40 protein-coding genes, 1 tRNA gene, 1 other RNA gene and 1 pseudogene (2 of these 43 cut by a window edge) are annotated in these 57671 nt (G+C 40.1%); 22 read left to right on the top strand and 21 right to left on the bottom strand.

What is annotated here, in order from left to right:
* Positions 1-310 carry the 5' end (the start) of a response regulator gene (locus BLT94_RS01945; RefSeq protein ID WP_092229884.1) on the bottom strand. It extends 3821 nt beyond the left edge of the window, so 310 of the gene's 4131 nt are visible here — the first part of the coding sequence; its start codon is at positions 308-310; its stop codon lies off the left edge, out of view.
* 118 nt (positions 311-428) lie between these two features.
* A complete protein-coding gene (locus BLT94_RS01940) occupies positions 429-1697 on the bottom strand; it encodes a substrate-binding protein (protein ID WP_092229883.1) in 1269 nt (422 codons plus the stop codon).
* Here BLT94_RS01940 and BLT94_RS21905 point away from each other — a divergent pair.
* The 3 genes from BLT94_RS21905 (at position 1697) to BLT94_RS01930 (ending at position 3451) form a co-directional block, all read left to right on the top strand.
* Entirely contained in the window at positions 1697-1843 is a 147-nt protein-coding gene (locus tag BLT94_RS21905) for a hypothetical protein (protein WP_175530240.1), read from the top strand. The genes BLT94_RS01940 and BLT94_RS21905 overlap by 1 nt on opposite strands.
* Before the next feature lie 342 nt (positions 1844-2185).
* On the top strand, positions 2186-2758 hold the full coding sequence (locus BLT94_RS01935) for an HDIG domain-containing metalloprotein (RefSeq protein ID WP_092229881.1): 573 nt from the start codon (positions 2186-2188) through the stop codon (positions 2756-2758).
* Between the two features lie 84 nt (positions 2759-2842).
* Positions 2843-3451 carry an L-threonylcarbamoyladenylate synthase gene (locus BLT94_RS01930; RefSeq protein WP_092229879.1) on the top strand — a complete coding sequence of 203 codons (609 nt, stop codon included), beginning with the start codon at positions 2843-2845 and terminating at the stop codon, positions 3449-3451.
* A 348-nt stretch (positions 3452-3799) separates the two neighbouring features.
* On the opposite strand, the gene BLT94_RS01925 is transcribed toward BLT94_RS01930, so the two are convergent.
* Positions 3800-3875: transfer RNA gene (locus BLT94_RS01925), tRNA-Lys, on the bottom strand.
* A 433-nt stretch (positions 3876-4308) separates the two neighbouring features.
* On the opposite strand from BLT94_RS01925, the gene ssrA reads away from it, so the two are divergent.
* Positions 4309-4666: a transfer-messenger RNA gene (ssrA, locus tag BLT94_RS01920) on the top strand.
* 567 nt (positions 4667-5233) lie between these two features.
* Here ssrA and smpB read toward each other — a convergent pair.
* From smpB to BLT94_RS01905, 3 genes are read right to left on the bottom strand one after another with little or no spacing between them, the layout of a single operon-like run.
* Positions 5234-5698 carry an SsrA-binding protein SmpB gene (smpB, locus tag BLT94_RS01915; protein WP_092229877.1) on the bottom strand — a complete coding sequence of 155 codons (465 nt, stop codon included), beginning with the start codon at positions 5696-5698 and terminating at the stop codon, positions 5234-5236.
* Positions 5695-7470: a phosphoenolpyruvate--protein phosphotransferase gene (gene ptsP / locus BLT94_RS01910; RefSeq protein WP_092229875.1), complete on the bottom strand. Its 1776-nt coding sequence runs from the start codon at positions 7468-7470 to the stop codon at positions 5695-5697. The genes smpB and ptsP overlap by 4 nt, the downstream gene beginning before the upstream one ends.
* A gap of 3 nt (positions 7471-7473) precedes the next feature.
* Positions 7474-7755, bottom strand: coding sequence for an HPr family phosphocarrier protein (locus BLT94_RS01905; protein ID WP_092229873.1), 282 nt, complete (start codon positions 7753-7755; stop codon positions 7474-7476).
* A gap of 206 nt (positions 7756-7961) precedes the next feature.
* Between BLT94_RS01905 and BLT94_RS01900 the strand changes: the two genes are divergently transcribed.
* On the top strand, positions 7962-8636 hold the full coding sequence (locus BLT94_RS01900) for an LOG family protein (protein ID WP_175530239.1): 675 nt from the start codon (positions 7962-7964) through the stop codon (positions 8634-8636).
* 62 nt (positions 8637-8698) lie between these two features.
* Here the strand turns inward: BLT94_RS01900 and BLT94_RS01895 are convergent, their stop codons facing one another.
* Positions 8699-12568 (bottom strand): class I adenylate cyclase, encoded by a 3870-nt coding sequence (locus tag BLT94_RS01895; protein WP_092229870.1) that lies wholly within the window; start codon positions 12566-12568, stop codon positions 8699-8701.
* A 104-nt stretch (positions 12569-12672) separates the two neighbouring features.
* On the opposite strand from BLT94_RS01895, the gene parE reads away from it, so the two are divergent.
* From parE to topA, 11 genes are all read left to right on the top strand, one after another.
* Positions 12673-14613, top strand: coding sequence for a DNA topoisomerase IV subunit B (gene parE / locus BLT94_RS01890; RefSeq protein WP_092229868.1), 1941 nt, complete (start codon positions 12673-12675; stop codon positions 14611-14613).
* On the top strand, positions 14613-16886 hold the full coding sequence (gene parC, locus BLT94_RS01885; RefSeq protein WP_092229866.1) for a DNA topoisomerase IV subunit A: 2274 nt from the start codon (positions 14613-14615) through the stop codon (positions 16884-16886). The genes parE and parC overlap by 1 nt, the downstream gene beginning before the upstream one ends.
* 3 nt (positions 16887-16889) lie before the next feature.
* The gene (gene mltF, locus BLT94_RS01880; protein WP_092229864.1) at positions 16890-18272 is read left to right on the top strand and encodes a membrane-bound lytic murein transglycosylase MltF; all 1383 of its coding nucleotides are present in this window, start codon (positions 16890-16892) and stop codon (positions 18270-18272) included.
* Positions 18273-18529: 257 nt separating this feature from the next.
* On the top strand, positions 18530-20002 hold the full coding sequence (locus BLT94_RS01875; RefSeq protein ID WP_014956954.1) for an Rne/Rng family ribonuclease: 1473 nt from the start codon (positions 18530-18532) through the stop codon (positions 20000-20002).
* Positions 20003-20074: 72 nt separating this feature from the next.
* Positions 20075-20896, top strand: a complete 822-nt coding sequence (locus BLT94_RS01870; protein WP_092229862.1) for a hypothetical protein — start codon at positions 20075-20077, stop codon at positions 20894-20896.
* Between the two features lie 36 nt (positions 20897-20932).
* On the top strand, positions 20933-21283 hold the full coding sequence (gene yajC, locus BLT94_RS01865; protein WP_014956952.1) for a preprotein translocase subunit YajC: 351 nt from the start codon (positions 20933-20935) through the stop codon (positions 21281-21283).
* Positions 21284-21303: 20 nt separating this feature from the next.
* Positions 21304-22875, top strand: coding sequence for a protein translocase subunit SecD (secD, locus tag BLT94_RS01860; protein WP_092229860.1), 1572 nt, complete (start codon positions 21304-21306; stop codon positions 22873-22875).
* A gap of 12 nt (positions 22876-22887) precedes the next feature.
* Complete coding sequence (gene secF / locus BLT94_RS01855; RefSeq protein ID WP_092229858.1) at positions 22888-23919, top strand: protein translocase subunit SecF; 1032 nt, start codon at positions 22888-22890, stop codon at positions 23917-23919.
* 4 nt (positions 23920-23923) lie between these two features.
* Positions 23924-24622 carry a tol-pal system protein YbgF gene (gene ybgF, locus BLT94_RS01850; RefSeq protein WP_092229856.1) on the top strand — a complete coding sequence of 233 codons (699 nt, stop codon included), beginning with the start codon at positions 23924-23926 and terminating at the stop codon, positions 24620-24622.
* 83 nt (positions 24623-24705) lie between these two features.
* On the top strand, positions 24706-25773 hold the full coding sequence (gene dprA / locus BLT94_RS01845; RefSeq protein WP_245742903.1) for a DNA-processing protein DprA: 1068 nt from the start codon (positions 24706-24708) through the stop codon (positions 25771-25773).
* Positions 25770-28037, top strand: coding sequence for a type I DNA topoisomerase (topA, locus tag BLT94_RS01840; RefSeq protein ID WP_092229852.1), 2268 nt, complete (start codon positions 25770-25772; stop codon positions 28035-28037). Before dprA ends, topA begins: the two co-directional genes overlap by 4 nt.
* Positions 28038-28199: 162 nt before the next feature.
* On the opposite strand, the gene efp is transcribed toward topA, so the two are convergent.
* The gene (gene efp / locus BLT94_RS01835; protein ID WP_014956946.1) at positions 28200-28763 is read right to left on the bottom strand and encodes an elongation factor P; all 564 of its coding nucleotides are present in this window, start codon (positions 28761-28763) and stop codon (positions 28200-28202) included.
* Between the two features lie 258 nt (positions 28764-29021).
* Between efp and guaA the strand changes: the two genes are divergently transcribed.
* The 3 genes from guaA (at position 29022) to BLT94_RS21900 (ending at position 31987) form a co-directional block, all read left to right on the top strand.
* Positions 29022-30551 carry a glutamine-hydrolyzing GMP synthase gene (gene guaA / locus BLT94_RS01830; RefSeq protein WP_092229850.1) on the top strand — a complete coding sequence of 510 codons (1530 nt, stop codon included), beginning with the start codon at positions 29022-29024 and terminating at the stop codon, positions 30549-30551.
* A 147-nt stretch (positions 30552-30698) separates the two neighbouring features.
* Positions 30699-31688 carry a coiled-coil domain-containing protein gene (locus BLT94_RS01825; protein WP_092229848.1) on the top strand — a complete coding sequence of 330 codons (990 nt, stop codon included), beginning with the start codon at positions 30699-30701 and terminating at the stop codon, positions 31686-31688.
* Positions 31689-31828: 140 nt separating this feature from the next.
* Positions 31829-31987 carry a hypothetical protein gene (locus BLT94_RS21900; protein ID WP_175530238.1) on the top strand — a complete coding sequence of 53 codons (159 nt, stop codon included), beginning with the start codon at positions 31829-31831 and terminating at the stop codon, positions 31985-31987.
* 2 nt (positions 31988-31989) lie between these two features.
* Here BLT94_RS21900 and BLT94_RS01820 read toward each other — a convergent pair whose 3' ends face one another.
* Positions 31990-33099, bottom strand: coding sequence for a lytic transglycosylase domain-containing protein (locus BLT94_RS01820; RefSeq protein WP_092229846.1), 1110 nt, complete (start codon positions 33097-33099; stop codon positions 31990-31992).
* Between the two features lie 250 nt (positions 33100-33349).
* Entirely contained in the window at positions 33350-34351 is a 1002-nt protein-coding gene (locus tag BLT94_RS01815) for an NAD-dependent epimerase/dehydratase family protein (protein WP_175530237.1), read from the bottom strand.
* Positions 34352-34465: 114 nt separating this feature from the next.
* Here BLT94_RS01815 and BLT94_RS01810 point away from each other — a divergent pair, with 114 nt between their 5' ends.
* The gene (locus tag BLT94_RS01810; RefSeq protein ID WP_092229842.1) at positions 34466-35515 is read left to right on the top strand and encodes a glycosyltransferase family 4 protein; all 1050 of its coding nucleotides are present in this window, start codon (positions 34466-34468) and stop codon (positions 35513-35515) included.
* A 21-nt stretch (positions 35516-35536) separates the two neighbouring features.
* Here BLT94_RS01810 and rfbB read toward each other — a convergent pair whose 3' ends face one another.
* The 5 genes from rfbB to BLT94_RS01785 are packed head-to-tail and all read right to left on the bottom strand — an operon-like array spanning position 35537 to position 40800.
* Positions 35537-36568 (bottom strand): dTDP-glucose 4,6-dehydratase, encoded by a 1032-nt coding sequence (gene rfbB, locus BLT94_RS01805; RefSeq protein WP_092229840.1) that lies wholly within the window; start codon positions 36566-36568, stop codon positions 35537-35539.
* Positions 36568-37458, bottom strand: coding sequence for a dTDP-4-dehydrorhamnose reductase (gene rfbD, locus BLT94_RS01800; RefSeq protein ID WP_092229839.1), 891 nt, complete (start codon positions 37456-37458; stop codon positions 36568-36570). Before rfbD ends, rfbB begins: the two co-directional genes overlap by 1 nt.
* Positions 37455-38003, bottom strand: coding sequence for a dTDP-4-dehydrorhamnose 3,5-epimerase (gene rfbC / locus BLT94_RS01795; protein ID WP_092229837.1), 549 nt, complete (start codon positions 38001-38003; stop codon positions 37455-37457). The genes rfbD and rfbC overlap by 4 nt, the downstream gene beginning before the upstream one ends.
* Positions 38003-38878, bottom strand: coding sequence for a glucose-1-phosphate thymidylyltransferase RfbA (rfbA, locus tag BLT94_RS01790; RefSeq protein ID WP_092229835.1), 876 nt, complete (start codon positions 38876-38878; stop codon positions 38003-38005). Before rfbA ends, rfbC begins: the two co-directional genes overlap by 1 nt.
* Before the next feature lie 41 nt (positions 38879-38919).
* The gene (locus tag BLT94_RS01785; RefSeq protein WP_092229833.1) at positions 38920-40800 is read right to left on the bottom strand and encodes a nucleoside-diphosphate sugar epimerase/dehydratase; all 1881 of its coding nucleotides are present in this window, start codon (positions 40798-40800) and stop codon (positions 38920-38922) included.
* 254 nt (positions 40801-41054) lie between these two features.
* On the opposite strand from BLT94_RS01785, the gene BLT94_RS01780 reads away from it, so the two are divergent.
* Positions 41055-41765, top strand: coding sequence for a SapC family protein (locus tag BLT94_RS01780; protein ID WP_092229830.1), 711 nt, complete (start codon positions 41055-41057; stop codon positions 41763-41765).
* A gap of 182 nt (positions 41766-41947) precedes the next feature.
* On the opposite strand, the pseudogene BLT94_RS22730 reads toward BLT94_RS01780, so the two are convergent.
* Positions 41948-42318: pseudogene (locus BLT94_RS22730) on the bottom strand (IS66 family transposase); the annotation flags it as partial.
* A gap of 292 nt (positions 42319-42610) precedes the next feature.
* Between BLT94_RS22730 and BLT94_RS21745 the strand changes: the two are divergent.
* Entirely contained in the window at positions 42611-42805 is a 195-nt protein-coding gene (locus BLT94_RS21745) for a hypothetical protein (protein ID WP_139168964.1), read from the top strand.
* A gap of 86 nt (positions 42806-42891) precedes the next feature.
* On the opposite strand, the gene BLT94_RS01770 is transcribed toward BLT94_RS21745, so the two are convergent.
* The 5 genes from BLT94_RS01770 to BLT94_RS01750 all read right to left on the bottom strand — a co-directional run.
* Entirely contained in the window at positions 42892-43584 is a 693-nt protein-coding gene (locus BLT94_RS01770; RefSeq protein ID WP_092229828.1) for a transposase, read from the bottom strand.
* A 300-nt stretch (positions 43585-43884) separates the two neighbouring features.
* Positions 43885-48609 carry a beta strand repeat-containing protein gene (locus tag BLT94_RS01765; RefSeq protein WP_092229826.1) on the bottom strand — a complete coding sequence of 1575 codons (4725 nt, stop codon included), beginning with the start codon at positions 48607-48609 and terminating at the stop codon, positions 43885-43887.
* An 85-nt stretch (positions 48610-48694) separates the two neighbouring features.
* Positions 48695-53077 carry an Ig-like domain-containing protein gene (locus BLT94_RS01760; RefSeq protein WP_092229824.1) on the bottom strand — a complete coding sequence of 1461 codons (4383 nt, stop codon included), beginning with the start codon at positions 53075-53077 and terminating at the stop codon, positions 48695-48697.
* 175 nt (positions 53078-53252) lie between these two features.
* A complete protein-coding gene (locus BLT94_RS01755) occupies positions 53253-54239 on the bottom strand; it encodes an acyltransferase family protein (protein ID WP_092229822.1) in 987 nt (328 codons plus the stop codon).
* Positions 54240-54311: 72 nt separating this feature from the next.
* A protein-coding gene (locus tag BLT94_RS01750; protein WP_139168963.1) for a glycosyltransferase crosses the window boundary here: on the bottom strand, positions 54312-57671 show its 3' portion. The gene runs 18 nt beyond the window's last position; 3360 of the gene's 3378 nt are visible here — the last part of the coding sequence; the start codon falls outside the window, past its right edge — the gene reads right to left on this strand; the stop codon is at positions 54312-54314.

Raw genomic sequence — 57671 nt, 5'->3', positions numbered from 1 at the left:
GATGATTTTTCATCAAAGAGGAAAAATACTCTTTCAACTCTATGATGGTGTTAAATTCAATTGCCATGCCGAACACATCATCTTCAGTCCAGTTGATAAAAACTCTTCCCCTGGCATTAAAATATGCGTTCAGTCTTTCGGAACAGTTTTGAGCGGAAAGCGCCATCAGTCGGCATGCAGTCTGAATCGTATTCTCACGGGTAGGATAATAATTAATAAAAACTATGATTATCATGGGAATTACTGCAATAAAAAACCCGATAAAGATCTTGGATCTTATGGTTCCTTTAAAAAAAGTTCCAATATTCATTGCCTTCACCTTATCCTTGTGTTCCGCATGTTATCATACAGCACAACAAACCATATGAACCGCCATACCTTTTTAGTTAATTCGGTTTGTTCAGTTCGGTTTAATCAATTCGGTTTGCTCAATCAGGCAGTTTTTCCAAATCAATTGGCATGCCTGAATTCAGGCGCAAAGCATTCCATTCTTCTCGTGTGCGGACAGCTTCTTCTCCTGTCATTTTTTCAATAATTTCAAAATAATCCAGATGAAACCTGTCTTTTATGACATCAATTTCAGGTTTGCATTTTACAGTGAACACACTCTGCACCGACTGGTGGTCAAACTTACGCCACATTTGTTCATCTTTTAACGAAACATAATTGTGGCCTTCAAGGCTTCTGATCACTGAGGAAGAATCAAAGGAACCAGCTCTTTCAACTGCTTGCTTGTATTGATATAAAATTGTATAAGCACAAGCCCCGGATGTGGACGGATATCTATTATACCTTTTGACAAATGATTCAACAAAAATTTTTCCTTTTGGATAGTCATACTGATACGGCACTTGCCAGCACCAGGCAAGCGTTCCGATAACGCCTTGCATAACCCTTGGTCCACCATCTTGTGCCATCCCAAGGGTAAGATTTGGAACGATAATTTGAATTTTATTTTCAAGTCCGAGAATTTTTACCTGCCTGATTGCCGTACTCATATTCCTTCCAAAAAGAACCAGTACCAGGACGTCCGGCTTCAACATCCCGGCAAACAGGATTGCTTTTCTAAATTCTTTTTCTGTTGCATCTGGAAAGGATGTTTTTATGCCTTTGTGTCTCTCTTTGTCTTTGGTTCCTGTAAAATGTCTTACAGAAGCTTCTGTTGTGTCTCCCCATGTGTAATCTGCTGTGATGTAAAAATATTTTTTTTGTTTTGCAGGAAAATGCTTTTTAAGATAACCGCCAATGGCCTTGGCTCCCATCCATGCATTGTAGCATTCGCGGAATGTGTGGCGATGGGCATGTGTTCCTGTTGTTGCTGTTGAATAGGTCAAAGTGCCAAAAAAGATGATCCTTTTTTCCTGGCACAATCGGCCGGCTGCCAGGGCAACATTGCTGGCAGAGCCTCCAAAAACCATCTTTACCTGCTCATTATCAATCAAGTCCGTGACATTTGAAATTGTTGTATCAACCCTTGATTGGGAATCGCGCCAGACCACTTTCACCTTTTTTTCCAGGATACCGCCGTTTGAGTTTATTTCATTCACGGCAAGTTCTGTTGCCCTGATCTGATCAAGGCCCTGAACTGAGTATGGGCCGGTTCGTGGATAATTCAAACCTATTTTAACTATTTTGTCGTAGGCATACCCGTTTACAGACCACAAAAAAACAACTGAAAGTGCTAATGAGAATATCAATGACAACCTCCGCAATGACCTTTGACATCTCGTCATCATCTCCTCCCTATTTTCCCAGGCTGGTGATTTTCGCCACAAACAAACTGATCTTTTCTTTCAACAAAGATCAACCCAAAAAACACCTGAATTATTATTTTGACATCTGAACAAGAAAAACAAAAACACGGCTGAACAATACAGAATTTTATTTTTTAAAAAGGCAATAAGCTTAGGTATTCAGGACAATTTCTATAAATTCAACATACACCATCTTGTGTTGCAAAACAAATTGATTTTCAAGCGACATGACGCCAAAAAAACAACACACTAAAAAAAACCTTTCCTATATTATCGGTAAATAGTATAATTTTAACCCTTTGAATAACTGCCACGGGCATACTTGACCATTTTTTACAACGATCTGGTCTTTTTGGTTTGCCCACAATAAAGCCTGAAAGTCGCTGTTTGAATTTTTGAAGACTTTCATTTAAAAATTAAGAGATTAGCCTATGAATATACCGTCCCAAAAAGAATGTTTTAAGCTGATAGAGAAAATGGATATGATGGACCATATCATTGACCATTCTATAATGGTTTCCAATGTGGCCCGATTTCTATGTCTAAAGCTTAAAAAAACCTCTCCTGATCTTGATACCAGGTTGGCTATTTCCGCAGCACTGCTCCACGACATAACGAAAACCAGAAGTTTTGATACAAAAGAGCGCCATTCTGAAACCGGCGGCCGGATGTTAACCGAATTAGGATATCCGGAAATAGGTGATATCATACGTCAACACGTTATTTTGGACTCTTATGAAAACGATTCGCCTGTGACGGTGCAGGAAATAGTCAATTATTCTGACAAACGGGTATTGCATGACAAAGTAGTATCCCTGGACAAAAGACTTGAATATATCAAGGTTAAATATGGAACAAAAAAAAGTTTTAAAGATCGTATTCAAATAATGTGGACCAATACAATAAACCTGGAAAAAAAAATATTCTTTCATCTCAATATAACACCCAACCAATTATCAGATTGTATAACGGAAAAAATCAAAAAAGATGAATATTTTAAATAAATGTGATATCTTGTCTTCCTAATAATTTTCATACATTTATTTGATTGGAAACCAATTCAAAGTAAAACAGGACAAAAAAAACGCATGCTGTTAAAAATCAATCCGGACAATCCCCAGGAGCGACAGATCTCAAGGGTGGCAGATATTATTAGAAAAGGCGGGATTATCGCATATCCCACAGATACATTTTATGGTATCGGATGTGATATTATGAACAAAAAAGCCATTGAAAAAATTTACACCATAAAGCAACGCAATAAAAACAAACCCTTTAGTTTTATCTGTCCTGATTTAAAAGATATCTCCAAATATGCCAAAGTATCCAATTTTGCATATAGAAATATGAAAAGGCTATTGCCGGGACCGTACACATTTGTTCTGTCCGGTTCCAAACTGGTTCCCAAGATAATGCTGACCAAACGGAGAACAGCAGGAATAAGGGTTCCTGATAATAAAATCGCACTGGCACTGGCCAATGAACTTGGCCACCCTATCATTTCAACCAGTGCCACCCGACCGGATGGAAAGGTTTTTGATGACCCGTCACTGCTTCATGATTATTTTGCAACCACCATTGATATAGTTATTGATGGGGGTTCTGTGCCGGGGTCTCCTTCAAGCGTAATTTCTTTAATTGATGACGTACCGGAAATTATCCGTTACGGTGCTGGAAATGTTGAGATTTTTCAATAAAATACCTACAAACTTATTTAAAAATACTCGTCTGGTACTCAAAAAAAATACTGGCAAACAAAATTTTCCAGAGTTTTACCAGATTCAAACACCTTACAATCCAATCCTCACCATTAAGCAAACACTCGATATTTATGCTTCCAATATTTTCACATGCCATGACAGACCCCTCTGCAGCTGCCTCAAGGCATAATGTTCTGCATGATACCATATTTGGATATTATTTAATCATGGATACTGAGCTGATGTTTTAGATGATAAGAAATAGAATAGTGCAACCTATGCACAACCAAAACAAAAAGGTTTTCAACCCCAAAAAAAAAGCTGAAAACCTTTGTTTGTTTTTTATGGTGGGCCGTCAGGGAGTCGAACCCGGGACCTACTGATTAAGAGTCAGTTGCTCTACCAGTTGAGCTAACGGCCCATAAAGTTAACCCGACAAATCTATCAACCAATCTTAAAAATGTCAATAGATTTTTTTGATTTTGATGCATATTTGTTACAATTTTGTACTGATTTTTATGTGCCAATATGACTTCTTTGATTGATAAAGCATCTTCCGGTTTATTGGTGACTAAAATATAAGCCACGCAGAGCAGATTCTTTGCCAAGTGCTGTTCAATGGCAAACCCTGGCTTTAGTTTATATTTGTTCAGCTTTTCTCGAAGTTCTTCAAAAAGTAATTGGGTTTTGGCTGTTCAAAAATGGAGGGAATTACGTTTTTTAGCAGCAACCTTATGATCATATAAAGGGAATTTAGAATATTCACATGCGTTATCCTTGTCAAACATCGAGTTAAACATTGACTTTTTAGGCATTTAAGCTTATTCTTAAAAACAATTGATCTTTTACAATTTGGGGGCGAAATGGCTTCGACGGAGATTTTGAGGCCCATGGTAGCATACCGAGTTTTTTGTCAGCTCGTAAAATTGGCAAAGCATTAAACATAATCGCAGATGATTATAATTACGCTGTAGCTGCTTAAGGCAGCTTCCGTCCTCCTGAAATCCTTCTTGCAGATCTCAGGTCAGGGCGTCGACTTTGCAAGACCGCTTTTTAAGGGCGTCTGAACCTTAAAAGTTAAACTTTTCAGACTATATTGTTTTGTATCCATCTCAAAGGAGACATTACAACAAATATAAATTTTGAGATAAGTATGTAGAAGCCTAGGTTGATTGTTTTCGGACGCGGGTTCAACTCCCGCCGCCTCCACCATTTTTACAAATAAAATCAATGGTTTATATAGTTTTGGCTCGGTATGTACTCCGGTCGGTAACTATTATATTCACATATTTTTTCATAGGGGATAGCTCTTTTACAAGAGTTATCCCCTTTTTTGTTCTTTTTCCATGGGATATCTGCAATATCACTGTTATTTCATCGGTAAAACTTTATTTCCATTCAAATAGATAAAAGACTCCAGTGAGTGTTCCATCAAGAATAAGCAAATAAAACATGTGTGTGTCATCATTAAATTTTTTAAATATGAGGGGAAAAATGATATCCGTGTATATATGAAATTGTGGAAAAAGCAGCGGGCAACCAGAAGTTCAACTGCTCACAAATGCAGAGACACCTTCACAAGCTTGAAAAAGACCTGTTGTAAACCCAAAATTTCCTTTTGGAATTATCTCAAGGATCGTTTGTGCCGATTGAATATACTTCCTTCCATAGCTGATCCTGTTGCTTTGAAAGCAAAGAAAATATTCAGTGAACCGGTTTATAGCCTCTGTACTACCCGCACTTATTTAGAACTTATGATTTTTACATGCGATTACCCTGCTAAAAGGATTCTTTTTTTCTTTCCCTGTCAAGATCTCGCTTCATATCTTTTTTCTTGATGCTTTCCCGCTTGTCAAATAATTTTTTGCCTCGGCCAAGACCAATGAGAACCTTAATTTTATCGTTTTTAAAATATATTTTTAACGGAACCAGAGTATATCCCTTTTCCTTAATCTTTGACCAAAGTTTTTTAATCTCATACCCATGAAGCAGCAACTTTCGTGTTCTCAAAGATTCATGGTTACTGTAGTATGCATATTTGTATGGTGAGATATGCAATTGTCTTAAAAAAATCTCACCATTTTTAATATCTGCGTACGCATCCTGAAAACTGACTCTTCCTTCCCGGATAGATTTAACTTCAGTCCCGACCAGAACGATTCCCGCTTCATATTCTGATTCAATAGAATAGTTGTGCCGGGCTTTTTTATTGGTTGCAATGAGTTTAATATATTCTGAGTTCATAGGTTTTCATCCGTCTCTCGAAAAGGGAGGATATCTTTATATTCCTTTAAAATAAAATCCGATATTTCTTGCACAGTATTGAATTTCATAATTTCTTTTACGTTCTTTTCAGCCTTTTGTGTATCAAGGTCACGAATCAATTTTTTAACTGCCGGAATGGAAGCAGGGTTCATGGAAAAATTTGACAATCCCATACCCACAAGAACCGGCAGATTAATTGGATCACCCGCCATCTCTCCACACATTACAAGATCTATACCTTTTTTCTTTGCAGAGTCATAGGTCATTTTAATCATTTTTAACACCGCCGGATTCAATGCCTGGTATAAATGCGCTACCCGCCTGTTACGCCGGTCGATCGCCATGGAATATTGAATCAGGTCATTTGTTCCAATGCTAAAAAAGTCCACATGCTCTGCAAGGTACTCAGCCATAATTACGGCAGAAGGCACCTCGATCATTATGCCAAGGGGAATATCCTTATTAAAAATTTTATCTTCATGGTCAAGTTCAAGGATTGCTTTATTAATAACCTGCTTGACCTGAATAATTTCTTCGACACAAGAAATCATCGGAATCAGCAATTTAATATTTCCAAAGGCTGCCGCCCTTAAAATGGCTTTCAACTGTGTAATAAATATATCCTCATTCTCAAGGCAAAACCTTACTGCCCGCAGCCCTAAAGAAGGGTTAGCCTCCTCAACCGTTGACAAATATGGATTAACCTTGTCTCCATTAATATCAAGTGTCCGGATGGTGACGCTCTGCGGACTCATTAATTCGACAAGTTCCTTGTATTTACATAAGAGTTCATCCTCGGTCGGGAACCTTTTCAAATCAAGGTATAAAAATTCGGTCCGGAAAAGGCCTATATCTATTGCCCCGTAGTCTTTGACTGCAACAACTTCTTCTACAAGCTCAATGTTGGCCATAAGATTTAAAGATCTTCCGTCTTTAGTGACAGCCGGAAGATGACTCTCTCTTTCCAAACCGGCCCTGTATTTTTCAAACCTTGCCAGGCGAGCTTCATATTCAAACAATGTGTCTTCATCAGGATTGATGATCAGAGTTCCGGAAGAACCGTCAACAATTAAAATATCATCATTTTTAACATTGATTGTTGCCCGGCCCAGTCCCAGCACAGAAGGAATTTTTAATGATTTGGCAACAATACTTGTATGGGAATCTTTTCCGCCACGGTCGGTAACAAACCCTTTTATCCTCTCAAGCTGTATCTGACTTGCGTCCGCAGGCGATAAATCATGTGCAACAATAATCACACGCTTGTTTATATCGGAAATTTTAATATCCTGGGCACCAATCAAATATGACATAATCTTGTCTGAAACCTGAACAATATCATTTACCCTGGCCTGCAGATATTTGTCATCAATCTGCTGAAACATGGCTTTGACTTTTCTTGATACTTTTCTCAAGGCCCATTCCGCATTGATCTTTTCACTGGTAATAATATCAATGGTTTTGCCATACAGCATTTTATCCTTAAACAGAACCATATGTGTTTCAAGAATATTCAAATTTTCACCAATATCATCATCAAGGGCCTCAATGATCTTGGCATGGTCGTTTTTTGCTTTTAGAACAGCCTGCTTGAACCGGTCTATCTCTTTTGGCACCAGTGCGTCACTTACCGGATACCGCTTAATGAGGTTGACACCTTCTTTGTCAACGATATATGCCTTACCGATGCAGATACCGGGTGACCCGCTGATTCCTTTTATAATTATCTGACGTGACTTTGAAATGACCATCTTTTATATTTCTCCAAAACCGGTTTCAAAAAAATCAACAATCCGATCAAGAATCACCATATCTTCCTGATTTTCGATTTCAATCACAATCCGGGTTCCTTTCACAGCACACAGGGTTAATATATCAATGATACTTGTTGCATCAACCTTTGTTGAGTTTGCACAAAGCCAAACCTCAGATTGAGCCATTTCAGCCATTTGTGCGATTTTGGATGCGGGTCTTGCGTGCATTCCAAGTTCATTTTTAACCAATGTTTTACGAGTAATTATTCCACTATTCTTCAATATTGTTCTTTCTTTAAAAAAATATCTTTTTTCTTATATCTTTCCCCTGAAAATGTCAATGTAAGGGAAAAGGCTTATAATTGACAGTTAAATTTATATATGATAGGCCCTTGATTTAGCGGTTAAAATAGCACATATTGTTTAAATTTACCAGTTCCCACAATACAATTGGGTTTAAAGATAAGGAATTTATTGGAATTATCAACATGGAAAAATACCCTGTTAACGGAAAATACCCCATTAATGATTTTAAAACAGGCGAATCCTGGCGTTTGTTTAAAATTATGGGAGAATTTGTTGAAGGAATTGACTCACTGCATAATATCGGCCCTGCAGTATCTATTTTCGGATCTGCCAGAACCGATTGTGACCACCCGTATTATAAAAAAGCCGAAAACCTGGCAGCAGTATTTGGCAAAAACGGATATTCGGTTATTACCGGCGGTGGGGGTGGGGTTATGGAGGCGGCCAACAAGGGAGCTGCAAAAGAAAATGCAGATTCGATCGGCTTGAATATAACGCTTCCCTTTGAACAAAAACCCAATCCATATGCAACCACACAAATTGAATTTAAATATTTTTTTGTAAGAAAGGTTATGTTTTTAAAATATGCCCAGGCCTACATCATTCTGCCAGGAGGGTTTGGAACCCTTGATGAATTGTTTGAAACCATAACACTGATTCAAACTCAGCGGATCAGGAGATTCCCGATTGTCCTTGTGGGCACCGAGTACTGGGAAGGCCTTATCCAATGGGTAAAAAACAAGCTTTTAAAAGAAAAAATGATCTCAAAAAAGGATCTCAACCTTTTTCATCTCCTTGATGATCCGGATGAAATCGTCAAGGTGGTAGTGGATTTTAATCAAGAACCAATAATATAGCATGCATGGTGCGTGACAGAGGGGGACAAATTTTAAATCTGTTCCCCTTTCCCCATCTTATCCTATCTGACAGCCCCTTTTGAAAAATAAAAGACTGTATTTTTCGGTAGTCTTTCCAAACCGATTCTGTTAATGAGATCTTTTTTTGTTTCTTCCATTGTTGAAAAACCCTGATCCGAATAAAATGATTTACAAAATATTTCCCCCCATGAATTCAAATAAACTGCCGTATATTCAGTTACCTTTCGTTGTTGTCTGGGGGAGTAAAAATTGATGGAGATAAAGAGGTATACCACTTCCTTTTCCTCCGACAACTGATCAAAAGTGATGACTTTTTTGTATACAGGACTGAAAAAATCATACATGGCTTTATAAAGTTTGCGGATATCATTAAAGCTTACATAGGTCGGATTAGGGATTAAATTAATGACAGCAGTTTCTTTATAGAGGTTATTGTTAATCAACCATGCACCAATTTCTTCAATGGTTTTTGCTTTAATCAAAAATTCTTCATTATGATAAACCGATTTTTTATTTTTATTAAATAGCTCCCAAGTCCCTATCGTATCATCTTTTTTAATATATTTGAGATGCAAACCCTTAAAATACCTGTCATTTTGTGATACGAGAAGAATCTTATCAACCTTGCCCGGTTGTTTTGAAAATTCAATACTCACCCTTCGCTCAAGCACTATCCGGTCTTCAGGACTGATTCTTGACCGATCATGAGACATGCCGTCAAATAATGTTTTTACTGTTGCATGTTTTTTTTCCATATATTTTTTAATGCTGTTCGAAAGCTTCACAATATCGCTGTAAGGCCATGTTTTGAACCCTCCGATATAAAATACCTTATTTTTTTTCCAGCCCCATTTTATCAAACATTTTTCCAGCAGTATTTTTCTAAGGCCAAAAACCGTGTTATCAATTTGGGCATCTTTTGAAATGCCGAGCTTAAGGAAAAAACAGGTCAGCATAAGGTTAACAGAATACTCATCTTTTGCTGTCTGATAATAATTTATCAAATTCTTTAACAAAATATAATAAGCATCATTCTGGGCAAGTTGCAAATGGATGCCGGAATTCATCCATTCATCCTTATACTTATTGCAAAGCAATGATTCTTTACCATACTCATAAATATATTTTTCAAGAAGAGCTATTTTGATCACGGATTTAAACGGACTTTTCAACCATTTAAACATCTGCCAGATGGACGCGCCAAAATATTCGTTTGTTGATATGGCATGAATATCACCTAAGTCCATATATCTGACAAAATTTGAAAAATTTGAGATTTCATTTAAAATAGTATTATAATAATTAATACTGATTGCAGTAGGCAATACAGACCAAAGGGGTATTTTTCCCGCAACATAAATCATTGTCCTGTAAAATTCTTCTTTTAAAAGTCTTGTCTGAGCAGAACCGGAGCTTTCAAATGTTGATTCCCCAAAATCATTATGTTTTGTTTTTAGAATATCCACCAAAAAAAACATGACCGTAGTGTCAAACTGTTCCAGGGCCAGATGCTCGATTGTTTTCAGTTTCTTTTTTAAAAGATCAAATTCTTTTGCTGTGAAGTTATCCTCATTAATACAGATCCAGTAATCAATATCCGATTCTGATGTCTGGGCAATAGACCCTATGCTCCCAATGGTAAAAAGCCCTTCAATCGCATGTTTTTTACACCGTCTGATAGGTATGTTATCTATGCTTATATATTTTTTTAAAACTTCTTGGGTTTCAAAACTCGGCACATAATCGCAGATACCAAGGGGTGTCTTATCCCGAATGGCTGCAGCGCCTTGAAACTCAATATTTTCATGAAGTAAAAGAGGTATGATTTGAAATAAATCCGCTTGCTTGGTCTTAAAAATATCAAACGCTGTCAGCAGGCTTAGTTGATTTTGTTTCAAAAACTTGTTCTCACCATAATGAATAAATTCACTGAAAATCAAAATATTGATTTGAGCCACCGTGGTTTTATTCATTTTCGGCATATCGTTTAAAGAAACTTGAAATTCTCTGGCATTATAATCCATATCTTGGGTTTTAACGATGAACCCTGAACCGGAAGGAAATCTGCAAAACCTTGCAGATACATTTGAAAAATCAGCCTGTTCAATGTTTGAATCGACAAAGGATACCGCAGAAATTCTTGAATGAGCAAAACAGGCACCGGCAAATTTTGTCCGGTTAAAAGAGGTTTTTGAGATAATAGCGTTCAAAAATGATGCATCCATCATCTCCGCACAATTAAAATTACAATTAAAAACAGAAACATTTTGAAAACTGCAATTCTTAAATATGGCGTTCTGTGCATTAACATTTATAAAAACGGCGTCATCAAAATTAACCCGGTCAAATTCCGTTTCGTGCATATCAACATTGTAAAAAAGGCTTTTTTTAAAAAATGCCTTGAAAAAGGATGCCTTGGAAAAGTCACAATTACGAATATTACATTTACAAAAGAAAAGAGAGACGGAAAAAAAGGAATAAGAGGACAGGTCGATATTTTGTATTACTTCATCTTTAAAATCAATCGACTTCAGCACGGTATTCTTTTTAAGAGCTTCTATCTTTTTTTCACTTGGGCTTAAAAAAAATCTTTGTATAAAACCCCTGTTTTTTTTTGAATTCTGTTTAGCCAACCGGATGATGGGATCAAATTCGGTTTCAATACTTTTTTTTTCCAGATGAAGAAACTGTTTTATTTTTTCTATGAATTGGACAACATCAGCTCTTAAAGAATCTTTGGAATCAATATTATATCGGTTTAATATATTAACTACCCTTTCCGGCCGTTTTTTGATCATCCCCAGAACACAGGCAAGATTCACATCAAAATTCTCGCTAACATATCTTTCTTTATTCAAAGCAATATCCTGAATAATGAAAAAAGAAATTTTTGATAACTCTGATATTTCAATCATGATCACCGGCATAAGTGCGGGATATTTTTTCCTTACAAGTTCAAGCAAGGCATAAGGCGGCAGTTTTCCCGACACAAGCAGCGCTTTGAAAGCGGCAAAGGCTTCCGTCAAATCACTCTCATAAAAAATTTCCAAAATCGGACAAAAAAGCTCCGGATACATCCCCTTTGAAGAATTTTCAATGATTTTATAGATTACAAGCCTTACGTTTTCATTGGTGTCTGCTTTCAAGATGCTGATCAATAAATCCGGGGAAATTTTTTTAACCATCATGGAGAGTGCTTTAAGTCCCATGATTTTTATATCAGGTGATTGAGATTGTATCTCATTAAAAATTATTTTATCCGGATCTCTTAACCCGGCATTAATATTGTGTAAAATAGGATCTGCATCCCTTCTCCGGTCAAAAAGGCCGGCATAAAATTCCACAACCGCCTTTCTATGCTGAATTGATCTTAAAATGCCATTAAATGAAAATCCGAATTTTAACCTGGCACTTGGGCTGGTTTGAATATATTGATCCACAAAAGCAAGCTTCCTGGGTTCAGAAACATTGGAAATGATTTTTTCCATGTCACTTAAAGAGATAAGACCCCTGTAAACAAGCCTGTAAGCAAAAAAAGCCCCTTTGCCTTCAAATTCAAGCAATGTTGTAAAAAGATAACTGAGTTCATTAAAGTGCAGGCCGGGACGAATATACTCACAGATCCTTGCACAAACCGAGGCGGATGCTTTCATGCCTTGCAAGAATCCCTCTTTATCTGATGGGTCTGCTAAAAGGGCATGGATTTTATATTGAATGGTCTCAAGGCTCTTCTTGGCATTGTTTCTCAAATGAAAATGATAGGATGTGATTCCGGCTAAAACCGCTATAATTGCATCTGCCGGATCCAACTGCCCTGCTATTTCGACAACAATAGCTTGTTTTTCTTCAGATAATTTTTTCCATTGGGCTTCAAACATATTGAAATCAAAATCTTTGAGTACAGCATCCATTATGAATATAGTCTTTCCATTTTTTACATTTATAAATAAAAATGCTATAGGGTATGTTTAAAAAATTTATAGCTGCTTAACTTTATACCACAACAGAATCATTTATGAAATTATTTGAACTTAACACAGAAAATAAAAAAAATGCTGCGGCCTATACTGCCGAATCAATTGAAGTCTTAAAAGGGCTTGATCCGGTCAAAAGAAGACCGGGGATGTACACTGACACTTCAAGCCCGGATCACCTGGCATTTGAAGTTATCGATAACGGCGTGGATGAAGCCATTGCAGGATATGCCAACCGGATTGATGTGGTGTTAAAGACAGATCAATCCATTATTGTTTCGGATAACGGGCGCGGGATGCCTGTTGATATTCATCCCGAAGAAAAAATATCAGGTGTGGAATTAATCATGTCAAAACTTCATGCAGGCGCAAAATTTTCCAATAAAGACTATAGTTATTCAGGCGGTCTGCATGGTGTTGGGGTTTCTGTTGTCAATGCATTGTCCAAAAGTTTGACAATCCATATTAAAAGGGATGGAAAAGAATATTGTATTGGTTTTAAGAACGGATTTAAAACCGAAGAGCTGACAATTGTCAAAGAAATCAACAAAAAAGAGTCTGGAACATCTCTTCAATTTTACCCTGACATGTCTTATTTTGATATCCCTTTATTTTCAAAAACAGCTTTAAAAACTGCCTTGAAATCAAAAGCCATTCTCTGTAAAGGACTTGTCACAAGTTTTTATGATGAAACATCAGGTGAAAAAAAAACCTGGAAATATGATCATGGAATTGATGATTATCTCAGTGAAAATTTAAAAGAAAAAAAATGCATATTCTCATCTCCTTTTTCAGGAGATATCAAAGGAGATGATCTTCAACTCATATGGGCGGTTAACTGGACCATGGACACCGGCCCAAACCCTGAAGAAAGCTATGTCAACCTTATTCCTACACGATTAGGCGGAACCCATGTAAACGGTTTCAGATCTGGTCTTTTAGAATCTGTAAAAGAATTTTGCAAGTTTCAAAATCTTTTGCCCAAGGGTTTATACCTGGCACCTGAAGATATCTGGAATAAAATCGGTTATATCCTGTCCGTCAAACTTAGCGACGCTCAATTTTCCGGACAGACAAAAGAGAGACTGTCTTCGCGTCATTGTGCCAATCTGGTGAATATTCAGGTCAGGGATGCCTTCAGTTTATGGCTGAATCAAAATATTGAACAAGGTGAAAAACTGGCAAATTTTGCCATTGAAAATGCAAAAAACCGAATTAAAAAAGCCAACAAAATTACTAAAAAAAGGTCATCAAACGGCACTACCCTTCCGGCCAAATTATCAGACTGTTCGAGTGTTGATCAAGAAAGGCGTGAATTGTTTTTTGTGGAGGGAGATTCTGCTGGCGGCTCGGCAAAACAGGCAAGAGACAGGCGGTTTCAAGCCATTATGCCGTTGCGCGGTAAAATTTTAAACACATGGGACATGGAATCTTCCGCCATTGTTGAATCAATGGAAATCCGGAATATTTCACAGGTTTTAGGCGTCATACCCGGTTCTGATGACATTTCAAAACTCCGGTACAATAAAATATGCATCCTGGCGGATGCCGACTCAGATGGATTGCATATTGCAACGCTGGTATGCGCACTGTTTTTAAAACATTTTCCAAAAGTTGTAAGCCAGGGTCATGTTTATATTGCCATGCCCCCATTATACAGAATTGACGTGGGCAAAGAAGTTTTTTACGCATTGGACGACTCGGAAAAAAACAATATTATCAAACGAATAGACCGGCGCAAAAAACATGGCAAGATAAATATCCAAAGGTTTAAAGGGCTGGGCGAGATGAATCCGGCACAGCTCAAAGAGACAACCATTTCACCGGATTCCAGGAGGCTTGTCCGGTTGTCTGTAAACGGCAGTTGTGAAGAATCATTAAAAGAGGTCTACGAGGTAATGGATATGCTTTTGGGTAAAAAAAGAGCAAAAGACAGAAAAACCTGGATAGAAACCAACGGCAACATAAAAGAGATTGAGTAATGAAAGATACGCTTCCGTCAGCCATTGATGATTATGAAAAAATACCTTTCCAGGATTTTGCTGAAAAAGCATATTTGAACTATTCAATGTATGTTATTCTAGATCGTGCCCTGCCCCATATCGGTGACGGTTTAAAGCCGGTGCAGAGAAGAATCATATATGCCATGAGCCAACTGGGATTATCGTCATCAGCAAAATTTAAAAAATCAGCCAGAACCGTGGGAGATGTGCTGGGAAAATTTCACCCTCACGGAGATACGGCCTGCTATGAAGCCATGGTTCACCTGGCACAACCTTTTTCCTTAAGATATCCTTTGGTGGACGGCCAGGGAAACTGGGGCGATCCCAATGATCCCAAATCTTTTGCAGCCATGAGGTATACGGAATCTCGTCTGTCACAATATGCACAAATTTTTCTTCAAGAACTGGATCAGGGCACCGTGGACTGGTCACCGAATTTTGACGGAACCCTCAATGAACCCACGATTCTTCCTGCACGCCTTCCCAATATTTTACTGAACGGCTCAACCGGTATTGCCGTGGGAATGGCAACCAGTCTTCTTCCCCATAACCTGAGGGAAGTGGCAAAGGCTTTGATACATTTAATCGATAATGAAAACGCGGATCTTGATCAAATCTGCAAATTCATCAAAGGCCCCGACTTTCCAACGGACGCTGAGATCATCACGCCCTCTGAGGAGATAATAGAAAGCTACAGGACAGGAGCCGGCCGGATAAAGATGCGTGCCGTATTTCATGTGGAAGATTCGGAAATTATTTACACAGCCCTGCCCCACCATGCTTCCACAGAAAAAATATATGAACAGATTGCCGCTCAGATGGAAGCAAAAAAACTGCCAATGATCAGCGATATACGAGATGAATCAGACCATGAAGAGCCCACACGGCTGGTTGTTATTCCAAGATCAAAAAACCTGGATCTGAACGCGTTGACAGATCATTTGTTTGCAACAACCGATCTTGAAAAATCTTACTCTTTCAACATGAACCTGATTGGAATCGACGGCAGGCCCAAGGTTAAAAACCTGCTTGAAATATTGACTGAGTGGCTTGAATTCAGAGCAGAAACAGTAAGAAAAAAATTAAACTTCCGGTTGGAAAAAATTTTAGACCGGCTCCATATTTTAGAAGGTTTGCTCACCGCTTTTTTAAATATTGATGAAGTGATTAATATTATCAGAAATTCTGATCATCCCAAAAAAGATTTGATAAAGGCCTTTTCATTAACTCAACTCCAAGCTGCTGCAATTCTGGAAATCAGGCTTCGCCAGCTGGCCAGATTAGAAGAAATTAAAATCAAATCAGAACTCAAAGACCTGGAATCCCAAAGAAAAGAGCTTGAAAAAATCCTTGGGTGTGAAGAAACATTCAAATCCTATATCAAAGAAGAAATAAAATCTGACGCAAAAAAATATGGAGATAAAAGACGATCTCCCTTGCAAAAACGCAAAGAAGCGGAAAAATTTTCTGTTACCGATTTAATGGACATTGAACCGGTAACCATTATTTTGTCAAAAAAAGGCTGGATTAGATCGGCCAAAGGGCATGAGATTAATCCTGAAACGGTTAAGTTCAAATCAGGAGATTCGCTTATGGAGTGTTTAAGGACCAGGAGCGACAAACCCATTATTTTTCTGGACAATACAGGCAGAAGCTATATGCTGTTTTCCCATTCACTTCCTTCTGCACGTGGAAATGGCGAGCCATTAACAGGTCAATTGTCAATTGCACCCAATGCACATATCAAATTCATGCTGTCAGGAGCAAGTAACGATTATTTTCTGGTCGCTTCCGATAATGGTTACGGATTTATCATAAAATTTACCGATTTTTTAACCAATTATAAAAACGGCAAAGCTGTAATCAATTTAAAAGAAAAGCATGAATTATTAAATCCTGAAAATATTGTTGATCGTTCAAAAGACAGCATTGCTGCGTTTTCATCTCAAGGCCGATTATTGATATTTGCATTAAGCCAACTGCCAAACCTGAAAAAAGGACAGGGAAATAAAATCATTTCCATTTCTAAAAAAAACTTAAACTCAACACCCCCTGAAAAGCTCAAGTTCCTTAAAGTTGTGCCTTCAGGATCTAATATTATAATTTATTCCGGCAAGCACTTCCTGAAATTAACCCCCGGGAATCAAAAAGATTATACAGGGAACAGGGGACAGAGGGGAAAAAAACTTCCCCGTGGATACCAAAATGTGGATCGTGTGGAGATAATACCGATTAAATCTGTTGGCGAGTAAAAGATGAAAAATTTTTATTTGCATTATTTTATCTTAATTCACCTACTGGTGCTGACATCTTTTTTTGTTTTTTTTTCTGTATTGATTCATAACAGGGAAGCCGATCCGAATTTAAGCCGTCTGGAAAGAATCGAAAAAACCCGTGTTATGAGGTTGATCACCACCAATTCCATAAACACCTGTTATTGGTATAATGACAGGCCCACCGGCTTTGAATATGATCTTGCCAGGGAATTTGCCGATTTCCTTAATGTTGATCTTGATATTGTTACCCCTGGCAGGAACAATATGTTTTCTTATCTTGAACAGGGAAAAGGAGATTTTATCGCATCCGGACTTGCCATAACAAAAAAAAGGCTTGAGGATGTCAATTTTTCAATTCCTTATATGACCGTTCAACAGCACATTGTTCATCACAAACTGGTTTTCGGGCCAAAGAATATTAAAGGCCTTAACCTTCAAACCATAGATATCCCTCGCGGCACATCTTATCAGGCCAGGCTGGAGGAAATTAAAAATTCAGGCATTGACTTAAACTATATTCTTCATAACAACATACCGAAAGAAGAATTGATCCGCATGGTTTACAACCAGGAAATAAAATTTACCATTGCCGACAATACAATTGCATATCTAAATCAAAGATATTATCCTGATATCCGAATCGGGATTCCGGTTCAGGAAAAAGAATATCTTGCCTGGGCAGTTAACAAGAATGATTCACAACTTCTGGAGCAGATGAATAAATTCTTCTTGTATGCAAATGAAACAGGGATATTAAACAGGATAACAGACAAATATTATTCAAATATTGAAAATTCAGACCTGTTTGACTTGAAAATATTTCATCATCGAATCAAAACCCGGCTGCCAAAATACAAAAAAATAATTGTGGAAGAGTCCATGAAATATGATTTTGACTGGAAACTTTTGGCAGCAGCCATTTACCAGGAATCCCATTTCAATCCCAATGCAATAAGTTTTACAAATGTCATGGGGTTGATGCAGGTTACTACTGTTACAGCAGAAGAAATGGGGATTGAAAATCGTCTGATACCGGCACAAAGCATTAAGGCCGGGATAAAATATCTTGATAAAATGGTTAAACGCTTTGATTATCTTGAGGATGAGTATGAAAGGATGCTGTTTGCTTTGGCCAGCTATAATGTCGGATATGGACATGTGATGGATGCCATAAGGATTGCCGAAGACATGGGGTGGGATGGAACAAAATGGCAGAATTTAAAAGCAGCCCTGCCATTATTGTCAAAATCAAAATACTATACAAAAACCCAATATGGTTATGCAAGAGGTTGGGAGCCGGTTCAATATGTTGAACGTATACTTACCTATTTTGATATCCTCAAGCAAAAAAAAATTTATTAAACATCAATACCATTTTTGCTTTATTTAATTTAACAGTCAGGCATTAAAAAATACTGATAAAATCATTTAAACGGTCAAACCCAAGGTAAATCCTTGATAAGCAAATAAAATAAAGATATCTTGATGAAAATAAATAAAGTCTATCAAAGAAATAAAAAATTTGACTTGATTCGTTCAATTTATTAGTTAAAAACTCAATAATTTTAATGAAATTCACAACTAACAAAGAATAAAAACACTATTCAAGAGAAAAATTAATGACACAAAAAATTCTGATCAATGCTTTAGATTCTGATGAAAACAGAATTGTTGCGCTAAAAGATAACAAACTTGAAGAATTTCACATTGAAACCACTGCAAAACAGGTCACACAGGGCAATATTTACAAAGGGATTGTCACAAGAGTCGAACCCAGCCTTCAGGCGGTGTTTGTGGATTATGGCGAGCCTAAAAATGGTTTTCTTCAAAAAAACGAAATCCATAAAGACTATTTTCAGGATGTTGAAGCTGGTGAAAAGGCCCTGTTTAAACTCATCAAAAAGGGCCAGGAACTGATTGTTCAAGTTACAAAAGATCCCATAAGCCAAAAAGGGGCCATGCTGACAACTTTCATCTCCCTTCCCGGAAGATTATCTGTTCTGATGCCGGGCAATTCAACAAAAGGGGTGTCCCGGAAAATCAGTGATGAGGATGAGCGAAAGAGACTTGTCGGTATCATAAAAAAAATGGATATTCCTTCAGGATTCGGCATGATTGTCAGGACCGCCGGAAAAAACGCCACGAAAACCATGCTGACGGCTGATTTAAAATACCTGATGCGAGTATGGAATAATATTGACAAAACTTCAATCAAAAGCCCTGCCCCTTCGTTGCTTTATAAAGAGCAAACACTTGCCGTTCGATCCTTAAGAGATTATTTAACATCGGATATTAAAGAAATTCTCATCGACAGCCCTGAAATTTTTAAAGAGGTAAAAGATTTCATTGGGGTTATCGCTCCCAAACAAAAAAAAATAGTCAAGCAGTTCAAGGGCGAAAAACCCATATTTACCAAATATCAGCTTGAAGATCAGATTGCCTCTATTTATAAAAGGGAGGTAACCCTCAAATCCGGAGGGTTTCTGGTCATTGAACAAACAGAAGCCCTTGTTTCCATTGATGTTAATTCAGGAAAATCCACCAAAAAGAAAAACATAGAAGAAACCGCTTTTCATACCAATCTTGAAGCATGCGAGGAAGTGGCCCGGCAATTGAGGCTGCGCGATATGGGCGGTCTGATTGTGGTTGATTTCATAGACATGAAAGAGAGCCGCCATAAGGCTGAAATCACCAAAACACTGAAAAAAAATTTAAAATCCGACAAGGCTAAAACAAAAGTCGGAGGTATCACAAAGTTTGGTTTACTGGAAATGTCACGGCAACGGATAAGGCATTCAATCACTTTCGGAAGCTATGAAACCTGCAGGCATTGTAAAGGCAGGGGCCAGACGCCTTCAGTAGAAACCCAGGGTCTGGCATTTTTAAGGCAGTTGAAGCTCAGGACATTAAAACCCGGAATCAAGGAAGCAACAGGAGTTTTACCCAATGATGTGGCAGGTTATCTGTTGAACAAAAAAAGAGCTGAACTCACTGAAATTGAATCGAAAAAATCTGTTTTCATTACGATTGAGGGTGATCCCAATATGGTTTCCGGTGAAAACAAAATCATTATCATTCCCCATAACAATTGAAGACGTTTCTTGACATAAAGGGTTCTATTGTGTATCTGAAACAATTTCAATCTTAAGAAGGAAGCTGGATCCATGAGCCTGCAAAAGAATGGAAAAAGAAGCGGATTAATAACTATTGCCGTAATTTTATGCGGGGTGTTTTTTTTGACCGCCCTGTATTTTACCAAACTTCAGGAAAAGGATTTACCAGCATCAAAAGGTAAAATTGTAATGTCACAAAAACAGGGAATCAACAAAAAGGACATTACGGGCAATAAAAACAAAGCCGTTAAAGGTGACATTATCATTATGCCGACCATTGATTATAATCATCTTCAAAAGGACAAAACCTTAAAGCAACTCATGGTATCACGCAAAGAGGGCCTGGGCATTAAAAAAAGCCTTGATATGATTGTCAATTCTGATGAAAGCTTCAAAATTGGTGATGTTCAAATCTCTATGAGAGATATTTTAGAAAATGCCTTTATAAAAGACGGAGAAGTTTTTGAAGAAAAAATTTATGACTCCGGAGCTATTTTGCCTCAAAAGATAAAACCCTATGGAATTTATGTGGTTCAACCCGGCGATAACATATGGAATATTCATTTTAATATTTTAAAAGAATTTTACGGCCATCACGGGATACATGTTACACCCAGAGCCGATGAACCCATTGATCAAGGGAAAAGCTCAGGGGTTGGAAAAATTTTAAAATTTTCCGAAACACTTGTAATCATATATAATCTTATTGAAAAAAAAGTGGATTCAAATATTGATATTATTGAACCGCTAAGCAAGATTGTCGTTTACAATGTGGATGAAGTTTTCTCACTTCTTCAGGAAATTAACTATCATAATATAGACAGAATCCAGTTTGACGGAAAAACAATCTGGATTCCTGCAAAAAAAATATAAATTTATATATTTTATTTATTCTAAGGAGGATTTATTTTGATTAGTACAGCATATGCAATGGGACAGGCAGGCGGGCAAGCGGGTGGACAGGCAGGTGGAATAGCAGGCTTTTTACCCATTATTATTTTATTTGCAATTTTTTATTTTCTTTTGATTCGGCCACAGCAGAAAAAAGCCAAAGAACATAAGGAAATGATATCCAATTTAAAAAAAGGCATTCGGATTGTAACATCCGGCGGCATCTATGGAACTATCCAAAGCTTGGATGATACAACCATTGGTCTTGAAATCGCTGAAAAGGTAAAAATTAAAATTTCCCGTGGAAATGTTGCAGCGGTAATTTCTGATACAGATGCTGTCCGTAAAGATGATAAAAAGAAAAAATAATTCCATTAGGAGCAATTAGATTGAAACCATTTACCTTTAAAACTGTATTTATTCTATGTGTTGTTTTAGCGGCTGTTGTCTGTTTGCTTCCCACATTCCTTGATTGCTGGCCCCATAAAAAAATCAATTTAGGGCTGGATCTTCAAGGAGGGATGCATCTTGTACTTGAAGTCCAGAATATCAAAGCAGTTGAAGCAGAGGTGGAAAGAACAATACAGGAGATTAAAAAAGAACTTAGAAGCGAGGGGGTGAAACACCTTGGTGTTTCACGTCTGAACGACAATTCCATTCTTGCAAAATTTCAAGGGAGCGAAGACAAATCCAGCATTGAAAACGTTCTTTCAAAAAGTTTTGACAATCTGATCATCCAGAAACCTCAAAAGGAAAATAACAATATTTCCTATAAATTAGCCTTGCCGGAAAAAGATATTGAAAACATCAAAAAAATGGCAACGGAACAGGCTCTTGAAACCATCCGTAACAGGATAGATGAGTTTGGTGTAAGTGAGCCTGATATCCGGATACAGGGCGGGAACAGAATCCTTTTACAGCTGCCGGGCATTAAAGATCCGGAAAGGGCAAAAGGGCTGATCGGAAAAACAGCCCAATTAACATTCCAGCTGGTTGATGATGAAGCTGATGTTGATCTGGCCATCAATGGAACCCCTCCGGTTGGAGATGAAATACTGTATCAGCATAAAATCAATTCAAACTCCGGCACATCAACTAAAATTCCTTTTTTAATCAAAAAAAGAGTTCTTCTGGATGGCAGCCTCCTAACCAATGCCAGAGTTGAGTTTGATCAATTTCAACAACCCTTGGTAGGCATTGAGTTTAATCGAAAAGGAGCAAGGATTTTTGACCGGATAACCGGGGAAAATATCCACAAACGTCTTGCCATAGTTCTTGATAAATCAGTTTATTCAGCTCCGGTCATCCAGGACAGAATTGCCGGGGGCAAAGCCACAATAACAGGTAGTTTCACATTGAATGAGGCAAAAGATCTGGCCATTGCACTGAGAGCCGGTTCTTTGCCGGCACCTGTTAAAATTATTGAAGAACGAACAGTCGGCCCCACACTGGGGGCTGATTCCATCCGAATGGGTCTTATTTCAATGCTTGTGGGCGGACTTCTTGTGGTACTGTTTATGAGCATCTACTATAAGGGTGCAGGCTTGATTGCCGATCTGGCACTGATTATTAATATTGTTCTTATCGGTGGCGGCCTTGCCGCATTCCAGGCCACACTGACTCTGCCAGGAATAGCAGGCATAATTCTTACGATCGGCATGGCTGTTGATGCCAATGTGATTATTTTTGAAAGAATCAGAGAAGAGCTGCGATCCGGAAAAACCGCTCTGGCATCCGTTCATGCAGGGTTTGACAGAGCAACCCTGACGATTCTCGATGCCAACGTGACCACTTTTATTGCCGCCCTGGTTCTTTACCAGTTTGGTACAGGTCCGATCAAAGGTTTTGCCGTTACCCTTTGCCTTGGTATTATTGCAAGCCTTTTTACAGCGCTGGTTCTCTCAAAAAATATTTTTGATTTTATTCTTAAAAACAAACAGTCGTCAAAACTAAGCATATAAAGGGAATACATAATGCAAATTATCAAGTCTGATATTAATATAGACTTTATTGGTAAACATAAAATCGGATTTGTTTTATCAACCATCCTTATCCTCTTGAGCATCGGGTCTCTCATCATTAATAAAGGGCCTAACTATGGTGTCGATTTTGTTGGCGGAACCTTAATTCAACTAAAATTTTCAGAACAGGTTCCTGTTGGAAAAATACGATCAGCCCTATCCGATATAGGCTTTAACGATGCTTCGGTACAAAATTTCGGACAACCCCAGGACCATGAATTTTTGGTTAGAACCAGCAACCTGGAAATGACCAGTAAAGGCTTGTCTCAATCCGTGATTGAAGCTGTCAAATCATCCACAGGAATTGCTCCTGAAATCCGAAGAGTGGAAATGGTCGGCCCCCAGGTCGGACAGGATTTAAGGAAAAAAGCGCTGTTAGCCATTTTTTATTCCCTGCTGTTTATCACCATATATATTTCAGGCAGGTTTGAGTTAAAATGGATGTTATCGGGTGTAACAGCGGGTTCTCTTATGACTGCGGTATATTTTCTGTCCGTATTTAATGTAAGCATGGTTGTTCTGATCACGGCAGCCCTGGTTGTAACACTGGTATTGTTTTGGATGTTACACCTCAAATATGCCATGGGTGCTATTGTTGCGCTTTTGCATGATGTATTGATCACCGTGGGAATCTTTTCGATGTTAAACCTGGATTTTTCATTACCGATTATTGCGGCACTCTTAACCATTATTGGATATTCATTAAATGATACCATTATTGTCTTTGACCGGATCAGGGAAAATGTAAAAGGAGCCAAAACAACGGACTCACTGCCGTTACTGTTTAATAGAAGCATCAATGAAACCCTTTCAAGGACGATTTTAACATCAGTAACAACATTGATCGTTCTTTTGGCCCTTTATTTTCTGGGTGGAGAAATTATTCATAATTTTGCATTTGCCATGATTATCGGTGTTCTTATCGGCACCTATTCTTCCATATTTGTGGCATCCCCCATTGTTCTTGCGACCAACAAAAGGTAGTGAAATGCCCTGTTTAAAAAAACGATTGTATAAACCTGTTTATTTTCTTATCCTGTCGTTTTTCTTTGTTTCCTGCGGTGCGATGCATTCTGTTAAAACGCCCGCAGGAAACGACAAAGAAGAGACTTTATGTCACACAAAGCTTGTGGAATTGGAATCTGAGCTTACCGGTATAAAGCAGGATCAGGCAACTTTAAAATATCAAATAGAAAAAAATAATACCATTATACAAACACTTCAGGATATCATCTCAACCCCGGAGAAAAAAATTTCATTTCTTGAAAAAAAACAACAACTTGCAGCCCCTATCCAGTATAAAATTGAGGCCCTCAAACCGGCTGATTTATACAAAAAAGCAAGAAATCTTTTGCTTGAAAACAATTTTTCAAAGGCTGCAGGCTTGTTCTCCGAATTTATTAAACATTATCCTCAAAACAGTCTGGCAGACAATTGTGTTTATTGGCTTGGTGAATGTCATTATTCTCTGAAAGATTATAAAAAGGCAATTGAGGTATTCAAAGGCCTGGAAATAAAATATCCCAAATCGGAAAAAGTGCCTGATGCCATATTAAAAACAGGCTATTCATATTTGTTGCTGGATGATTTCAACCGGGCAAACCACTATTTAAAACAAGTATTAAAACAATATCCTTTTTCACCTGCTGCGGAAAAAGCTCAGAAAAAACTTGGAGATTTTGAATAATATCCTTTTTACGAAAAAATAATTCTTTTGAAAAATATCTGCCTTGGTTTACGCTGCGGGAAATCCCGTTTTTGGGCAATATAATGTATAAAAGATTAATAGATCAATTTGGATCACCTGAAATCGTTTTAAAAACATCCGAACATCAGCTTGGAAAGGTTAACAGACTTTCTGCAAAAGTAAGAGACAACATCGTCAATCATAAAGCATTTGTGTACCGGGCAAAAAAAGAATTGGAAATTGTTTTAAACAAAAATATTAACATTGTAACTTTAACGGATTGCGAATATCCTGTGTTGCTCAAACAAATCCCTGATCCGCCGCCTTTTTTGACATATGTGGGCAAACTCGATAACAGCTCTCCTTGTATATCCATTATCGGCTCAAGAGCTGCAACCGGCTATGGGTTAAGCGCATCTGAAAATTTCGCATATAATCTTGCCGGAAAAGGATTTCAGATTGTCAGCGGCCTTGCAAGAGGAATTGATTCCATGGCACATAAAGGTGCGTTAAGAGCAAAGGGAAAGACCATTGCCGTATTGGGATCAGGATTGAATAAAATATATCCCAGGGAGAATAAAAGTCTGTTTCAGGCTATTGCGGAAAACGGCACTGTTTTTTCAGAATTCAAACTGAATACAGAGCCATATCCATCAAATTTCCCCACTCGAAACCGTATCATTGCAGGTTTATCCTGTGGAAGTATTGTTGTTGAAGCAGCCAAAAAAAGTGGATCTCTGATCACTGCCCGACTGGCCACGGAATATAATCGAGAGGTATTTGCAGTTCCGGGCAGTATAAAATCAAAAAAAAGCGAGGGCACCCATTCTCTGCTCAAGCAAGGTGCAAGGCTGGTTGAAAATGAAAATGATATTATGGATGAACTTCATCATTTTATTCATGAAAAAAAAGAAAACTTTCAAGCAGCTCCTTTACAAAAACAAAAATCAACTGATTATAAATGTTGCAAACAAAATAAATCTTTAATTATGAATTTTCTTGACCCTTACCCTGTACATATTGATGTGTTAATCGAAAAAAGCGGGATGACAAGCTCTCAGGTTACATCCCAATTAATTGATTTGGAACTGCAAGGCACAGTGATGCGCCATCAGGGTAATTATTATTCGATCTCGGAGGAATACCATTGACAAAACCCCTAATCATCGTCGAGTCCCCAACAAAAATCAAAACATTAAAAAAATATGTTGGAAAGGAATTTAATGTTGCTGCAAGTGCCGGCCACATAAGGGATCTTCCTGTTAAAACCCTTGGTATTGATATTGAAAAAAATTTTCAGGCAGAATATGTTAACATAAAAGACAAATCCAAAGTTATTTCCAATCTGAAGAAATTGGCCAAAGATGCCAAAGAAATTTATCTTGCACCTGATCCGGATCGCGAGGGTGAAGCCATTGCATTCCATATTATGGATATTTTAAAGAAAAAAGACCGGATTTTTCATCGTGTTCTTATTCATGAATTAACCAAAAAGGGAATTCAAGAGGCATTACAAAAGACCCTTATACCGGATGCCAATAAATATGATGCCCAGCAGGCAAGAAGAAAGCTTGACCGGCTGGTTGGATATCAGATTTCCCCTTTATTATGGCAAAAAGTCCAGAGGGGGTTAAGTGCAGGAAGGGTTCAATCTGTTGCCGTTAAAATTATTTGTGACAGGGAAAGGGAAATTCGAAAATTTATTCCGGAAGAGTTCTGGACGATCACAGCCGACCTTCTTTCACAATCCCCTCCTAAGTTTAATGCTGCCCTCATTAAGATTAACAATAAAAAGGCCAAGGTTACCAACGAAAAACAGGCTTCAGGTATTTTAAAAGATCTTAAAGCTGCGCAATTTGTTATTCATGAAATAAAAACCAAAACTATTAAACGGAACCCGTCACCTCCTTTTATCACCAGTAAACTTCAACAGGATGCAATCAATCGGCTAAGGTTTTCCGCAAAAAAAACCATGATTGTTGCACAGCAGCTTTATGAAGGCATTGAAATAGGAACAGGAGGCCCCGAAGGTCTCATTACCTATATGCGTACGGATTCAACCAGAATTGCTCCTGATGCAGCCCGGGAGGCACAATCCTTTATTGCACAAACAATAGGAGATGAATTTGCATTAAGCACCCCCAGATTCTTCAAAAACAAGAACAAGGTTCAAGATGCCCATGAAGCCATTCGCCCGACATCTGTGTTTCACTCACCTGAAAAAATAAAAAATTTTCTGTCTCCAGACCAGTTTAAGCTCTATGATCTGATATGGAAACGATTTGTTGCATCTCAAATGGCACAGGCCATCATTGACCAGAAAACAATTCTGATTAAGGCAACGGATAAATACATGTTTTCTGTCAGCGGTTCAACAGTTAGATTCTTAGGATTCATGAGTCTTTATTCCCCAAATAATGAATCAAAAGAAAAAGATATACAGGCTTTACCTGATGCCAAAGAAGGAACTGTTTTAAAAACACTGGAAATTTTTCCAAAACAGCATTTTACAAAGCCTCCGCCAAGGTTTTCCGAGGCATCACTTGTCAAAGAGCTTGAAAAAAACGGAATCGGACGACCCAGTACCTATGCATCCATCCTGTCAGTGATTAGGGACAAAGGATATGTTGATCTTGTAAATCGATATTTTGCGCCCAGTGAGCTTGGATTTATTGTGAATGACCTATTGGTAGCTTCTTTTCCAAATATTTTAAACATCTCATTTACAGCCCAGATGGAAACAAATCTTGACGATGTTGAAACCGGCAACCTGGAAGAAGTGCAGCTTTTAACTGATTTTTATGCATCTTTTAAAAAATATCTGGATGCTGCAAGTGAAAACATGATCAGCTTAAAAGGCGTCGGAGTTGAGACCGGCCTGGTCTGTCCGTCCTGCGGGAAGCAATTGAATATAAAAATCGGCAGAAACGGCCATTTTCTTGCATGTACGGGATATCCGGACTGTTCTTTTACCAGCAATTATCTTCGGGATGAAAAAGGCAATATTTCAATTGTTGAAAAAATTGTTGACAATACAAAAGTCAAAGATTGCATCAAATGCGGCAAACCCATGGTTCAAAAAGACGGCCGTTTCGGTCTCTTTCTCGCCTGCACCGGATACCCGGACTGTAAGCATACTGAGTCCGTCAACGGTGAATACAGCAGTAAGGATATCGGGGTAAAATGTCCAAAAACAGATTGCTCAGGAACAATTTTAGAAAAAAAGACAAAAAGAGGGAAAATCTTTTTCGGCTGCTCAAAATACCCGGATTGCACATTTGCATCCTGGGACAAACCAATTGATAGAGCTTGTCCGGATTGCAGTTCTCCCTATCTTGTTGAAAAAGAGACCAAAAAGGAAGGAAAATTCTTAAAATGCCCGGATCGAAAGTGTGGGTTCAAAGAGCATCAATAAAAAAAATCCGTCCTGATTATCTGCCCGGTTTTAATTATTTAACAATTGTTGTGTCATATGGTGCTTTATCATATTGTGGTGTATCGCATGATGGTATGTCGCATGAAATACCATCACTATACAGATTCTCCGGATAGAAAACTTTTAAAATTTCAAACCATATTATTCATTAACCCGTTCTACATATTCGCGGGTTCTGGTATCAATTTTTATCATTTGTCCTTGTTCTATAAAAGGCGGCACCTGGACTTCAAACCCTGTTTCAAGTATAGCGGGCTTGGTGCTTCCGGTGGCAGTATCTCCTTTTGCCCAGGGTTCTGACTTGATCACTTCCAGGTTAATAAAATTTGGCAATGTTATGCCAATGGGAAGTCCGTTATACAAAAGGATTGTACACAGCGTATTGTCCTTTAGCAGATCTATTGCATCCCCTAACTGATCTTTTGTCAAAAAATGCTGCTCATAATTGGATGTATTCATAAAGCAGTAGCTGTCCTTATCCGAATACAGATATTCCATTTCCTGTTCTTCAAGATCCGCTTTTTTAAATTTATCACCGGATCGGTAGGTTCTTTCAAACTGGGACCCGGTGATCATGTTTTTTAATTTACATTTATACAGGGATTGCCCTTTTCCGGGTTTTTTAAATTCAAATCCAATAATAACATAAGGTTCTCCGTCTATTTCAAACTTTAAACCCTTTCTCAAATCACTTGCTAAATACATGTAATGCTCCTAAATTTATCTTTCAAACATAACAGACTTTCTCACAGATCTCTCTTTTATATGAAAATTTTGAAAAATCCAAACAAAGACCTTCATATTTTGTTGCGGCAAAGCTTAAGGTGAAATACCAAGTCTGCCCGTGGCAGTTAATCACATTAAGGGCAAATTGGCAACCTCAGGATAAAAACAACTTGCTTTTTTATCGGTATTATAGGAAATATAATGTTTTAGAAAAATATTATTATAGGAATAATTTATATGATCATTGTTATTGATTTTGGTTCTCAATTCAACCAGCTTATTGCAAGAAGAGTTCGAGAAAATAACGTTTATTGCCAGGTAGAGCCGTCAAATATTTCAGTTTCCAGAATAAAGGAACTTAATCCCCAAGGCATTATTCTTTCCGGAGGCCCTTCAAGCATATATGAAGAAGACAGTCCTAAAATTGATAAATCCATTTTTGATCTTGGCGTCCCCATCCTTGGCATCTGCTACGGGATGCATTTTATGGTCCATACGCTCGGCGGCAAAATCAAAAAAGCAACAAAACGGGAATATGGCTTTGCAAGCCTTGATATAAAAGAGCCTGCCCCTTTATTCAAAGACATGGAAACAGGCTTCCAATGCTGGATGAGCCATGGAGATTCCGCAATTAAATTGCCGGAAAATTTTGTTATTACCGCTTCAACTCAAAATACGGCTATCGCAGCCATTGCAAATCATGAAAAAAAATTTTACGGTCTTCAGTTTCATCCTGAGGTGGAACACTCTAAAAACGGAACCCTCATGATCCGTCATTTTTTATTTGATGTCTGCAAGTGCCGGGAAAACTGGAATATGAAATCATTTTGCGATGGTGCCATTTCCCAGATTAAAGAAGCTGTTGGAGACAAAAAAGTGATCATGGGGCTTTCAGGCGGTGTTGATTCATCAGTTGCTGCAACTCTTATTCATAAAGCAATCGGCAAAAATTTATTTTGCATCTTTGTGGACAATGGACTCTTGCGAAAAGGTGAGAAAGAGGGGCTTGAAAAAAACCTGACAGCCGGACTTGATCTGAACATCAAATTTGTAAATGCAAAAGAAAATTTTCTAACTGCATTAGAAGGCGTAACCGACCCTGAAAAAAAACGCAAAATCATAGGAAATCTATTTATAGATGTATTTGACGCCCAAGCCAATAAGATAGACGGAGCAGAGTTTCTCGGTCAGGGAACGTTGTATCCTGATATTATTGAATCCAAATCAGCCTTTGGCGGTCCCACCTCCATCATCAAATCTCATCATAATGTCGGTGGTCTGCCGGAAAAAATGAAACTCAAATTAATTGAACCTTTGCAACTGCTGTTCAAAGATGAAGTCAGAAAATTAGGCTTAGAGCTTGGCATCAACGAGGATCTTGTATGGCGCCAACCCTTTCCAGGACCCGGTCTTGCCATCAGGATCATGGGGAAAATCACTGCTTCACGACTTGAAATTCTAAGAGATGCCGATGCCATTTTGCTTGAAGAAATCAAAGAAGCCGGGCTTTACAGAAAATTATGGCAATCTTTTGCAGTTCTGCTGCCCATAAAAAGCGTGGGGGTAATGGGAGACAAAAGAACCTTTGCAAATTGTATTGCGATCAGAGCTGTCACCAGCAATGATGCCATGACGGCTGACTGGGCAAAATTGCCCCATGATCTCTTGGGTAAAATTTCCAACAGGATTATCAATGAAGTTGAAAATATTAACAGGGTTGTTTTTGATATAACATCAAAACCTCCCGGAACCATTGAATGGGAATAACTGCCACGGGCAGACCTTGTATTTCATCTTGGTCTGCCCACAACAAAACATAAAAGTCGCTGTTTGGGTTTTTGAAAACTTTCATATAAAAATACCAGTAACGGGCATGGCAAATCAAGTTGCTATAAAAAAAAGCAGGATATAAGAATGGGTTCAATGAATTTAAAAGATTTCAGACCTGATAACCTGAATTTTGACGATGAGGAAGAGCTTTCCAAACACACGGGCAGGCCAATTCCTGCATCAACACATCACGAAGAAATCAACACATTGAAAATCGAGAAACTTTCCAACCGGGTGACGATCATTTCCATCATTATTCCCTGTCTTATCAGTGCCATTCTAATATTTGCCTACCTTGATATGAAAGAACGAGTTGTGGATGTTGATCAGACCAAACAAAACCAGGTCGACAGAATTTCACAACAATTAGAGGAAAAATTAAATGCGCTTGATATAAAAATAGCAAGGAACCGGTATGATCTTGATAACAAGCTGCCGGAACTTAACAATAAAACGGTTTCAATTGAAGGCAGTATTGCGAAATTAGTCAGCGGAAAAGCTGACAATAAAACCATTCAAAATCAGTTTATTAAACTTGAAAAACGTGTTTCCAATAACACAAATCAAGATAAAGTAACTCTTCAGACCCTTGAAAGAGTCAACAAAGAAACCCTTTCTGCCGTAACAAAAAATCAAGTTATCTTTGATAAAACCACGCGGCAAATAAAAGAAGAAATAGCCCTGTTCAAAGAAACATTTAATGACGGACTGTTAGAACTTTCCGATTATGAACAGCAAATAGGTGAACTTCAAATGAATTTAAGTCTTCTGGATAAAAAACATAAAAGATTAGACCAGGAGACAATTTCTCAAGCACAACTGGATGAAAAATTAATTCAATTGAAAACGGATTTAAACACTCATATGAAAAAAACAGACGAGAAGGTATATACCTTGAACCAGGAACTCATTAGCAATATAGCCCGGATACAAAAAAGTCTTGACTTGCTTCCGGCATCTTTTTCACCTCAAAATTCAACAAAAAAAATATCAACCCAAAACGAACCCAAAAAGCCTATCAATATTGATTCATCCGGTTTCATGATAATTGAAGAAGAGTCCTTAACACAATAGGGATCACTGAGGGATTTTCTTTTTTTGCCTTCGTACTCCAGGCATATACAACCGGTGCATCTGGAAAATGGGTTGAAAGGTCATGAAAATTAAGGTATATATAATCCATTCTTTGGGGATACCATTAAAAAGGATTTAAAATGTCTAAACAATACCCGGAATGCCCGCTTTATAATCACGCAACCTGCAGGGAATTGCATAACCCAAAGCTCTGTGCCATCATAAGAGAGGATAAGACCTGCTTTAAAAAACAGCAAAAACCAAAAAAAGAAAATACAGCCGACACCACCTCCTCATAATTTCATTCAATCGTCAACCTGTCGCCTGGATGAATCATACCGTTCGCAGAAAGATCATTTAATTTTAACAGTGAAAACAAAGATATCTTATATGCTTTAGCAATTCCGATCAGACTTTCTCCCTGTTTAACAATGTGAAATTTTGTGTTATATGTTTTTTCCCAGTTTTGATAATGAGCGGTAAACCGTTCCTTAAATCCTTTTGCTTTTCCTTTTGGTATCAAAATTTGAATATCTCCTTTACCAAGGAAATGTCCCCGTAATTCTGGATTATAATCTTTAATCGTTTTAAAGGGTATGCCGGCAGCTCGGGCAATTAGGGCAATGGGCATTTTAAAATCCGATTTGAAATTAACTTTATCAAAGGTAAAACCAGGATATAAATCTGATTTTTTCAAATAAAAACCGTATCTTTCCTGATTTTCAAAAATCAATTTGGCACTAATAAGTTTAAAAACATATCTTTGGGTTTCCAAGGGAAGATATAATGAAAAAAAATTATCGTTTTTTTGAATTTCAATTTCACCTTCCAAACCATATTCGCCCATATTATATGCACTCAAGGCAAGCAGATATGACCCGAATTGCACATTTAACGCCTTTATATATTTACATGCCGCATGGGTTGATTTAAAAATATTTCTTCGTTCATCTACTTTAGAATCAATCCTGAGACCATATCGTCTTCCTGTAGACTTTAAAAACTGCCAATATCCCACAGCACCTTTTGAGGAACCGGCATGAGGTCTTAATGCACTTTCAATGACCGGAACATATTTCAAATCAAGGGGCAATCCATGTTGTTTTAAAATGTGTTCCACATGAGGAAAATACCTTGCAGACCGTTTAATCCAGAGAATCACCTGGGGCCGGTCCCACAACGCCAACAGCAGTTCTTTTTCAAGCCTTTCTTTTATTTCTTGATGATCCAACGGGATTTTAATATCACAATAGTGAATCTCATTTTTAAACCGGATACTTTCCATTAATGATGGAACATCCTGTTGAGCAGTTTGATACTTGATCTGTTCAGTGCCCAAACAGATCAAAGGAAATAAAAAAAAATATACAATGGATATAAAAATTGCGTTACATAAAGATTTGTATTGCATAAATTTATCCTGATATTAAAAATTTTTATGTAATGAATCATCTCAAAATCAAATATCAAAGTCAATCTGCCATGGCCTTTTTATATGAAAGAACTTCTAACTTGTTGAAATCAGATCTCTTTCATTTTTTGTTGTGCCAGCTTGATCTGCTATGGCCGTTAGTTAAAAAAAATCATGCTTAAAATGTGTTATTTTAAAGAGGCCTGAAACTCAAAAAAAGGTTCATGGATAAGCAGATGATACTTTTTTATCAAATATCCGGTTGATCCAAAAATACAGTTGACAGATCATGTTCAGGTTCAAAACCAATTTTTAACATTTTTTTATTATCAAAAACCAAGTTTAGACTAATTTTTTTGTATGCTGCAGTGAACCATACCTTTCTTTTTCTCATCACATAAGCAGCACACTTTGTGATCACTTTAATAAAAAAAAGGGGAACCCTGATAATAAAACGGGTGGGTCGGTATGAAGATTGGTAAAATATAGTAATAATCTGCTTAAAAGTATAAGGCATTTTATCCGATACATTATATGTATTGCAAAAAATGTGACTGTCATTGTTCTGATCATTCACAGAATTAAGTCTATATTGAATAAAACCAACAAGGTTCCCCCTTGCCAGTGCCGACATTTTCTGTTGACCATTACCTATCAAAACATAGGCCAGTTTTCCAGGCGCAAAAATTCTTTTATCAATATTAAAACTATTGTTGCGGTCATAGACAGGAGACAACCGAAGCAAATCTACTTTTTTCATGACGCCTTTATTGAACAAGTCAATCAAATGGTTTTCCGCATCAAGTTTGCTGAATGCATAATCGCTCGTAGGTTTACAAGAACTTTCTTCGGAGATCACATCCCCATTATTTTCTTCTCCATAAACCGATATGGATGAAAGAAATATAAAATAAACTTCCGGGTTTGATCTTGAGGCAGCCAGGGCCAATTTTTCAACAGCCCTGCTGTTTATTTCCCGATAGGAATTGGCGGCAACTTCCCAGGTTTTCTGGTGGGCGATCCCGGCACAATGAATCACTGCATCAAAACAGTGTGTATCACATAATTGGGTTATCAAGTTATCATCCGTAATATCTGCTTTTACAAACAGACAATTTGAATAAAAACAAGAAGACTCATTCCGGTCAAATGCCACGACCCGATAGTTTTTTGCAAGCTTTTTACATACTGCCTGCCCGATAAACCCCAATGCCCCTGTCACCAATATTGTTTTCATCATTCCCTTGTTCATAAACATTCCAGATCCTTAGAATTTACTTGACTCTTCATACCATTTCAATTAAAAATCGGCAAAACATATAACTCAACTTTCGAACTTAAGCTTAGCAGACTCCGAAAGATTACCATGACCCTGATTGCGTTTTTAAAACACCTTGTTTTTGCCTTTGGACTTTTTTTGTTTTCCAGTATGATCTGTTGGAAAATCATACAGCGGGCCAAAATTATGGACACCCCGAATCATCGGTCCTCACACACAAAGCCAATACCCACGGCAGGTGGTTTAGCCATTGTCACCACTTTTTTTTCAGGCATGGGGATCATATATTGTATAGCCCATGAAACCATGATCACACACAAAATTTTCATGGGCTTTACCGTTTCCAGTCTCTTGATTGCCGGCATGTCCTTTTATGATGATTATAAGCACAAACCCTTATCTTTAAGATTGCTTACGCAAATTGTGGCCATCATAGCGGTCATCTCTTTTGGCATGGTTATCACCCGGATAGACCTGCCCTTTCCAGGAAGTGACGCCTTGGGAATCGTGGGTTATCTGATCACTTTTGTGTGGATACTGGGGCTTACAAACGCCTATAATTTTATGGACGGATTAAATGGAATGGCAGGCGGGAATGCAGTTATTACGTCCTTTTTTTTAGGCATTATCTCTTTTGGCCAAGGGAGTAATTTCACCTACATTGTGTGTTATACGCTTATGGCGGGGACGTTGGGGTTTTTAATATTCAATTTTCCAAAAGGCAAATTATTTATGGGGGATGTGGGAAGTACCTTTTTAGGGTTCACCTTTGCCACCCTTGCCATTATCTCATCGTTGTATGATAACGCACACACATCTTTGCTGGTCATGCCCTTATTATTGTTTCATTTTATCTATGATACCTTTTTCACATTTCTTCGACGCCTTGTTGCAAAAGAAAATATATTTCAGGCCCACAGAACACATTTATATCAATTGTTTAACCAACTTGGATATTCACATACAGTTGTCACGCTTTTTTATTGCGCAACCGGACTGGCCCAGGGATTCGGTGCATTCAAGTTGATCAACACACAGGATACCCAAAAATTTCTGCTGTTTATTCCATATCTGGTATTTCAAATCATCTATTCAATGGTCATTCTCTATTGTGCCAAAAAAAAGCAACTGATCTAACGCCCAAGTGCCCTGGGCTTTTCAGCATTTCAAATACCACTTCAGGGTTTTGTCCATACCGGTTTCAAAGGATTCTTTCGGACAATACCCCAGCTCCGAAGAAATCTTGCCGGCATCAATGGCATACCGCCGGTCATGGCCGGCCCGGTCCTGAACATGAGTAATCAGATCCCTTGATTTTTTGCCTTGACCGAATGGTGATGCGGGAAAACGGTCTGCAAGCCCTTTATTTACTGCAAACAGCCTATCCATACGATCACAAACCAGGTTTACCATATTGATATTGACCGTCTCGTTATTCCCGCCGATATTATAGGTTTCACCGACTTTTCCGCGATGAAGAATCAAATCCACCCCATAGTTGTGATCATCCACATAAAGCCAGTCCCGAATCTGGTTACCGTCGCCGTAAACCGGCAATGGCTTGCCATCAAGAATATTTGAAATCAGCAGGGGAATCAGTTTTTCAGGAAATTGATACGGCCCGAAATTATTGGAGCAATTGCTGGTGGTGACCTGGAGTCCATAAGTCTTGTGATAGGCACGGACCAGGTGGTCGGATGCCGCCTTACTGGCAGCATAGGGCGAGTTGGGGGCATAGGGTGTTGATTCTGAAAAAGGCGGATCATCCGGTTTTAATGTCCCGTAAACCTCATCAGTTGAAATATGATGAAACCGATGATCAGGTGTATGGGAATCCAGCCAGATATTCTTAGCTGCTTTGAGCAGGGAATGGGTTCCGACAATATTGGTATTAATGAATTCATCCGGTCCTGAAATGGACCGATCAACATGGGATTCTGCAGCAAAATGAACAATGGTATTGATTTGATATCTTTTCAACAGGTTTTCAACCAGATCCTGATCCAGAATATTGCCATGAACAAATATAAATTTAGAAAATTTATCTGCCCCGGATAAATTTTCCCTGTTTCCGGCATATGTTAACGCATCCAACACCACAACCCTATCGTCAGGGTATTTATCCAGCCAATAATAGACAAAATTCGTACCGATAAACCCGGCACCACCGGTTACCAAAAGAGTTTTCATCAATTCAGCTCCTTTAGATTCACTTGCTTTAACATGGCCCTTAACTGCACCCGCCAATGAACAGGAGTAATGCCGGTTGCCTGCCACATGGACCGTTTGTCCAGAACTCCGTACATGGGCCGTTTGGCCGGTGTCGGATATTCACTGGTTGATACAGGGAAAATGGGGATTGCCCTGGAAAGCAAGCCCGCATCAAGCCCTTCTTCCTGGATTGCCATGGCAAAATCATACCAGGAGGCAACGCCTGCATCTGTCCAGTGAAATATGCCTTTCACCTCTTTTTCAATCGCCACCCAAATGGCCTTGGCAAGACCCAATGCCCATGTGGGAGACCCGATCTGCTCATCAATAACCTTCAAGCTCTCTTTTTCAGCCATGAGTTTGAGCAGGGTTTTGACAAAATTATGACCATGGGCGGAATACAGCCAGGCTGTCCGGATAATCAATGCAGTACTGCCAATTATTCTCTTAACAGCCCTTTCCCCTTCCAGTTTTGATTTGCCGTAAACAGACCCAGGACAGGGATGATCATACGGAGTATAGGGCTTGAAATTTTCACCGTTAAAAACAAAATCCGTGGAAATATGAACCAGGCTGATCTTGTTTTTTTTTGCTTGCATTGCAAGCTCTGAAACACCATCCCGGTTTAGCTGGTATGCCGCCGCTATTTCCTGCTCTGCCCTGTCAACTGCCGTATACGCCGCCGCATTAATAATGCAGTCCGGTGATGTATCGCGGATACAGCGTTGTATGCTCTGTGTGCTGCAAAGATCAATCCTGGAAGACCCCAGGGCCGTCAATTCAACACTGTCCGATCCGATACTGTCCGGGCAGGTTCGGGCAAGTTCCCATCCCAATTGACCGTTTGCACCGATCACCAACACTTTCATGGATACACCTCGGCTGTGTTAAAGGAGGTGCCAGCCTCATCTTTAGGGGATAATACGGGCTGTGCATCCGTGAACAAAGGCCAGTCAATATTCAATACCGGATCATCCCATCGAATGCATCGCTCACTTTCAGGGTTATAATAATCCGTACATTTATATTCGAATTCCGCTTCATGACTCAGCACATAAAACCCATGGGCAAATCCCGGGGGAACCCACAGCAACTGCTTATTTTCCGAGGACAGCACCACCCCCACCCATTTGCCGAAATTCACAGAAGTTTTACGCAGATCCACGGCAACATCAAACACCGCACCGGATGTGACCCGCACCAGTTTGCCCTGGGGATGACGAATTTGATAATGCAATCCCCTTAATATGCCCCGGGTGGATTTGCTGCAATTGTCCTGGACAAAAGAATAATCCCCCACCTTTTTTTTAAACCCATCCGCACGCCAGGTTTCCATAAAAAAACCCCTCTGATCCGCAAAGATTTTTGGAGTCATTAAAACAACATCGGGTATCGCAAGTGGCTTGTATTTCATTATATTTTCCGTTTGATCAAATCCATTAAATATTGTCCATATCCATTTTTTTGCATACCATGGGCCAATGCTTCAAGTTGATCAATATCAACAAGTCCCATTCTCCAGGCGATTTCTTCAGGACAGGCGATTTTCAACCCCTGGCGATCTTCCATGACCTTCATAAAAATACCGGCATCCAGCAATGATTCATGGGTGCCGGTATCCAGCCAGGCCGTACCCCGACTGAAAAGCTCTACGGTCAAGGCACCTTTGGACAGATAGGCATTGTTGACATCGGTTATTTCAAGTTCACCCCGGGCTGACGGCTGAATCTGTTTGGCAATATCAATCACCTCATTATCATAAAAATAGAGCCCGGTGACGGCATAGTTGGATTTGGGCACATCTGGTTTTTCTTCCAGGCTGGTCACATTTCCATGATCATCAAAGCCCGCCACCCCATACCGTTGGGGGTCTTTCACATAATATCCAAAAATAGTGGCCCCGCTATCATGTTGTGCAATCTTCTGAAAACGAGCGGACAATCCTTCACCATAAAAAATATTATCTCCCAGCACCAGGGTGACCGGATCTTTTCCAATGAACTCTTCTCCAATAATAAAGGCCTGGGCCAGACCATCCGGAGACGGTTGAACCGCATATTGCAGACAAATCCCCCACTGGGAACCATCTTTGAGTACAGCTTTAAAATTCTCCAGATCATGGGGCGTGGTGATGATCAAAATATCTTGTATCCCCGCCAGCATCAACGTTGACAAGGGATAGTAAATCATGGGTTTGTCATAAACCGGCATCAACTGTTTGCTGACTGAATAGGTCAACGGATAAAGCCTGCTGCCCGATCCTCCGGCAAGTATGATTCCTTTACGCATTTTCATTCCTATTAGGTTCAGTCCGAATGTGTGACCCCATATTATTGGGGCATATACTCAGGGACTATTTCCTTGAGAAGGGTTCGAATTTTTTCACCGTCACGGGCCCTGGCCATTTCTATTATGCGGTCGATACTGCCATTAAGCTGGTCTGATTCACCAGCCTGACCCGATAGAACCATGATTTTTTTATGTTCGGTGGGCACAATGTCTTCCCCTTCAAAAATAAGCTCCTCATACAATTTTTCCCCCGGCCTGAGACCCGTATACTCTATTTTGATATCAAATTCCGGCTCAAACCCTGAAAACCGGATCAAATCCCGTGCCATATGGTCTATGTTTACAGGTTCACCCATTTCAAGAATAAAAATCTCACCTCCCTTACTCATTGCACCGGCCTGAAGGATAAGCCGACATGCTTCCGGAATCAGCATAAAATACCTGATAACATCCGGATGGGTAACCGTAACCGGCCCCCCCTGTTTTATCTGTTTTTTAAAAAGGGGGATGACGCTGCCCGCACTGCCGATCACATTACCAAACCTTACTGTAATAAAACTTGTTTTTGAAAGGCTGTGAGCGCTCATATCCTGAATAATCATTTCGGCAATTCTTTTACTTGTGCCCATAATACTGGTTGGATTTACAGCCTTGTCTGTTGATACCAATACAAATTTATCACAATCAAATTTTTCCGACACTTTTGCAACATTCCGGGTTCCCAAAATGTTATTTTCAATCGCTTTCCACGGGTATCCCTCCAGCATGGGAACATGCTTATATGCGGCTGCATGGAAAACAATATGCGGCTGATACTCTTGAAACACTTTCTCAAGTTCATCTTTATTCTGGATATCACCCAGGACCGGGATCACAATAACGTGTTCAAATTCTTTTTTAAGTTCAAGATCAATATCATAAAGCGGACTTTCCGCTCTTTCAAAAAGAATAATCTTATCCGGTTGATAGCTGCATATCTGCCGGCACAATCCTTTCCCGATCGATCCTCCGGCTCCGGTAACAATAATGGTTTTGCTACCCAAATAATTACCTATACTTTCTCTGTCAAGAACAACAGGCTTTCTTCCTAAAAGATCCCGGTATTCAACGTCTCGAATAGACTGAACAGACACTTTCCCATCAATCAGCTCTCCCATACTGGGAACTGTTTTATATTTAAGGCCACAGGTCTTGCAAAGTTCCACAATGGTTCTCATTCGACCGGCACCCAAAGAAGGAATTGCAATAATAGCTTCATCCGCACCAGTGGCTTTAACCACAAATCCGATATTTTCAATCTTGTCTAAAACAGAGACGCCGTGTATTTTCCTGCCAACTCTTCCCGGGTCATCGTCCAGAAAACCCAGCACATTATAATGGATTGATGAATTATAACGAATCTCACGACAAATTTTTTGTCCGCAATCGCCCGCCCCAATGATAATTGTGCCGATCCCCTGCCGATTTTTTATTTTAAAAAAAGAAGATACGCCGTTAATAAAACTTTGCCACCCATTATGTTTACTGAATTTTTCAAAACATAACCTTATAAGCAGCCTCAATCCCATAATAAAAAACAGCGTCAAAAACCAGTCAATAACAAATACAGACCTTGAAATTCCTTCAAACCTGTTCGTGTAGAGAATTAAGACAACAAGAAAAACAGTCCCGGCAGTTGAGGCTTTCCCAATATTTAAAAACTCATTAAGGCTCGAATATCTCCACATTCCCTTATACAAATCAAAAAAGAAAAAACAGAGGAGCTTGACAAATAAAACAACCCCAAGCATCCGGATAAATTTTTCAAATGCCCATTGAGGAATGGAAAATTCAAACCGGATCAAATGTGAAAAATAAAAGGCACAGCATAGCAGCAGAATATCCGCAACAATGATAAGCAGTCGATTCCTGTAAATTTTCATCTTAAATTATCAAATATCCCATACATATATATCAAGAATTTCTTTTGAAGTTACTTTTAATAAATCAATAAGGCATTGTCAATTCCCTGACTGATTATGGCGATGAGAAAAAGCTTCCCCACATTGTTTATCAATAGATACCATGCGATTGCCTTGACAGGGAAACAAATTGCCATTGAAACCAATATATGATACAAACCCTTCATCATCGATAATATTAACATATAGCAATTAAAATAAGGAGTTATAATAAAATGTTTAATAAAATCGAACCTCTGGAACATTCAAAACACCAGGATCTGAGACTGACAAAAACATCCGGATTCACCTTTGCCAAAGATATTTCCGCCGTAAAACTGTCTTTTTCCGAACTGCGGCATGCCTCCCGGTTTTATCCCATTGTCTTCCTGAACAACGCGCCCGGAATCCCCCAGGCACTGCTTTCCCTTGAAATCGGCAAAAACGCCTGTGTGGATGAAGCCGGCAACTGGAAAGTCCCTTATATCCCGGCTTATTTCAGACTTTACCCCTTTACTTTGGCCAAAATCCAGGAACAGGAAGACAAATTTGCCCTGTGCCTGGACCCGGAGGCGGAACATTTCAAATCCGGCATGGGAGACCCCCTGTTTACGGCTGACGGAGCGCCCACCGAGTTTGTCCAAAAAAATATTCTCAATTTCCTGCAGGTCTATCAACAGGAGCTTAAAACCACTCAGGCCCTGTTCAACGCCCTGGAAGAAAAAGAGCTGATTGTGGATAAAGCATTCAAGTACACCCTCAACCAGACGGAAAAAAGCATTAACGGCTTTAAAGGCGTGGACATGGAAAAACTAACTGCTCTTGACGACAAGAGCCTTGCCGACATGGTGAAAAACGGCACTATGGGGCTGGTATACGAACACACCCATTCTCTATCCAATTTTTCCAATTTCCTGGCCCCTGCACCTGCTGCGCCCAAGGGCTAACCTAATTTATTCAAACATTGAGAACCTGGCCTTCGGGCCAGGATTCTTTACTTTTAAAAAAACAAAAACCTTTCCGTTTCTCCGTCACTTGCCAATATAAAAAATATTTTGTACATAAAAAAAGGGATAAACTATGCAAAAAGAATTTTACGTGGTCATTGAAAAAAATGAGGATGGTTTCTTTTGATCTGGGTGTCGAGCCATGAACGTAAATCGTTCATCTGTGAGCCACTATGGACCTGGTGAAATGCCCGCCGCTCATCTGCTGTCATGTTCTGCTCTTTGGCCTAAGCATCCACATGATAAACTTCTGCCAAAGTCTCAATGACATAGCGGCATTCATCCAGGAAGCTGGAGATTACTTCAAAAAAACCCCTGCGGGCATGGGTGATGCAATGGCACAGGATGATTTTAAATTCACTGGACATGTTCCTTGAAAGGGTATCACACATTTGAATAGGAGGGTCTTTTTTTTATCCCGAATTTCAAAAAGAATGATCTCATAGTCCCCTTTCTCGAGCGCATTGGCTTTCACCCTCTGCAAAAGAGCTATGCACTCCACCCAACCGGTGGAAACATCTGTTAAAACAAGTGTATAAAGGAATGATCCTTCCATGCTCCAGCCACAATGTGCAACTAGGTCGGCTTCAAAAAAACCGGGTTCTTCATCTTCCCAATCGGCAAACGTTCTTATTGGAATTTGGTGTTTAAGAAGTTTCCATGATTTGACGGTAGCCAACAATTCTCTTTTTGCATGAACACTCATTGATAACCTCACAATCTACCCTCCGCATTTTATAATTATCTGTTTTGGGTAACATTATTCGTGAGGCAATAGAAGCGCTATGGTTACATTTAACGCGAGTCAATGCGAAGGAAAAAAATATTTGTCGTTGATCAATCCTGATCAGAATTCCATAGAACATAGCAATGGTTGGCATCTGGGCTCTTCCCTCTTAATATTGTATGATCATAAGATTACCATCAATTATACCACGCGTCAATCTTCGAAAGACGGCAGTGACGAGTTTAATGCATAAACTAAAAATAGATCTGTCCCCTTTTTCAATAGGATATGCTTGATATATTTTCCAGAAGCGTGTAGAAAATTTTACATTGATTCTTGTTACTCTTTTCGTTTCCGTGGCCTGCCAGCTACACCAGGTTTTACTCGACGCCCCAGCATTTGAGCCATTTCATCTTGAAAACGATCATTTCCCAATGCGAAATTGCCATTGGTGGCTTTGCGGATGTTATCGATTATACCCGGCTCCAATTGAAAACGAAATAATTCCCGGTAGGCTGTTTGTCTTTCGTTATTTGTTGTTCCCAAAAGTAAGTAAATGGAATGATGACTTAAAATTTCACAGCTTTCACCTTGTGCATTTGTGCGGTAACTGGACCAACGATATTCCCCTGGATGCTCAACCATTTTGGCACGGACTGGATTAAGTTCAATATAACGATGGCATGCCAGAAAATAGTTTTCCTGCTGTATGATGCATGAACGGAAACGCCCTTCCCAGAGTGTTCCACTCCGTTTATATGTTCGATTTATGTACTGAACATAACGCTGTCCCAATCTCTTCATCAATTCTCCGGCACTGCTTTTATCAGCCGGGGTCAAAAGGAGGTGGACGTGGTTGGTCATCAGGGAGAAGGCATGAACCGCACAACCAGAAATCTTAGCATATTCATCTAACCAATCAAGATAGAAGAGATAATCATCATCAGCGAAAAAACATGCTTGGCGGTTGTTGCCCCGCTGAATGATATGGAGTGGAATTCCAGGATAAATTAGTCGAGGTCGTCTTGGCATGGTTACTACTAACTTATTATATGCTCAGTGAATTGTAAAGAAAAAAAACGTGGTCTGTCCCCTTTTCCTAATGTCCCCCTATAAGTATAAAAGGAGCCAGTCCCTTGCGAGACCAGCTCCTGTTTTACTTCTTACCTTCTTACCTGCTCTTATGGGTTTAGGAAAATGCATTATTTACCTGTCCCCAAGTTTCTAAAGCTGAACGCTATGAGCCCTACATCTTGGAGAGGTATGGGGCTTTTTTTGTTAATATCAGTAATATCAGGACATGCATTATTTACCTGTCCCCAAAGCCTTTAATTAGGCGATTTCGAGTGTGCCGTCATCAGAGTTGAAGGAAGCTTCGGACAATTCTACAATTCCTGTGAGCTTAACTACAACATCTGAACCTGCGTCAAAGGCATTTGTTCCATCAGCATCGTTTGTAACGATGTATGTATTACCACTGTGCTGGAACCAAATAGACTCATCTGCATCAGTTTGAGCAAATGCTGCATTTAACCAGTCAGAAGTCGTTGGATCATCAAGCGTCATATTTACTTGTGAAGCTGAAAAGCTTGCTGAGTCAAGTACGAATGTATCACCTGAATTTACGTTGTTGAATGTAGCAAATGCTTCAAGACCAAGTGCAGCTCCAGTAATGTTGAATGTATCATCACCTGCACCACCGTCGATTACTGCAGCAGAAGCGTTTGTTGTTACAACGATAGTATCATCACCTTCACCACCTTCAATGATTGCTCTTGCATCATCAGCGATGATGAAGTCATCAGCAGTACCACCTTTGATTGTCTGGTCTTCTACACTTGTAGCTGCAAATAGGCTACCATCCATATCTGAACCATCAATCATTGTTATTGCTGTTGAAGTTACTGTAGAAGCTTCTGAACCATCTAAACTAGCAAGAAATGTTGCAGTTGTTGCATCATGTGTACGATCAAGCAAGTTGATTGCACCCTCACCACCGATATCGATAGTTTCAACTGAATCACCATCTACTACCAATGTTTGCATATCAAGGGCAGCGTTTTCAGTCGTTGTGATGTTGATTGTTTCTACATCATCAACTTCTAAAGTACCTACATCAATATCACCTGAAGTGATTACATTTAGTGTATCTTCATCACCAGGAGCATCTTTCATGTTTACAGTGAATTTTGTTCCTGCAGCTGCTGCAGCGTTCATTTCAATCGTACCGTCATCTAACATATTATCAAATGTTAGAGTAGTTGCATTTGCACCATCTGTTTGAGCGATAGCACCGATTGTAACACCTGTCGTGTCTGTATCTGCAAAGCTGATTTCTGATTGGTCACCAAAGCTAGTCCACTGAATATCTACTTTTGGTAATGCTGTATTAGCAGTAGGTGCTTCATAAGCTGCATTCCCATGAACAGCAGTTTCTATTGCAGTTGCAACGGCATTGTTTGTTGCCGCATTTCCATTATCTTGATCAGTACCATCAGCAGCTACATCATCAGCGGTTAAAGATACAGTTACGCCACCTACTGTGATATCTCCTGATGGATCAGCGAAAGAAACTCCTGTACTTGTAGTTGTTTCATCTGGCATTGTTCCATTTGTTAAATCTGCAGTACCATCAACAACACTTAATTGTGCAGCTGGTGCTCCATCACGTGTATCATATGTAATAGTAACAGTAGTAGTAGTACCCCCACCATTTGAAGCAGCTACTACTTCTGTTGTTGCAGATCCGCCAACAGTCGGTTTACTTCCAGATAAAGCAGTAACTACTTTATCTGCAATCTGCTGTGAAGTGTCTGTTGCTAATACACTTACAGTAACTCCACCAATAGTAAAATCACCATTTGCATTTGCTGAGATGTTAGTTAAGTCAATTGTTTGTGTTGCGTTTGTTTTATTAGCAACAGCACCTGTTACATCAAATGTTTGAATCTCTTTTGAAGCACCACCACCAGCAGCTAAACCGTTAGTAATAACATAAGATATATCATCCATGTTATCCAGGTCGATTGTACCGTTACTGTTACCTAGTGCTTGACCTACTTCTAATTTCTGGAAGTTAGTGAATTTACCTTCAAATTCAGCTCCACCACCTGCAATAACAGCATCAGCTGCATCCATGTAAAGTGTATTTGATCCAGTTCCACCATCAATTGTTGCACCAGCTAAGTTGATACCACCATCAAGTGTTACTTTATCATCACCTGCACCAGTTGTTACTTTGATATCAGTTTTATTGTCTCCGTCTGTATCTAATACAGTTACAGTATCAGCACCATCAGAGAAGATATACTCTGTAATATCACCAGTTACAGTTGTTCCACCGGCTTCTACAGTTGCTGTAATACCACCAGTGTTTCCTGAAGCATCAAAGCTATTTAATACTAATTCATCTTGCAAGATTGTACCAAAGTCAACTTCGCCTGCACCAGTTATTGAAACGCTCTCTACTGTATTGTTACCAAAGTCTGCATCAGCAGTATTTGATAGGTCTAAATCAGCACCTGCAGCAACTGTTAAGCTTTTCAAGCTTGCAACAACCAAATCAACATCTGATTCATTGTTTTCAGTAGTGATTGTTAGGGTATCTACTTTTGCAGTTTGAGCATCTAAAGTAATATCTGCTGTTGCAGTTGATCCCATGTTATCAAGTATCAGTGCAAGAGTTGTTACATCATCAGTATTTAATTCTGTATCACCAACGCTATCTTTTAGTGTTAATGTTTCTAGTGCGTCAAGTTCATCTGCTGCACCAAGATAAGCATCTTTAAACCCATCAATAGTGATGTTTTTAACAGTTGAATCTACAGCAGCTTTATCATCAACATATACATCGCTTAAAATAACAGCGTTTGCAGTGTCGATAGCAGCTACAGTATTGGTTCCAGCTACGATTGCTGCAGTCGTATCTGGCAAGCTGTTAGCCGCGTCTGAAGAAGCTACAACTATTTTAGTAGCTGTATTCCAGGCTGGAGCTGTAAATGTTACAGTTGCACCGTCTGCTGAATCTGAAGTCCATCCAGAAACATTGTCGAAAGCACCAGTATAGAAACCGTTTGCAGTGCTACCACCAGCATCTTGAGTATCATCTTTTGTTAATCCAGCAAATGCCTCAGCAACTTCAGCAGCTGTCAAACCCCCAGTTTTCGTCGCTTCAAAAGTTAAGTTGTTAACAGTTACTGTTTCACCTTTTGCTAAATCTTTAAAAGTGACATCTTGAGTAGGTAGTACGGCATCAACTTTTGCTTCTTCAAAATCAGTTGTAGTAGTGTTTTGAGTTACCGTTACATCAGTCAATGCTTCGTCAGAAACTACTTTGATATCTTGTCCAGAGTTGTCAATATCATCACCAGCAGTTTTATCTGCTGCTGTTACATCACTGTTTACTGTAATATCAACAGTTGCTCCACCCGTTACAAGGATATCACCTGTATTAGCCATATCTCCACCAGAACCATCAAATGAGTAGTTCTGAGTTACAGAGATATCTCCAGATGCAGTACCATTAGTTGCATCACCAATAGCTGTATCTCCTGTTACAGCAGCTTCTGCACTTAGCGTTACAGCTACATCGGTACCACCTTCTGTGCTAATGGCGTTAGCACCGGAGTTATCTGTATCTGTAATAGTAATAGTTCCTGAAGCATCACCAGCTGCTGCACCATCACCTACAGTGATTGCATTAGCTGCTGTAGCATCAGTTACTGAAACATTTTTACCACCAAAAACTTCAATATCACTGGTTGCGTCAGATACGCTGATATCTACAGTATCGGCTGCTTCAACAAACGCACCTGCAGACTCAATGACATTTAAGTTTTCAAGTCCAGTATAGCTGCTAAAGTCTAGCGGGGTTCCGGTAGCACCTAAATCCACTGCAGAACGGACGTTTACTATTTCAATGTCTGTGAGTGTAGCACTGGGTAAAGCTGCAAGGGCAGTTCCTGCAACACCGACACCATTCAGCACGTTGAGGTTAAAGGTATCATCACCATCACCGCCATCAAGATCATCCAGTGCTGTGAAGGTAGAGGTTACTAAATCAGTTGTACCGTCTATAGTACCTCTATAAGTATCATCATAATCAGTACCGGTGTACTCGGGTGCTTCATCAATACCTGTGGTCAGAGTAAAAGTACCAGCACCGTCAGTAAGAGTCCCCTCTGCAGTATAGGTTTCGGCATTAACAACAGCTTCTACCGAGTATGTTTCGTCATACTCAGTCAAGCCATCATTCGCACCAGTCACGTTAAATGTCGCACTGGTTGTACCCTCAAGAATCGTTACGGTTTTTGCAGCAAATGTACCGCTAGCAAAGTCATCCAAGTTGGTCAGTGTGCCGCCCTGATCATCAGCATTTACATCACCAGCATAAACATTGACTGTCACTACGGTATCTTCTGTTACAGCTTGACTTGCCTCAATGGTAAATACCTTTGCTACGCCTTCAGGTGTTGCAGTGGCATCAGTAGTCAACGTATAAGTAAGTGCTTCAGAGGTATCATTAACTGCTACAGATGCAGCAGCACCATCAGCAAGAGTTACGGTTAAAGTCTCAGCACCTTCAGTTGTTGCATCCTCTTTCAGAGCAACAGAAATCGTTGCTGTAAGATCAGCACCGAGAGTAGCTGTTCCAGTTAATACACCATCTTCTATATCGTCAGCATCAACACCGGTAATTGTATAGTCTACGGTATCTCCTTCAGCTTGAGTTGAATCACCTGTTACGGTAAATGTAGCTGTTGCACCTTCATCTACTGAAGTTGCATCAGAAGTCAGCGTAAAGATTGAACCCGCTGCTTCAATCTCAGCAATAGAAGCTTCCACTGTCGTAGACAAGTCAGTAATTAATGGAACCGCTGTGCGGATATCACTGCTTGCTGCAGACAATACCAGCGCTACAGCAATTCCACCATCCTGACCTGCTTCAATCATTTGCTGCAATCTTGCAGCGGTTATCGTTTGAATTGGAGTACTCATAGTTACACCAGTCGATGTAAGAACAGACTCCAAAAGGTTTGCACCTGTAATCGTAGCCATTTTTTTCTCCTAAATCTAATATTTCAATAAATTCTACTATCGTGTGCCTTCAATCATATTAAAGGCACACAACTTTTATAACTATTTAAATGATGAAATCACCAAAGGCAGCGTCAAGGACAGCAAGCTGAGCATCAACAGTTCCTGCAAGGACCACATCAGCAACAACGGTTGCATCAACACCTTCAAGATTAATCAACCAGCTTGGGGCGTAATCAGTCAAATCCCCAGCAATGAAATTGATCTCAGTGGTACCTGTAGTTGTAATAATGTAATCAGCTGATGTATAAGTGGCTTCATCAATATCAATTGAATCGCCATTAGCAAACCCTGTGATAGTGGCAATCAAAACACCGGTACCCATATTAGCTGCATATGCATTGTCACCAGTTGTTGCATCATATGTCTGAAGGTCTTCCATAGTAACCAGATTGTCATAACCACTAGGAACATCGGCAGCAGTGGTAAAGGTAAAGCTGGTGCTGTCAAGGATACCTGCGAAGGCATTACCGGCTGAATCAACAACGGCAGTTGCCTGAACAAGAACACTGTATTCATGTCCGGCAACCAGATCGGTTGCAGGGTTAAGTGTCACGGTTGTACCGTTAAATGTTGCGGCAGAACCAGTAGCTGGAATTACAACAGCGCTAGCGGTAGTATCGGTAAGATCGTTTATTCTGAAAGCACCTGTTCCAGCAGCCACAGTCTCGTCAAAGGTCAGCACAAGGTTAGCGCCGACTGCAACATCAGTTGCATCATCAACAGGGCTTAAGCTTACAAGGGTCGGAGCAGTGGTATCAACTGGAGGATCAACAACCACGCCGCCATCAAGCTCAGTTTGGAATGCAGTTTCTAACGCGGCAACAGCAGCAACATAATCCGTAGATCCGGCAACATTCAAGTTAACACTCGCACCAAAGTCAAGCGTACCTAACAATGTAGCACTTGTATCAAAATCATCAGTATCAGCAACAATAGCACCCGTAGTAGCATCAACAGTCGTACTCAATGAGAATACTTTATATTCACCTTCATTAAGATTATTCTCAACCATAACAATATGTTTCTGAGTGGTTCCTATGAATGCAGTCGTCAAATCAGCAGGAGACAACAAAGCTCTGGTAAGATTACCGTAATCGCTGGCGCCACCAACACTATTAAATGCGGCAACCAAGTTTGTAGCAGTTAAGCTGTCAAATGTATCAGTCGCATTTTCAACAAATCTTATGACATTTACAGAGTTTGCAGCAGCTATATTTGTGTTTGTTTTACTACCGGCAGCAACTGTGCCGGTAAATGCTTCCGCGCCATTTACAATGTTGACAGTCGTTGCAATAGGCGTTGCTGAATCAGTAGTTGTTGTAGTTGTAGACGGGTCTGTAGTGTTTGTTAAATACGCAGAGAAATCCAATGCATTTAAACCGACATCAGCACCATTATTAGCAGCAACAGCATTTGTAGCTTCATTATGGAAGTTTACAACACTTACTTTACCAAATGTTTCACTAATTTTGATTGTGTTAATGTTGTTGTCTCTTGAATGTAAAACAACAAGGTCATTAGCTCCATCACCCAAATCGATAGTAGAAAGGTTATAACCTGTAGTTGAATCTGATGAACCACCCAATGAGTATGACTGATAAAGAGCGCCACCATCAAAAATATCTGTTCCTGCATCTGTAGTTCCGGCTGTAAGCGCAACATCATGAGAAATGTTTTTAGTTGTCCACGTTGCTTCAGTTGAACCGCCATCCTGGTCTATTGAACCATAGAAATCATTCATAAGATCCGTGTTGGTGGCAATTAATGCCGCTGTATCCAACTCATCCGAATCTAATGTGGTTGTTGCAATCAATCCTGCTTCCAGTGCGTCAACATCTGCAGAAGCAATCAAAACATTACTTCCATCTGTTGCTGTAGAACCGGTTGCTATTAACTGAGGCTGATAGATAGCAATCGCCAATGAATTATCACCACCAACATTTGAGGTAATCGTGATTTGCTGCTCTCCAGTACCTGAAGTCACATTTAATAACTTGGTTAACTCAGGGTTAGCAGCAATGGCAGCTTCAATAGCCTTATTAATTGTTAACTGATTGGCGATGAAGTTTCCTGCTGAATCAGTATCAATTGAAACAGTTTCTTCAAAACCTGCAAATGAAAGTGTTAAAGTCGCATTATATAAAACACGTCCGGTTGCCGCTGTATCGGAACCAACACCATCAACACCGAATCCGGCACCAAAGGTATCAACACCCGTAGCATTACCAAATGTCCAAGTACCGGTTGTTGCACTACCATTATTATCAACAGAGTTGATTCTAACATAGTCGGACTCAGAACCTGTTGTAATATCAAATGTACCATAACCATTAAGGTGAACTGTATCCGCACCCGTTGATGTATCGATATCCAAGTTATCCAACAAAGCCATGGTTGCTACAGAAACGCCGTCTGGAGCTGTTTCCGAGACCATGTTGACGGTAACAGTGTCGGCACCGCCGTTAGTAGTTACAGCAAAACTTGTTCCGGTTGTATCAACAGCATCACCATCCAAAGCAACAGTGATTGTGTCAGTACCTGCGCCAGTAGTATTAGTGAATACACTTTTTTCAGTACCGTCGATGTTGGCGTTGTAAGTTACATCACCGCCACCTATGGCTGAGAATGTATCAACGTTTAACGCAGCAGTAACTTGACCGATATTTAAATCGCCCGATAATCCATCGGCATTCAAGATCGACAAGTCGCCGCCAAAGGGCGTGAGACCAGCGCTGCCTTCAACAACCAGATCTCCGTTATCCGTTGAGCTGTCACCGTCATTTTTAATGTAAACATTCTCAAGGGTATTGTTGGTAGAGTCGATTACCCCAAGTTCACTTGAACGCAGAACAGTGATGTCAAACTGCTCAACACCTGTTGAGTCAGAAGTCAGGCCTGTGGACAGACCACCGACGATAAGATCTCCACCCATTGAACCACGACCTACATCATCAAGAATGATGGTACTGGTGACAAGTGAGCTGGAACTTGTAGGACTTACAAGACTCTGGGATACATAAATTTCAGAAGTAGCAGGCACGACACCGTCGGCTGACCAACCCTGTTCTGTGAATACTTCTGAACCTGAGTTCGTTAATACGATTCTATCTCCTGTTAACGTAGTTCCTGAATCAGAGTCTATAGTAGTGAAAGTTCCGCTCTTTGCTGCAGTTACTGTATCATCAATGCCTTCAACGACCAGGGCAGCCTGAACTGCGGCTAAAAGCTGATCATAAGTGTTAATATCTTCTACGTTTAAAAGCTCAAGTCGAATACTTGTAGCCCCAAGGTCAAAATGAATGAAATTATATGGATTGTCTGAAAGTGGATCGTTTCCTAATGCTGCAGCCTTAACGTCCATAATATCAAGATTGATGGAACCGCCGGAGGTCGTGGTTGCGCTGGCACGAAGTGAGGGCTGGTCAAAATAGAGACTAAAGTCAACATCGCCGGGATCAGTTTGAACCATGGCAACAGTGATATCTTTTGTGATTTGATCAGCATCGATACGAACGTCTTCAATGATCAAGTCGGCACGAGAGTTGTCAGACGCATAATAGTCCGTCCCCACCATGCGCTGAGCATCAATCTGAACATCTGCTGTCATATTATTGTCATTTGTATCAGCAGCTATAGCTTGAGCCCGAACAGTGAATTTCTCAATGCTGTTTGTGTCTAAGGTGATTGCGAAATCCTGTGAGTTTCCGATATCACTATACAATGAATCCGTTCCTGCGCCACCTTTAAGTACGTCACCGGACTGGGCTGTATTCTGATTATCAAAGATGTATCCCAAAAATGTGTCATCCTCAGCTGTTCCCGTGAGAATATCCTGATTTACAGTCAAATAAGCCAAGCTCTGGGTACCGCTTGTTATGCCGGTAGTGGGTGATGTTCCATCATCCGTAGCATCTGCACTACTGGAGATTAATGCAAAAGCAGTAGCAAGACTTGAGGCACTATCATCAACATCGGCAATATAACCGGCAAAAACAGCAAGGGCCGCATCAGTATCTGCAATTGTCTGTATTGTATCGGCAGCATAATTGGACACACTCACTTTATTATTAAAAGTAGTCTGAGCTGCTCCGGCATTTGCAGCGCTTTGCGCAGCATCTATAATTTCGGCGACCACCTGGCCCTTACTCACGCCTGAATCCAGCCGAGCAGTCCAATAGTCCTGTCCTTCTTCATCAGCAAAATAGGATTTTTCAAAAACATTTGTATAAATGTGTTCTATAAAGTCAGCATTATTATTCATTGTTGCGCCAAAATAGTCAATTGCTGCTTGACTGGCCAGCATTGCGTTTGCTCCGCTCGCCAAATCGGAAGCAGCAGCTTGCCAATACGTATTACCTTCACCCTCGGATGCTCTACCAAGAACAGCTACATACAATTGTGAAACCTGGGTCTGAGTTAAAGCCATTTAAAATCTCCTTCTAAAACAATAATTAAGTAAAATTTTGCAAAATTAAAAAAAACACCTTTACAATGTTATCCTTTCCATGAAGTTTATTATTATTCAATTTACCCATCAGAAAGGCTATAGCCAAACAAATAGTTCAAATTTATGCAATGAACGTACCAATTGACAAAAATTATTACTTTCTGAATTTATCGATGTGGTCTTCCAAATATTTTACCCCGGAATATGCAACCAGAGTCGAACCAATGATTATCACCGGAATATATGCCGCGGGGTACTCTTTTGTCAAACCGGTATGATCCAGCAACCATATCATTAAAAAATGGCTTAAAAAAACGCCATAGGAAAGGGATCCTAGAAGGCCGTTCCAAGGCAGTTTCACCCGAAGTTTACCCATAAGACGGACAAGGGGGATGCCTACGAGGATACCGATGAATGTCTCCCGGGTATAAGCCGGGCTGAAAAGGTTTTGCCGGGAAAACACTGCACACAGGACTGCGGTAAGGAACCACAGAAGCCATGGATAGAGGGTGTCAAAGTCAAATCGAAACCGGCTTTGGGCTGCCCTGCCGGCCTGGAGGGAAGCTCCTGCCACAAAAACAAAAAAAACCCCGAAGATCAGCCGGTAGCCAAAGTAATCCGGGTGAATCACGCAAAGGTTGGCCAGCAGGTAAACCCCGAAAGAAGCGGCGGCCAGCAGGAGTTTGAGCTGTTTCTTCATCAGTACCAGGGGCAAAAGCACATAAGCCTGCAGTTCTGCGCCCAGGGACCAGGCAGGCGGAACCAGGCACCAGTCGGGCTTTGTCAGAATGGTGGTGTCCACAACCATATAATAATTCAACGGCACCACCAGAAAATTACCCGCCAGTTTCAAAAAGGAGAATTCGGGTTTGGCATAGCCCGTAACAACCAGGAAAACAAGGGTTAGCAAGGAAACATAGATGTAAAGGGGAAATATTCTCAGCGCCCTGTCCGTATAAAATTTTGCCAGCTTTCCCGGCCCGCAAGGAAGGATATCCGACCACAGACGGGACACCACATGGCCTGCCAGCAGATAAAATATCACCACGGCAATCACCCCTGGATTGAGTCCGTAAAATCTTATGCCCACATGGGAAATAACAACTAAAAAAGATAAAAAAAATCTTAGGTATCCAAACATGAATTCTGCTTCCAACTGGTTCTATATATACAAAACCGGTTCAATTTAACCAAGTAAACAAAAGAACAGATTTCAAATCCGTCCCCTGTCGATTCTCTCCCGGCAAAGGCCTTTTACCATGCCGCCCAGTCGTTTTCCCAAAACATCCCAGGAATGTGCCGCAAGCCACCTTTCCTGGAGATTTTGTCTGTTTTTCAAAAGATCCGGATTAAGGAACAGATGTTCAATACCGGCGGCAATATCCCCGGAAGAGGTTCCGGGCAAAAAGTGAACAATATCCCTTACATCGGAAAAAATTTCAAGGGGGGTGCAGACAACCGGACGGCGTGTTGCAATGCCGTACCGAACCGCGCCGCTGGCCGATTCCGCCGTTTCCTGGTATGGAAAAACAACCATGGCAGCGGTATCAAGCAGGGCAAAGCTTTTTTCATCCTCCAGAAACTCGGTTATCAGGGTCACGCAATTGTGCAGCCGGTGCTGTTTTATCAACTCGCTGCATCGCAGTTTTGTTTCATCCGACACCCTGTCCGGATACAGTGCATTGACCATTAACAGATGCACATCCGAACGGGTTTTCCGTAACACGGAAAAGGCCTGGATCAATTGTTCCAGCCCTTTATGGGGCAGCATAAACCCATAACTGGCAATAATGGTTTGGGATTTCAGGGACAGATTTGAAATCTGTCCCCCCGGCAAAATCTGTCCCCGATTAAAGACCCCATGCGGGAAAACAGTCGTGTTTTTATATATGCCCCGGGATTTAAACCGGTTCAGGTCTTCCAACCCATGGACCAGCAGGCGGTCAACCGTTGCAAGGGCATCGGTGGCAGGCGCAAGGGAGGCTTGAAAACCGGGCAGGTTGACATCTTTTGTCGCGTGAAAAAAAATGATCAGGACAATGCCTTTTTCTTTTGCAAAGCTGATAATCTTTTTAAGATGGTCTGCCCGGAAAAAAGCAAAGCTGAACTGGACCACAAGGGCGTCAAGATTTGCCGTTGCCATGGCGGCCAGGAGCGATTCAACATTTCCCGTACAATCTGTCCAGCAGCGAAAAACATCGGCTGTATCTAATTCAGACACGTTATCTGAATTAGAAGCAAATATTTTGATATGAAAATCTTCTTTGGGCAAAGCATCGGTAAGAAATTTCGAATAGGTGGCAATACCGCATTTAGCCTTCCAGGAAGATACCCACCCAAGACGAATTTTTTGGGGGCAAAGGGGTTTTGTCCGGCAGATCTTTTGCTCAAGCGCTGTTAACCTGTCCGCGCATTGATCCCAGGTAAACAGGCGCTGAATAAGTTCTAAAGCTGCATCAAGCCGGGGTTTGAGCTGCTCTTGTTTTGCCAGCCGCACTTGAGCCATTAATTTTCCAAGATGCTCCACATCCGGTTCCATCCAGACAGAGTTAAAAAGATCCATGTGGGTTTCCGCCGCCTGGAACGTAAAATCAATCAGCCAGCTTGTATCAGGCGTGCAGAAATCAGACTGCCCCCCATAGGCGGTGGTAATCACGGGAAGTTTGTGCCACATGGCTTCAGCCATGGGAAGGCCAAACCCCTCCCCTCTTGACGGCGCCACAAGGGCATCACACTGCCGGTACAGACCCGCTATTTGCGAAGCACAAAGGTCTTTGTTGATGATCTCAATGGGCGGACTGTCCGGAAACCTTTTTTTTATCTCTTTCACCTGTTCTTCAATGGTATTGTGAATGTTTGGAAAAGTTTTAATCACAAGGCCGACATCGTCTTTTGAAGTAAAAGTCGATGCAAAGGCTTCAAGCAGCAAGTCCGCGCCCTTGCGGGGAAAGCACGAAGAGATATGCAAGAATTTATAAACATCAGGGGACAGATTTGAAATCTGTCCCTGTGAAATCTGTTCCTGTCCGCGCTGTTGAATATGATCAATCCCGCACCCGGCTGCTGTTATCGGCAAATGGACCCCATTGTCAACAAGGATTTTTTTTATGAATTTTGAGAGTACGGGCAGGCCGTCAAGGTGGCGGTTAAATGACTGGGTCCATTCAAAGGGAAGCATGGACTCTTCCCAGGCAAAATACAACAGATTGATCCGACCGTCCATGTCCGCCACCCTCGGCGGATAGAGATTGCGAATCACCACCCCTGCCCGGCTGGCCTTTCTGCCCTTTTTCCAAAGAGTTTCAACGCCGGGAAGGGATCGGATGGCAGCCGGGTCCGGTTCATAATCACCTGGTCCCTCCGTGGCAAAGAGCCCTACCTTTCCGGGATTTTTCCTGTCCAGGGCCAGGGCGACTTCCCGGTTAACAAGGGCCAGGCTGTAGGAGGATTCAAAGGGGCCTTCAACCTGGTACTGCAAGGGGACGGATTTGTGACAATGTGGACGGATTTCAAATTCCGGAACATCAATCCCCTGTTCTTCTAAAAAGCCGTACAATTGTTGTGACAGCCGGTTTTCTGTAAAGTGAGCGGCATGGCGTTGCTGGTCTTGTATCAAAGCCCTTTGCATGGCATGATCACGGGACAAAATTTTTATGAGGGCGGCCAGGCGGCGATGGTCTTTTTGAGTAACCAGAATACCGGCATTACCCAGGGTATAAGGAACATTGCTGCTTTTAAATGCCATAACCGGCACATCAAATGCCATGGCTTCAATTAAAGGAACACCAAATCCTTCGTGTTCGCTCATGCACAGAAAAAGATCGGCTGCCCTGTACCAGCCATATAGCTCACTATCAGGGATTTTTCCCGTGAACCGGACCTGATCGTTTAAACCGGCCGACCTAACCAGGGCCGATAATTTTATATAATAGGGATCCATTTCAGAATAGCCGCCCACAAGAACCAGCTGGAAAGGCCGGATCAACATGGTTTTCAAATGCAATGCAATGGTGATGAGATCTTCCTGGCATTTATTGGGACAAACCCGGCCCACAAACAAAATTGTATAAAAACCTGACGCTTCACTCACAAGGGCTTCATCCCATTTTCGGTTTTGAATCGCGTCCGTGTCTATTAAAAGGGGCAGTTCTTTGACATTGGTGTACCCCAGATGTTTCAGCTCATCCGCGTTCAGCCGGGAAACACAGATGCTTGCATCCATAACAGGAAGAAAAGCGTTCAGCTGCTCCCTGCCAAGACGTGCATAGTATCTATAGGGGGAGTCTTTGGGAAAAAAATATTCCGGCGTAATATTGTGATATACCAAAATTTTTTTCCCCGGAAGATTCATTACCCAGTCGGCAAGATCATGTCCCATGGAGTGATGGACCAGGAGAATATCATCTTTTTTCAATTTCAGCTTATTGTGGGGGACAAGATCTTCTTTTAATTCCGGTACAACCCGTTCCACAAAAATTTTTGAAACAAAGCCAAACCGTAAAAGCATCCGTCTTATCAGAAGCATTGAATTGGTGACTGCATCACCATAGGCAGATCCCGAGTGAAATTGGTG

The sequence above is a fragment of the Desulfobacula phenolica genome, from assembly GCF_900105645.1.
GTDB classification, from domain to species: Bacteria; Desulfobacterota; Desulfobacteria; order Desulfobacterales; family Desulfobacteraceae; genus Desulfobacula; species Desulfobacula toluolica.
Note: the sequence above shows the minus strand (reverse complement) of the source record. Positions and strands in the feature narration are given on the sequence as shown.

Bases quoted from the DNA above. Each gene is read 5' to 3' on its own strand.
- BLT94_RS21905 (WP_175530240.1), top strand. From the start codon at position 1,697: ATGACAACCTCCGCAATGACCTTTGACATCTCGTCATCATCTCCTCCC.
- BLT94_RS01935 (WP_092229881.1), top strand. From the start codon at position 2,186: ATGAATATACCGTCCCAAAAAGAATGTTTTAAGCTGATAGAGAAAATG.
- BLT94_RS01930 (WP_092229879.1), top strand. From the start codon at position 2,843: ATGCTGTTAAAAATCAATCCGGACAATCCCCAGGAGCGACAGATCTCA.
- smpB (WP_092229877.1), bottom strand. From the start codon at position 5,698: ATGAACTCAGAATATATTAAACTCATTGCAACCAATAAAAAAGCCCGG.
- ptsP (WP_092229875.1), bottom strand. From the start codon at position 7,470: ATGGTCATTTCAAAGTCACGTCAGATAATTATAAAAGGAATCAGCGGG.
- BLT94_RS01900 (WP_175530239.1), top strand. From the start codon at position 7,962: ATGGAAAAATACCCTGTTAACGGAAAATACCCCATTAATGATTTTAAA.
- BLT94_RS01895 (WP_092229870.1), bottom strand. From the start codon at position 12,568: ATGGATGCTGTACTCAAAGATTTTGATTTCAATATGTTTGAAGCCCAA.
- parE (WP_092229868.1), top strand. From the start codon at position 12,673: ATGAAATTATTTGAACTTAACACAGAAAATAAAAAAAATGCTGCGGCC.
- parC (WP_092229866.1), top strand. From the start codon at position 14,613: ATGAAAGATACGCTTCCGTCAGCCATTGATGATTATGAAAAAATACCT.
- mltF (WP_092229864.1), top strand. From the start codon at position 16,890: ATGAAAAATTTTTATTTGCATTATTTTATCTTAATTCACCTACTGGTG.
- BLT94_RS01875 (WP_014956954.1), top strand. From the start codon at position 18,530: ATGACACAAAAAATTCTGATCAATGCTTTAGATTCTGATGAAAACAGA.
- BLT94_RS01870 (WP_092229862.1), top strand. From the start codon at position 20,075: ATGAGCCTGCAAAAGAATGGAAAAAGAAGCGGATTAATAACTATTGCC.
- secF (WP_092229858.1), top strand. From the start codon at position 22,888: ATGCAAATTATCAAGTCTGATATTAATATAGACTTTATTGGTAAACAT.
- ybgF (WP_092229856.1), top strand. From the start codon at position 23,924: ATGCCCTGTTTAAAAAAACGATTGTATAAACCTGTTTATTTTCTTATC.
- dprA (WP_245742903.1), top strand. From the start codon at position 24,706: ATGTATAAAAGATTAATAGATCAATTTGGATCACCTGAAATCGTTTTA.
- efp (WP_014956946.1), bottom strand. From the start codon at position 28,763: ATGTATTTAGCAAGTGATTTGAGAAAGGGTTTAAAGTTTGAAATAGAC.
- guaA (WP_092229850.1), top strand. From the start codon at position 29,022: ATGATCATTGTTATTGATTTTGGTTCTCAATTCAACCAGCTTATTGCA.
- BLT94_RS01825 (WP_092229848.1), top strand. From the start codon at position 30,699: ATGGGTTCAATGAATTTAAAAGATTTCAGACCTGATAACCTGAATTTT.
- BLT94_RS21900 (WP_175530238.1), top strand. From the start codon at position 31,829: ATGTCTAAACAATACCCGGAATGCCCGCTTTATAATCACGCAACCTGC.
- BLT94_RS01820 (WP_092229846.1), bottom strand. From the start codon at position 33,099: ATGCAATACAAATCTTTATGTAACGCAATTTTTATATCCATTGTATAT.
- BLT94_RS01815 (WP_175530237.1), bottom strand. From the start codon at position 34,351: ATGAACAAGGGAATGATGAAAACAATATTGGTGACAGGGGCATTGGGG.
- BLT94_RS01810 (WP_092229842.1), top strand. From the start codon at position 34,466: ATGACCCTGATTGCGTTTTTAAAACACCTTGTTTTTGCCTTTGGACTT.
- rfbB (WP_092229840.1), bottom strand. From the start codon at position 36,568: ATGAAAACTCTTTTGGTAACCGGTGGTGCCGGGTTTATCGGTACGAAT.
- rfbD (WP_092229839.1), bottom strand. From the start codon at position 37,458: ATGAAAGTGTTGGTGATCGGTGCAAACGGTCAATTGGGATGGGAACTT.
- rfbC (WP_092229837.1), bottom strand. From the start codon at position 38,003: ATGAAATACAAGCCACTTGCGATACCCGATGTTGTTTTAATGACTCCA.
- rfbA (WP_092229835.1), bottom strand. From the start codon at position 38,878: ATGCGTAAAGGAATCATACTTGCCGGAGGATCGGGCAGCAGGCTTTAT.
- BLT94_RS01785 (WP_092229833.1), bottom strand. From the start codon at position 40,800: ATGAAAATTTACAGGAATCGACTGCTTATCATTGTTGCGGATATTCTG.
- BLT94_RS01780 (WP_092229830.1), top strand. From the start codon at position 41,055: ATGTTTAATAAAATCGAACCTCTGGAACATTCAAAACACCAGGATCTG.
- BLT94_RS21745 (WP_139168964.1), top strand. From the start codon at position 42,611: ATGGTTACATTTAACGCGAGTCAATGCGAAGGAAAAAAATATTTGTCG.
- BLT94_RS01770 (WP_092229828.1), bottom strand. From the start codon at position 43,584: ATGCCAAGACGACCTCGACTAATTTATCCTGGAATTCCACTCCATATC.
- BLT94_RS01765 (WP_092229826.1), bottom strand. From the start codon at position 48,609: ATGGCTACGATTACAGGTGCAAACCTTTTGGAGTCTGTTCTTACATCG.
- BLT94_RS01760 (WP_092229824.1), bottom strand. From the start codon at position 53,077: ATGGCTTTAACTCAGACCCAGGTTTCACAATTGTATGTAGCTGTTCTT.
- BLT94_RS01755 (WP_092229822.1), bottom strand. From the start codon at position 54,239: ATGTTTGGATACCTAAGATTTTTTTTATCTTTTTTAGTTGTTATTTCC.